The sequence below is a fragment of the bacterium genome (genome assembly GCA_021372615.1).
In the GTDB taxonomy this organism is placed as follows: domain Bacteria; phylum Armatimonadota; class Zipacnadia; order Zipacnadales; family UBA11051; genus JAJFUB01.
In genome coordinates, this window is sequence record JAJFUB010000004.1 from 1 (window position 1) to 57671 (window position 57671).

The following is a 57671-nucleotide window of genomic DNA, read 5'->3' on the forward strand; positions in this document are numbered from 1 at the left end:
GGCGCACACGACGCGCCACCCACGACCTGTCTCCGTAGGTGCGCGAACTTGTGCACGCGAGTGCCAGCCCATCGCCAGGTACGCCCGACACTCCTGTCGGGCGTCTTCAGGGCGCCGGCACCGCCGTCAGCAGCGCTCCGCTGGCACACACCGTCACCTGCTTGCCCGTCGGCGTCGTCGCCGGGATCGCGACCTCCACCGGGTCGGCGAAGCGCGCCAGGCCCAGGAGCTTCCCGGTGGGCCCGACCAGCCGCAGCACGCCGTCATCGCAAGCCGCGGCGATGCTGTCGCCGCATACCGCCAGTTGCCGGGGCGAGCCGGGCAGGTCCAGCCGCCACAGCGGCTCCCCCGTCGCGCCGTAGCACGACAGGTTCTGCGACAGGCCGTCCGAGGCCACCAGCAGGCGGCTGCCGCCTGTGGCGGGCACGGCCTGCAGGTCGGTCACGATGCTGCCCACGTTGGCGGTGAAGACGACCTTGCCCGCCCCATCGCAGACATGGGCCTGCATGTCCTCCCCGCCGATGACTGCCTCCGCCTTGGCGTCGCCGTTCAGGTCCGCCGCCAGCGCCGCCGTCATGTACGGCTGCGTGATGGCGACGTTGTACAGCACCTTGCCGTCCGAGCCCAACACGCGCCCGTTGTAGTACTCGTCCGTCGCGACGATCTCGAGCTTCCCGTCGCCGTTCACGTCTCCCAGCGCGCCCTCAACCGGCGAGTGCGGCACGTTGAACTTCCACAGGGTCTTGCCCTCGCCGTCGAGCGCGTAGTAGTGCCAGTTCTCGCCGGCCATCGCAATCTCGTTGGCCCCGTCGGCGTTCAGGTCCGCCACCGCGACCCACACGACATTGCCGTCGCGGTTCCAGAAGAACGGGAACTCCTGCTTCCATAGCAGCTTGCCGGCCGTGTCGTAGCACTGCAGTTGCTGGCCGTTGTTGCCGATCAGGACCTCCGGCCGCGCGTCGCCGGTCACGTTGCCGATGGCCAGGCAGTTGACGCGCGCCCCGCTCTCGACCGTCCACCGCTCCTTGCCCTCGGCCACCGCGGCCACGCGCCCGCCGGCTGTGCCGTACACGATCTCATCGCCGGCCTTGCCATCCAGATCGCCCGCGGCCAGGGCCGTGATGACGCTCGTGCCGTAGGGTCGCACGCGACCGTCGCGCCGGTCGCCGGCATCGGTCGGTCCCCAGAGCCTGATCCCCTGCAGGAACAGGCCCGCGCCCGGCTGCGGCGTCGCCTTGACGCGCACATAGCGCGCCCGCAGGCCGGGGGTGTCCTTCACATACTCGGGGTAGGACGGGATGGGGTGGTCGCCGGTCTCGGTGAAGCTGGCGACTTCCCGGCATGGGCCGCCCACCGACTCGGCTGCCGTCACGACCGCCGAGGCCAGCCGATAGCGTATCCCGCGCGCGCTGTTGTTGGTCCACATGACGCGCAGGCCCACGCGCGAGATGTCGCGCGGCTGGCCCAGGTCCAGCGTGATCGTCGGCGCCTGGTCTTCAGGCCACAGCACGATCGTGTTCCAGCTTCGCGCCAGGGACTGCAGATCAGTCTTGTAGCTGGGGTCCCAGGTGCTGGCGGGCAGTGGCGCCGGCTCGCTGGCCACGCGGATGTCCACAACGCTGCTCAGCGGCCGCGGCTCGGCCGGAAGCGCCACCTGCCACAGCGGCTTCACCTCCGGGGCCTGCTCCGGCATACGGGGCGCCGGAGCGATGGGACGGGCCCTCACCTGCGCCAGCGCGGCCTTCGCGCCGGCCACCTGCAGCTCCGCCGACGGCTGCGGCAGCTTCTGCGCCTTACCGCCGATCACCAACTCCGTCGCGTCTGCCACCGACACCAGGCCACTGTCGGCGACGAGCCACAAAGCGGCATCGGTGCGCAGGACGCCGGGCAGGTCAATCCGGCCCACCCCGGCCAGCCACTTGCCGCTCGCGCCGCTGATGAGCATGGCGTTGTCGGCCACGCGCTCGGCCTTGAGCGTCGACGCCGCACCCTCGTGCGTGTGCAGCAGGTTGCTGAACATCGCGCGCTGACCGGCCTGCAGCGGCAGGCGCCGGTGCTGGCGCAGGACCTTGACCAGCCCATCGTTGGAGTACGGGTAGCTGGCGTAGTAGTTGCTCCCCTGCCCCTCCCACTGCTCACGCACGACGCAGGCCGCGCCGTCGGTGCCCTCGATGCTGAAGTCCTGCCCGGCCTGATCCACCGTGAAGCGGGCAGACGACAGGCTCACGCGGCCGAGGCTGCGCCACAGGCACTCGAGGTCGTAGTCTCCGGCTTCGCGCGCCTGCAGTTCGTCGAAGACGACGAAGAAGCCCTCCTTGACCCACAGGATGTTCCGCCGCCAGTCGGCGCCGTTGTAGGCCGAGGTCAGCACCTGCGCCAGGCCCGTGTGCGGCAGGTCGGCCCGGTGCTCCAGGCTGGCCAGCGGCGGGGGCGACCACTGCTGCCCGTCGCGCGACACCAGCACCATGTTGTGCTGCCGGGGCGTCGTCTCGATGTAGTGCCCCTCGGTCAGGAACAACCGCCCATTGTCGGTGAAGCGCAGGATCGAGGCCCCGTCGCGGTGCCCGTGGCTCATCTCGCCGATGCCGTCCACGAGCATGTACTGGTTCTGCTCGCCGAAGTCCGTGCGGAAGCTGAGCTTGTCGAACGCCTTCTGCGGCGGGCAGTACTCGGGCTTCCACTGCGTGCTGCCGGCGTCGCGGGTGGTGGTGGAGGCCACCTTGTAGAGATTCTCGTGCAGCGGGAAGACGGCGACACCCATCAGGTCAGTGGGCTTCTGCGCCGGCCGATCGTTAGCGAAGCCGCCGATCAGCGGCGGGTTGTCCTTCAGGAACCACTTGAGCGTGTCGTCGCGGGTGTACCAGTTCGCCCGGGCGAACAGCTCGCGCGGGATGCCGGCCCGCCACGCCCCGTCATCGCCGAAGGGGCAACCGGCCCCCAGGTTGTCCACGCACATCATGCTCCACCGCGCCTGCTGGCGGCAGTTGCCGTTCTGGAAGAACTCCATGTCGCCGGTCTTCAGCGAGTACTCGCCGGTGATGAAGTCGGTGGCGATGATGGGGCCATAGCCGCACGAGTCGTGCACGCGCGGCGTCGCCTCCGCCAGCTTGATCAGCGGCAGCGCCATCGTCTTCCAGTGGCCGTTGATGTGGTAGTACTTGTCGAAGTAGAACCCGTGCATGTACAGGCACAACGCCTGGTCGAGCTGGTGGCCGTCGGCGATGGTGCGGTTCACGCTCTGCACGCTGCGGCCGTACGCCTGCTCGTTGCGCACGCCGATCTTCAGCAGATGGTTGGTGATGTCGAGCCGGTCCTGGTCGGTCAGCGAGGGCGACTCCTCGACGAGGTCCCAGCCCTCCATCGCCTGGAAGATCCACTCCATCGGGCCGTGGGCGTTGTTCTTGGGGTCCGGCTCTGCCATCGCAACCCGCCAGATGTCGCGGACCAGTAGCGCCCAGTTCTCACTGCCCGTCAGCACGTAGTTGCGGGCGTAGCTGCGCGTGGTGTTGAGCACCCCGCGGACCGTGACGAAGGCGTTGGTGGCGATCTGCCCGCGGGCAGTCTCGGCCATCTTCTGCCGCGCCGCCTCATCGGGGCCGAGCCCGGGCACGATGCCGGCCGCCAGCGCGCTGTCCCCGGCCTTGATGATCGCCAGCCGGGGCAGCGTCGGGCCCTGGAGCGCCTCGCCGAACAGGCGCAGCGCCAGCTTCAGCCCCGCCGCCTCACTGGCGCCCAGGACGATGACATTGCGCCCATACCCGAAGGGGTTGTGGACGGTGCGCACGACCGCACCCGGATGCCCGACGCCCAGGAGGTTCTCGGTGCTGCCCGCGGCGGTCAGGGCCGGGTCGTCATACCAGACCTTGCCGGGCCCGTGCAGGTACAGCAGGCACGTGGCCGAGGCGGCCTGCGCGGGGACCTCGAAGGGCAGCTTGCCCAGAGCCCAATCCGAGGCTGCCGGCAGCTCCACAGCCGACCCCGAACCCGGTAGCAGCTTGCCGGCCGCGTCGCAGTAGTAGGTGACCAGGGTCCCCCGGCCCTTCTCGCCGGGCTGTAGCCGGTACCATACCGACAGCTCGTACTTGCCCGGCGCCAGCGGGACGGAGCAATGCAACGCCGCCCGCGCCCCGCCCTCGGCCGTCCTCCCCTCCAGGCGCACGCTCTGCGGCGCGCTGCGGAACACCTCGGTGTCCAGGGCGCGGCTGTGAGTCGTCTCGTCATGCAGCGTGATGGACCAGCCGTCCGGCAGGCCATTGTGGTCGTCGTCGAGGTCAAAGCCGGTGTTGGGCTTGGCGACGCCGGGGTAGATGCTATCGGTGAAGTCCATCCGCATCGCGTACAGCCGCCCCAGCAGCGCGTTGTCATTGCAGTTGCCCAGGGCCAGGCAGTGCTGCTGCCGCAAGTCGTCCTCGGTCAGGGCGGTGTCGAGGCGCAGCGGCAGCGTCACCCCCAGGACGCGAGCGACGTCGGCCTGCAGCGCCTTCGCCTGCGGCTCCAGGGCTTGCGGGGTGACGATCAGGGCCGCGGGCTTGCCGTCGGCCACCAGCCGCGTCTCCAGGCACATGTCGCGCAGCTTCTCGATCCGCTCGACCGTCTGCCCCTGGGCCCCGGCGGCCCCGAGCACGACACACAACAGTGCAACACACAACGACACGGCATTCCGACGCATGGCGAGTCCTCCCTGTACGGCTTCACGACCGCGGCAGGTGCCCCGCGGTTGCCGACGACGGCCGCCCCATCACACTACCTGGCCTCGTACGCCCCGAGGTCCGGCGCGGCCCCCTGCGGCACCGCGGTTCCGGCGAAGTCCCCCGTCAGCCCCACGTCCATCCCGGCGTTGAGGCACGGCGACCCGGGGGCCAGGCGATAGTCGCCCTGCTCGGGCGCCACCAGGCGCGGGTCGCCGGTTAGCGAGTGCGGCTCCTTGGACAGTTCCGCCTGGTACTTGCCGAAGTCGGCCTGCGTGTACGAGCGGCCGCAGATCGAGATCATCACGCCGTCCCGCTGGCGCCACAGGTTGTGGTCCATCTGCAGCGCCGCCACCGCCTCGGCGCTCCAGGTGGGCGCGTAGAACGCGTTCTTGGTCGCCTCATCGAAGATATTGTTAGCGATCAGGATGTCATGCGCCTGCGCGGGGCTGGTGTAGAAGCACAGGTGTCGCCCACTCGGGTTGGGGCGCTGGGCGTGACCCCAGCCATGGCCCGCATTCAGACACGTGTTGTTGACGAAGCGGATGTTGTACGTCTCCGAGGCCTCCGGACGGTTCCAGTACTCGAAGCTGTACTCGCTGTTCCAGATGATGTTGTTGCGGTACGTGAGGTTGTACTCCTGGACGACAGCCCCGCCGTTCTGGTTGGTCAGCGCGGCGTCGTAGATCTCCCAGAGTCGGCAGCGTTCGACCAGGTTGTCATGCGCGCTGCCCCAGAACTCGATGCCGTTCCCGAACCGGACCGTGCGGGTGCCGTCGCCATACTGGTCCGCCCCGCCGATCCACGCGATGTCGCAGTCGCGGATGATGAGATGGTGTGTGCCCCCGCCCCCAAACCCGTGCGCCGCGCCGTACTTGAGCGCCAGGTTCTCGTAGATCACCCACGACGTCCCGCCCTGGTTCACAATGTGGCCGGTCAGGGCGCACTCGATCTGCTTGTAGAAGAGCGCGGGGTTGGTCGCGGACACCAGGTAGAGCTTGCGGAACTCCCGGTCGTACCAGTACTGCCCCTGGGTCTTGAGGTCCTCCCGCGTCCAGACCTTCACCCCGCACGACTGCTCATTCCCGAAGATGATGTTGCCGACATCCACGGGCAGCACCCCGTCGTTCGGCACCTCCCCGGCCGGGCACTCGGCGAAGCTGACGCGGTCAATCTCCAGCGTCGCCCCGGCCGGCAGAGCGCCGCCGAGGTAGAGCGTCAGGCGAGCCCTGTCGGTGGTCTTCGCCGCCGTATAGTACTGCGTGCAGGTGGTCGTCTCGGGGCCCATCCGGCGCACGCGCAGGGCGGGGCCGGTCGAGAACCCCGTCCACGGCGCCTCCGTGCTCATCAGCGACGGCAGCCGCAGCACGACCGGCTGGGTACAGCGCCCACTCATCCGCAGCCGGTACGTGCGGCCTTCCTCGATCCTGAGCCCGGTGGTGATGAGCTGGATCTGGTTGCCGCTCTTGCCGCTCGCCGCGCACTCGATGCGGCAGGCGGCCGGCGACTCGGCCCCCTCGACGGCCACCCGCGTCGCCTGCGCGCCGCCCTCGGTGTGCAGCCCCCACTTCATCGCCCGCTCGACCGCGTCCACCGGGGGTAGGGCTTCCTGGGGCTCCGGCATGGCGCCCCCGGTGGACCAGCAGCCCCCTGCCTCCTGCCGCCAGTCGGCCGGGTCATTGCGCGACACCGAGCCCAGGAAGAGCGGCTTGGGGCCCTGGCCATAGGCGCCGTACGTGACCGGCGCGCCCTCCGCGCCACTGCGGGGGCGCAGTGAGCCGCGCCAGAGCCCGCCGCGCCGGAACAGCACCGTGTCCCCGGGCTGCAGGGGCGCCTTGCTCACGTGCGCCAGCGACTGCCAGGCCCGCTCCGGCGCCAGGCCGTCAGCATCATCCGAGCCCCGGTCCGACACATAGTACGTGGCGGCCCGGGTCGGGGACGAGCAAGCCAGCAGACAGCCGGAGAGCACCACGCCGCCAAGCAGCACCGACAGAAACGCCTGCATCGCCGATCACCTCAGAGGGTCTGACATGGCTGCAACGCGCGTGCTACTCCTGCCCCGCGGCCGTGGTGACGATGTGAACGATGCGGATGTCGCCGGGGCCGACCTGCAGGCTGAAGGCGTTCGGGGCCTTGTCCACCGTCAGCGCCTTGTCCGCCCGCAGCTCCCGGACCGAACTGGCCCGCAACGACCGCAGCTTCACCGTCACCGTGGCCGTGGCCGCCGGGTCCAGCTCCTCGGGCGTCATTGTGTACTTCGTCACGCCCTTGTTGTTGATGAGGTAGACCCACCAGCCATCGGGCACTTTGCTCAGGCCGTACTCAATGTCGCCGCGGACCTCGAGTGGCAGCACCTCGCGGACGATCTGCCCCAGCAGCAACTCCACCAGGGGCATGGGCGTCGCCTTCGCGGCGTCCACGCGCTCCCGGGGCAGCATGTAGTCCACAGTGGTCAGCACCACGCGGCCGGCGCCGAAGCGGTTCAAACAGGCCAGGACGCCGCCCTGCTCGTCGCGCCACAGCGGCTCAGCCCCGCTCAGCTCCACCTGCTCGTAGTCGTATGGCACCGTCAGCCTCGTGCCGCCGCCTGACACGGCCACGACGCGCCCCTCCACCGACGACGTCTTCCCCGTGGGCTGCGCGCCGAGGAACGCGGCAGGCAGGTGGTTCCCGATCTGCCGGGCGTTGATGACCAGCGAGCCGCCCTGCCGGACGTACTCCATCAGCCGCGCGGCCAGCGCCTCGTCCACGGCCAGCCCGCCCACTGCGATGGCGACCTTGTAGTTCATCAGCTTCGCCAGGGCCATCGGGCCGCTGGGCGGGTTCGGGGTCACGAGGTCATAGATGTCGCCGAACTCGCTGTTGGTGAGCGCCCCCTCCAGCCCCTTGCGCACATCCTGCGAGTGGGGCGCGAGCGTGTTAAGGAACGCATCGAGCATCATGTCGGGCCGCTCGACCTGGAAGTGCGACCACGGCGCCCCGCCCCATTGCGGCAGGCCCTGGTCGAAGGGCATCAGCAGCGCCACGGGGGCATAGCTGATGCCCCGCTCCGGATAGCGCTGCGTGAAGTCATACCATTCCTTCATCGCCTCGCCGTGGGGCGAGAGCACCCACTCGTCGGTCTTCCCCTCGGCGGGCTGGCAGTACGCGCGGGGCCAGTCCTCGTGCTGCATGAGGCTCGCGCCCGACAGGTAGGCCAGGTACTTGTCGCGGCGGCTGAGCGAGGCCGACATGCCATAACCTGGCCCTGCGTTCTCGCCCTGCCCGGCCGCCGTGGTCCGCACCGCGTATGCGTAGTTCGGCTCATTGTTGACGGTCGCTTTCCCGTCCTTGTCACAGCCGTTGTAGTAGGTGGCGATGTACCACTGCCAGGGCCGCCCATATTGCCGCGCCGCCCCGCGCACGCTGAACAGCGACACCTGGTGCCGGTAGGGGCCGGTGTTGGTCGTCTCCGAGATCGCCATGCTGCCGCCGTACTCCAGCGCGTAGTGATCGAAGCACCAGCCGCCGCGCAGGTAGATCATCTTCTCGGGGTCGTCGAAGTAGTACCGGCGCAAGGCCTCCGCGCACTCCTGCAGGCCCTGCACCGCCCCCGCGCGGGACGCCGCGGCGCGCTCGAAGAGCGCCTGCGCTCGGCTGACTGCCGTCTCCGAGCAGCCATGCTTGCGCGCCGACTCCAGTCCTCGCTTGGGGTCCCCGAGCGGGCCGACATACTCGTTGTCCCACTCCACCCCGGTCCAGAAGCCCAGGAAGTTAGGGTGCGCCCGCTTCCACTCCAGGTAGGCCCGGTTGTCCACATGGAAGTCATCCAGGCAGCGGAACGGCGGGCGCCCGGCCGAGGTATAGACGACGAAGGGCAGACGGGGGTCTATGGTCAGCTTGAGCAGGCGATCGGCGCTGACCGCCAGGGGATCGGCCCCCTCGGTCTTCAGGTCGCCCTGGTAGTAGCACCGCGCTGCGTCGCGGACCATGGGCTCGGGCAGCACGTGCTTGGCCATCATTTGGTTCTGCTTCCCCTCCGGCGACCAGTAGGGCAGCATGTTCCAGAAGCGCCGCTGCATGATGGCTGGCGGTGTCAGCGAGGGGCTCACGGTGAAGTCGTTCCGAGCGACGACGCGGGCCTCGCTCGACTTCCCGCCGGCGCCCCTGTCGTCGGGCTTCGCGGCCGCGGCAGTGCTCAGCAGGGCCAGGACAAACAGCGTTGCGGCAACCGTCGGCGTCGTGGCGTTGCAGCCAACCATGGTGTCACCTCTGCGGAACCTGACGTCCGTCAGGCTGACGGTTCACTCTCGGCGCTGCCGCCTCCTCCTCGCGGGGGCCGACCACAGGGCTCCAACGTCATACCCGGGAGTACGCTTCCTGCTCCAGTAGCGCGGGCGGCCTCGCCCGCGCGTGACGGGGGCGGCCTCGCCCGCGCGTGACGGGGGCCGGGCAGGCGAGGCCGCCTGCCCTACGGGAAAGGACAGGTCGCCTGCGGGATGTCACCCCGGCGCGAGGACGGAAGGAGGGCGTGTGACTTTGGCAGGGGAAGTCAGGGGGAGCGTCGGCACAGACGGAGCGAGGAACGACATGGCACGCGTCAGGTTGGCAGTCATGGGGGCCGGGCTGATCGGCGCCAGGCACGCGGCCCTGGTGCGGGCGAACGCGGCGTGCGTGCTGGTGGGTCTGTGCGACACCGACCCGGCCCGCCAGTCGGCTGCCGATGACCTCGGGGTGCCGTTCTACTCCAGTGTGGAGGAACTCCTCGACCGGGAGCGACCTGACGGCGCGATCATCGCCACCCCCAACGCCCAGCATACGCCGGTGGCTGTGGCCTGCGCGGCGCGGGGCGTGCATATCCTGGTCGAGAAGCCCATCGCGGACACGCTCGCCCAGGCGCAGTGCCTCATCGCGGCGGCGCGGGACGGGGGCATCCGCGTGCTGGTCGGCCACCATCGCCGCCACAACCCGCTCGTGCAGCAGGCGCGCGACCTCGTGCGCGGCGGCGCCCTGGGGAGGCTGCTGGGCTTCTCAGCCCTGTGGACGCTGCTCAAGCCGGAGGAGTACTTCCGCGTCGCCTGGCGCCGCGAGCGTCCCGGCGGCGGCCCGCTGCTCATCAACCTGATTCACGACCTGGACAGTCTGCGCTTCATCTGCGGCGAGGTCGCCAGCGTCTACGCGCAGACCAGCTCGGCCGCCCGTGGCCTGGCGGTCGAGGACACCTTGAGCCTCTCCCTGACCATGGAGAGCGGCGCGCTGGGCACGATCCTTGCCTCCGACGCCACCCCGGCCCCCTGGTCGTACGAGGCGACCACGGCCGAGAACCCCTCGTACTTCCACGTCGCCGAGAACTGCACCCACTTCGTCGGCACGGCCGCCTCCCTGGCCTTCCCCCGGATGGAGCTATGGTCCTACCCGGAGGGTGACCTGCGGGGCTGGCAACACCACCTCGCGTTGCGCCGCATGGCTGTCCCCGCCCTCGATCCGCTGACGGCCCAACTCGAGCACTTCTGCCGGGTGGTGCGGGGGGAAGAAGAGCCCCTGGTCAGCGCGGAAGACGGCGCCCGGTCGCTGGCCGTCGCGCTGGCTGCGCACGAGTCGGCCGCGACGGGCGCCGCCGTCAGTCCGCTATCCGTATGAAGCCGCGCCGGCCTTAGGCCTCCTTCGGCTTGATGAACAGCGCCTCGCCGAAGTCCACCCACCCGGTCCGCAGGTCCACGCGGAACCAGCCCTCGCCGTTCTTCTCGTGGAAGCGCGTGGGCGACCGCTTGCCCAGCTCCTTCAGGTCGTGCTGGGCCCACGTCTCGCCGCCATCGAGGGAGACGATGAAGCCGCAGTCCATGGGCGAGGCCGGCGCGCAGTGTGACGCGAGGAACACGCCGTCCTGGACGATCATGGCCCCGGATTCCACCTCCGGGTTGAACAGCCGCGTGTGCTTGTCCGGCTTGCCGATGTCCTCGGGGGCGCAGCAGAACACGCCCCGGTCGTATGGCTCGGGGCCGTTGGAGTCGCTGATCCAGTACATCATCCCGTCCACGAAGCTGATCCCACCCGCCTTGTAGCGCGAGTTCAGATGATCCGAGATGATGACCTGCCAGTCCCAGCGGTCGGCCGCCAGGTCGTATGTGCCCCGCAGCCAGTGGCACTCGAAGTACCCGTCGCGGTCCCCGTCCCCCGTGCAGGCGTAGAAGGCGTCCTCCCACGGGTTGTACGCCACGGTGTGAAGGTGGCGGCAGCGGACCGGGTTGTCGGGGTTGCCCAGCAGCGTGCCCTCGGGGCCGCCGCCCGGCGAGCCGTTGTCCCGGGTGAAGGGGTTCTGGCCGAAGGCGTAGGCGAGCTTCACGGTCTGCCCGCCATCGGTGGAGTAGTAGATGTTCACCGGCGACGCGCCGCCCACGACGTTGCAGTAGTTCCCCCACGCCACGATCTCGGTGCCGTTCACGTCCCACGAGTTGGTGCCGGGGAGGGTGTGGAAGTACCAGCCGGGGCGGCTCGGGTCCTGCGGAGTGTGGGGCAGATAGTCCGACCCGTCGAGGCCCTTCACCGTGACCCGCTCGTACGTCCGCAGGTTGTCGGTGCTCAGGTACAGGTCCGCGCCCGTGGCGAACAGCACATTCCCGTTCCCCAGGAGGCAACTGAACGTGATGTTCCGCGCCTCGGGGAAGGCCAGGCGGTAAGGCCAGGTGTGGCTGTTGTCCTCCGACAGTAGAATCTCATCATCCGTGTGCGCAAACGCCCTGTTGTCACGCTGCGAGTCGACGTAGATGCCCTCCGGCGCTAGCCGGTACCAGAAGTGCTCGGTCTCTCCGATGTGTGTCTGTGGCATAGTCAGCCATTCCCATTCAGTTCTCTGCGGCGAGTTGCGCCGGTGGCCAGGCCACGGCGGCGGGTACTTCTCCGCAGGTCCCCGGCCCGCCTCCCTGCCGGGGACACCAGGGGGCGAAGCAGGAGCACGTCGGGCCGGGCGGGAAGTGGGGGCCGACGGGTCGTCTGGTTGAGAGGAACAGGCATGGAGTCTGATACGCACTCTGAGTTGACGCCGCACCACACGCCGGCACAGGCCGGCCCCCCCGGGCAGGGCGGCAACGGCGGGTCGGCCTCCCTGGCGCGCAAGGTGACGCTGGCCCTGCTGTGGCTGATCTACGCGACGCACTATCTGGGCCGGGTGAATCTCGCCGCCGCGCAAAAGGACCTCGCCGCCCAGCAGGGCCTCAGCAAGCACCAACTGGGCTCTCTGCTGTCGCTGCTGAAGATATTCTATGGCAGCGGTCAGTTCATCAACGGGCATCTGGCCGACCGGTTGAGCCCTCGCCGCCTGATCGTCCTGGGCCTGACCGCCTCGGGCCTCATCAATCTCCTGTTTGCGCATCAGAACCGCTTCGGCTGGTTTGCTGTCCTGTGGGCCGCCAATGGCTACTTCCAGGCCTTCGGCTGGACCTCCGTGGTGCGGCTGGCGGCCAACTGGTTCCCCCCGCGCCTGCGCGAGACGGCCTCGGGCATTCTCGGCACCTCGTACGTCCTGGGGAGCGGGCTGAGTTGGCTCCTGGCCGGCGGGCTCACCCAGACCTTCGGCTGGCGCTATGCCTTCTGGTGCCCGGCCTGGATCTGCTTTGCCGTCGCGGGTGTCGTGCTGCTGTGGGTGCGGGACAATCCGGCGGAGGCCAACGGTGCCAATGGCGTGCCTGGCGACTGTCCCGCCGACCCCGCCGAGCCTGCGGCAGACCCCCGCCGTCGTGGCCGGTGGCTCGCGCTGGGCGTCCTGGCCTTCGCCCAGGCCTGTCTGCTGTTCGGCTATCACGGCCTGCTGGACTGGACGCCGCACTATCTGGCGGAGGTGGGGCGGGTGGGCGCCGAGGCGGCCGCCAACCGCGCTTTCCTGCTGCCCCTGGGGGGCGGCCTGGGCTGCCTGGGGCTCGCGCTGATCTCCCGGCGCGTGCCGGGTAAGCTGGGCCTGGGCCGCACAGTCGTCGCGCCGCTGCTGGTGCTGACCGCGCTGGTGCTGGTCTTCCCGGGCTTGCCGCGCCGCGCCCCGGCGGCGATCCCCGGCGGGCTGCTCCTCATGGGCGCGGTCTCGTCGCCTCCCGCGAGCGTCACAGCGTGCGCGCTACCGGCCGACCTGTGCGGCGCCGAAGCCGCCGGCCGCGCCGCCGGCCTCATTGACGCCTCCGGCTACGTCGGCTCGGCCTGCTCGGGCTGGCTATCGGGCCAGGTGCTGGATCGCGTGGGGGCACATCGTGGGTCGGACGCGGCGTGGAATGCCGTCTGGCGCATGTGGGCCGGGGGCGTACTCGTGGCGGCGGCGCTGATCAGTCTGATCGCCCGGTGGCTGCGCCGCGACGGCAACCGGACGGGGTAGCCCGTCGGGGCCTGGGGAAGGGTCTAGCGCTTGCGGCGGGCGGCACACCCGTTCAGGAACAGGTCCACGTGTGTGCGCGGATCCACATGGAGAGGCTCCTGGCGGATCTCGGCGCGCAGGGCTGCCGTGAGTAGCGGGCCCATGAACGCCAGCCAGATGCTGTCCCCCATCTCCATGGTCAGTTCACCGGTATCCTGGTAGTGCCCGAAGAGATGTGCGTGGGCCTGCTGCAGCCCGGCGAAGGCCTGGTGCACCAGCTTCTGCTGCTTCTCGGGCATGCGCGCCACCTCGGGCAGCACGCCGATGAGCAGGTGATCCCCTCCGCGCAGGTACTCGACCGCCAACTTAGTCAGGCTCAGCAGGTCGGCCTCCAGGTCCCCGGTCGGGGCGGGCACGACCTCTCGGTCCGCCTCGGCCCGCTGCACCAGGGCTGCCGCCAGCAGGTCATCCCGCGTCGAGAACAGGCGGAACAGCGTGACTTCATTGACCTGCGCGACGCGCGCAATCTCCCGGCTGGTCGCACCGCGGTACCCGCGCTCGTGCAGTACCGTCAGGGCGGCCTCCAGCAGCCGCTCCCGCGCCGAGCCCAGTACCTGGGGATCCTGCCGATGGTTCGTCACAGCGCGTCTCACGGGGTGCCTCCTCGGTCACTCACTATAGCCCACTCGGTTCCCTGTGTCCAACCCCCTGGCCCTGCCAGCGGCACCACGACGGCCCCTCCGGAGCTGGTCCACAGAATAGTGCTTGACAGATCATACCCGATCTCGTAGGATCAATGCAAGTACTTGCTTGCATCGTCCCGGGTAGTCGCATCGCTTGCCTTCGTATGACCCGTATTTCCGCCGTAGAGCCTGGGTTGCCCCCCGGCCAGTGTCTTGCTCAGCCCGGCATGTCCGACGCGCCTGCGCCCCTCCCGAGACAGGCCGGCGCGCGTCCAGGACCCGAAGGCCCTGGGACGCGTCCGCTGTTCCCACGACGGAAGTCGTGCCGGGCTGAGCGATTCAGTACCCCTGGCCCGCCCCGCTGGCTCGCCCGAAGACCGGGCCGCGCGGGCGGGTACATGTGGGCAATGTACGAGTCCAGAGGAGCTTGCCTCCCATGGCCGAGCACAGCCTGACCGACTGCTTTGTGGGCGCCGCCACCGTAGGACGACGCGGACAGATTGTGATCCCGACCGAAGCGCGCAAGCGTCTCGGCATTGAGCCCGGCGATCGGCTACTGATAGTGACCGACCCGCAGGGCAGCGGCGTGGCCTTCGTGAAGTTCGACGAGGTCTCGGAAGTTCAGCGAGGGTTGCAGGCTGTGCTGGCCTCCATGTACGAAGCCTGAACCCCCGGTAATGTGACCGCTCCCCAGGCGCCCTGACCCTCATTCGGTTCGCCGGTGGTCACTGCGACGGTCCATCACGCGCTCGGTGGCGCGGGGTACGCTTGGCTTGTGCCACGCCTCCGACGTCCGGCACCAGACGTGGCGCCACAGATCGCCGGCCCGGAAGCACAAGGAGGAAGATCGCATGTTGCGACGAGTCGCGACGAATCACACTTGGCTCGCAGTGGCCGCGGCCGTGGTGGTGCTGGTGCTGTCGTCCTGGGCGCTGAGCGGCTGCGGCCGCGGTCACGCGCAGGCTCCTACCGCCGCCGCCACCACTACCGCTACCCCGGTCGAGGTGCAGGCGTCCACGCGCGGCGTCGTGACCCGCTGGGTGGCGGTGTCGGGCTCACTCGTGGCTCTCGACGACGTGCCCGTGTCCTCCCGCGTCAGCGGACGCCTCGCGCGGGTCATGGTGCGCGAGGGCGATTCGGTGGCCGCCGGGCAGGTCGTGGCGGAGCTGGACATGGCCGATCAGCGGTCGGGGTTGCGGGCTGCCGAAGGGGCCGTCCAGGCCGCCCAGGCACGCCTCGAGCAGGCCAAGGCCGTACACCGCCAGCAGGTCGTGACCTCCCAGAGCGGGGTCAAGGTGGCCAGTGCCGCCTACACCCAGCAGCGCGTCACCACCCGCACGGGCATCGAGGCCGCACAGGCTGCGTTGCAGAGCGCCCAGGCCCAGCTCTCACAGGTCCGCGAGGGCGCCCGGGCCCAGGATATCCGCCGCGCCCAGGAGCAGGTGACCATCGCCCAGGCGCAACTGGACAAGGCGCAGGCCGACAGCGCGCGTTACCGGAGACTCACCACACAGGGCGCGGCTGCCAAGGCCACCCTCGAGCAGTACGAGACCGCCGAGCGGGTCACGCAGGCGCAACTGCGCGCCGCCCAGGAGGCCCTGTCGCTGGTCAAGGAGGGCGCGCGGTCACAGGAGGTCATCCAGGCCGAGCAGGCCGTCCGCCAGGCCGAGGAACGCTTGCGGCAAGCCAAGGCTGCGGCGGCGATGGACGACGTGCGGGCGGCCGACCTCGAGTCGGCCAAGGCCGGCATGGCTCAGATTGACGTGCGTGCGGCCGACGTGCAGGCTGCCCGCGCCGCCCTGCACCAGGCGCAAAGCTCCGCCGCCATCTCCCGCAAAGCCCTCGCCGACGCCTTCATCCGCTCACCCCTGTCCGGCCAGATCGCCTCGCGCACCGCCGAGCCGGGCCAGGTCGTCTCCCCCGGCGCTCCGATCCTGCGCGTAGTGGCGCTCAACTCCGTCGGCTTCGAGCCGGCCGTGCCCGCCCGCGAGTTGGCCTCCATCCGCGTCGGCCAGCCCGTCGAAGTGACGATCAACAAGCTATCCGCTACGCCGTTCCAGGGCCGCGTCGCCGTCGTCTATCCGGCGGGGGCCGAGCAGAGCCGGACCTTCACCATCCGCATCAGCATTGACAACAAGCGCGGCTTGCTGCGCCCCGAGATGTTCGCCCGCGGGCGCATCCAGGTCGAGCAACACGCCGACGCGCTGCTGGTCCCCAAGGATGCGCTGCTGCGCGACACCGCCGAGGGGACGCGCGAGGACCAGGCCCGCGTCTTCACCGTCGAGAACGGCAAGGCCGTCGAGCACCAGGTTGTCACCGGACTGGAGTCAGAGGACGGCCAGTGGGTCGAGGTCCGCGGTCTGACTGAGGGCGCGCAGATCGTCGTGGAAGGGCAGCATGGTCTCACCGACGGCGAGCAGGTGACCATCGGGACCGGCGCGACCAAGTAAGCTGCCGGGGCGGAGTACCCTTCCCTTGGCTGCAACCGCGCACAGGCTGTCGAGGCCGCCATCGCCTCAGGGATGGGGCCGGAGGAAGCAATGCAACTACTTGCCAGGCTATCAGTCCACAGGCCCGTCGTGGCGACAGTGCTCATCCTGACCCTCGTCGTGGTGGGGACCCTGTCGCTCACGAAGCTGGGCATTGACCGCTTTCCGAACGTGGACATCCCGGTCGTGACGATCACCACGATCCTCCCGGGCGCGACGCCCGAGGAGATGGACTCCCAGGTCACCGAGGAGATCGAGAAACAGGTCAACAGCATCTCGGGCATTGACACGCTGACCTCCACCTCGTCCGAGGGCGTCTCGGTCGTGATGATCAAGTTCCTGCTGGAGAAGGACGTGGACGTGGCCGAGCAGGAGGCGCGGTCCAAGGTGGACTTGGCAGTGCCCAACCTGCCCGAGGATGCCGACAAGCCGACCGTGACGAAGATGGACGCCGGCGCCATCGCCGTCATGACCATCGCGCTGTCGGCCAAGACCGCCGACATTCGCGACCTGACGGAGTTCGCCGACAAGCGCCTGCGGCCGCAGCTGGAGAACATCAGCGGCGTGGGCGAAGTCGAGATCATCGGCGGCCGGGCGCGCCAGGTTAACGTGCTGCTCGATGCCTATGCGCTGCGCTCCTACGGCCTGACCGCCTCGGACATCGAGGCCGCGCTGCGGGTGCAGAACCTGCAGGTGCCGGGCGGCTCGACCGACCAGGGCAACCGCCGCATGTCGGTCCGCACCCAGGGCCGAACCACTGACATGGCCTCCCTGCGCGACCTCATCGTCACCGTGTGCAACGGCCAGCCGATTCATCTGAGCGACGTGGCGGACGTGGAGGACGCGGCCGAGGAGGCCGAGTCCATCGCCAACGTGAACGGTCAGCGCGCCGTCGTGCTGTCGGTCAAGAAGCAGAGCGGCGCCAATGTGGTCGCCGTCGTGGACGCCGTCACCAAGCGCCTGGAGCAGGCCCAGTCCATGCTGCCCCAGGGCTACGAGACGCGCGTCGTGTCGGACAACTCGATCTTCATCCGCCGGTCGCTGGACGCGGTCAAGGAGCACCTGATCCTCGGCGCGATCTTCGCCTCGCTGGTCGTGCTGCTGTTCCTGGCCAACGGCCGCTCGGCCATCATCGCCGCCCTGTCCATCCCGGCCTCGCTGCTGGCGACCTTCACGCTCATCTCGCTGATGCACTTCACGCTCAACATGCTGACCCTGTTGGCGCTGACGCTGGCGGTGGGCATCGTCATTGACGATGGCGTCATCGTGCTCGAGAACATCTACCGCTATCTGCATGAGAAGGACATGTCGCCCCGCCAGGCGGCGCTGGACGCGACCAAGGAGATCGGTCTGGCTGTCCTGGCAACCACAGCCTCCCTGGTCGCGGTGTTCATGCCCATCGCCTTCATGCAGGGGATCGTGGGCCGGATGTTCCAGTCGTTCGGCCTGACCATGTCGTTCGCCATCATGGTGTCCCTGCTGGTGGCGTTCACGCTCACCCCCATGCTGTGCTCCAAGTGGCTGCGCAAGCCGCGGCCGCAGGCCGAGCGGGGGGACGACGGCGAGTCCGGCGCCACGCCGACGCGGGAGCGGCACGCGGGGCACAGCGAGAAGTCGGGCCTCTTCGGGCGCATCGAGGGCTTCTACGGGATGGTCCTCGACTGGTCCCTGCGGCACCGCTGGGCGGTGGTGCTGCTCGCCCTCGCGATCTTCGCCATGGTTGTACCGCTGGGCAAGGGTGTGGGCTTCAGCTTCATCCCCGAGGACGATGAGAGCCGGTTTGTGGTCTCGGTACGGGCGCCGGAGGGGACGACCCTGGCGGCGACCGAGACCCTCATGAACCGCATCGCCAGGGACATCCGCGCACTTCCGGAGGTCGCCTACACGGTCGTCACAGTGGCCGACGACAGGCAGCGCACGCAGAACCTGGGCACTGTGGATGTCCACATGAACCAGGTTGAAGAGCGCAAGACTAAGACGACACAGCAACAGTTGATGACCCGGACACGCAAGGAGATCCTGACGCGCTATCCGGCCGAGCTGCGGTCCACCGTGTCGCCAGTCAGCCCGATCGGCGGCGGCGCCTCGGCTCTGGTGACGTACACCATCACCGGCCCGGACACCGACCGCGTGATCGCGGCGGGGAACCGCATGGTCGCCGCGCTCAAGAAGGATCCGCTCGCGGCCGACGCGGACACGAGTTCCGTGGTGGGAAAGCCGGAGCTGGGCGTGACGGTAGACCGCCCCGCGGCGGCGGACCTGGGCCTGTCGGTCGCCGCGATCGCCTCGACGCTCCGCACGCTCGTGGCGGGCAAGAAGGTCTCAGACTACGCCGACGGCGGGCACCTGTACGACGTGAACCTGCGGGCGCTGCCGGAGTACCGCCTGTCGAGGGACACGCTCTCGCTGTTCACGGTCAAGAGCGGCAGCCCCACCATCGGCACGGTGCCCCTGGACCAGGTCGTGAGCTACCGTGAGACCGGCGCGCCCTCGGTGGTGAGCCGCTACGGCCGCGCGCATTCGGCCACGATCTCGACCAACCCGGCGCCAGGAGTATCGGAGTCGACGCTCCAGAAGCGCGTGGTCGCTCTGCTCCAGGAGCAGAACCTCGGCCCGCTCTACCGGGGCGCCTTCACCGGCCGCGCGGCCGAGCTGGCGCGGACGATGAGCGGCTTCCTGATATCTCTGGTTCTGGCCGTCGTCTTCATGTACCTGATCCTGTCGGCCCAGTTCGAGTCGTGGGTCTACCCGCTGGTCATTCTCAACGTGCTCCCGCTGACACTGCCGTTCGCGATGTTCTCGCTGTGGGTGCTGCGGGGTTCGCTCAACATCTTCTCGATGCTCGGCATCCTGGTGCTGTTCGGGATGGTCATGAAGAACGCCATCCTCCAGGTGGACCACACCAACGGGCTGCGCGAGACCGGGATGGACCGCCGCCAGGCGATCCTCACCGCCTGTAAGGACAGGTTGCGCCCGATCCTGATGACGACGATTGCGTTTGTAGCCGGCATGGTGCCGCTGGCCCTGTCGAGCGGCACGGGCGCGGGCACGAACCGGGCCATGAGCCACATCATCATCGGCGGCCAGGTGCTATCCCTCGCCGTCACGCTCGTCGCCACGCCGGTCATCTACTCGCTGGCCGACGACGTGCTCCAGTTCCTGGCGCGGCTGCGCAAGCACGTGGCCGAGCGCCGCGCGCAGCGGCAGATGGCCTAGACGCTGACTTGGGTCAGCTCGCGCGATAGCGACAGACAGGTCGTGGGTGTGGCGGTGAGGTCGCGCAGCGACCTCCGTGCGACGGGCCCCACGACCGGCGGCGGGGCCCGCCGCACACGACGCGGCACCCACCGCCCTTACCTCGAAAGCAGGAAGACAATATGTGCAGTGAATGTTGTCAAGCAGCCAGAGCGTTCCGGCCAGGGGCTCTGCTGGCGACAGGCATGTTGACATGCTTCCTCTGGCTGGCCTCCCTCCCGGCGCGGGCGGAAGAGACCCCCGCGCCTGCTCCCACGGCCCTGACGCTGACCCCGGCAGACGCCGCCGACCTGGCACTCCGCAACAGCCTGCAGTTGCAGCGCGACGCGAAGGCCCTGGAGCAGGCGGAGGCTCGTCTGCGGCAGGCCCGGGCCCTGGGGAAGTTCACCTCGCAAGCCAGCGCCTCGGCCTCACTCACGATGCCGACGACGCCCTACGTGGACAGCTTCAACCATCAGTTCCGCGTCTCGCTGAGCAAGCCCGTGTACACCGGCCACCGCCTGGAGCTGCAGAGCGCCCTGGCGCGCCGCGGGATCGAGGCCGCCGGCGCACGCGCGGCGGTGACATCGAGTGAGACGGCGCAGGCCGCGCGGACGCTGTGCTACAACATCCTGCGCCTCGACATGCTGGCCAACGTGGCCAACCAACGCGCCACCGCCGTCGCTGAGCACCTGCGCATCACCCGCGCCATGGAAGCCGACGGCACCGTGCCGCTGTTCGAGGTCGTGCAGGCCGAGACCGAGCTGGCCAAGGCCAAGGGTGACATCATCGCCGCCCAGACGGCGACGCAACTGGCCCGCGCGACGCTCGCCAACCTGCTGGTGCTACCCCAGACCTGCGCCTTGAGCGTGCAGGAGGGAGTGCCGCTGCCGGAGCCGGAGGGGAAGCTGACCGACCTGATCGCCCGCGGCCTGGGACAGCGCCCCGAGCTGGCGCTGGCCGAGCGCCAGCTCAAGGTCGCCGAGGCCAACCTCGAACTCACGCGCCAGAGCACCAACCCCCGCCTGGACATGGTGGCCCAGCTCAACCAACAGACGCAGACAAGTGCCGCCGAGCCAGTGAACTGGGTCGTGGGCCTGTCCCTGACCAAGCCCCTGTCCGATGGCGGGTTGCGCCGCGCCCAAGTGGCGGAGCAGGCCGCCGTCGTCGCCGATGTGAAGCTGCAGATTGAGGACCTCAGGCAGCAGATCGCCCTGGAGATCAACGAGGCTTCCCTGGCGCTCCACCAGGCCCGCGAGCAACTGACGGTCGCCGAAGCCGGCGAGGTCAACGCCCGCGAGCGGCTGCGCATGGCTGAGGTGCGCTACGCGGCTGGCCTGTCCATCGGTGTCGAAGTACTGGACGCCCAGACCGCCTTCGCCGCGGCGCAGACGGCGACGGTCAACGCCCGCTACGACGTCCAGACCTCCGTCGTGCGCCTGCGCAAGGCCGTGGGCGACCTGGACAGCCAACTCGCCGCGCCCCCTGAGTAGACCCCCTGACAGGCGCGGGGAGGGGACCTGCGCCCCAAACGGCGAATACCTACCCTCGGTAGTCGGTTACTGGACCGCCGGGCTGGCGACGCCTGCTCGCCGTGCCCCGGTCGTGCGGGTGACGCGAGCCCGCAGTGACCGCGCAGGAGGGTCAGATGAGTGCGCCACGCACCCAACTCCTCGTCAGCCTGGCGATCGGCATAGCCGCGGCAGCCATGGTGGTGTACGTATGCTCCGACAGCATGCGCACCAGCCTCCTCGGTCGTCTGTGCTGGCGCCTGGAGTTGGTGACGTACGACTTCCGTGCTGCCAACAGCGCTCCCGACGCCCCCAACCCCGACATCGTTCTGGTCACCATAGATGAGCTGTCGCTGTCGCAGCTGGGCGTCTGGCCCTGGTCGCGGGAGTACCACGCCCGGACCATCCGCAACCTGACCCGGGCCGGAGCCGCCCTGATCGGTCTGGACGTGATCGTGAGCACGGTCAGTGGCGAAGCGTCTGCCGAAACGGCCGCGGCCAACCAACCCCTGGGCTGGGAGCCGCCGCTGAGTGCGGCGGACCTCGCCCTGGAGCGGGCCCTGGCCGCCAGCGGGCGGACGGTCCTGGCCGCCAACATCACCCAGGAGAGCCTCCCGGGCCAGCAGATGGACGCCAGCCTCACCCAGGCGCAGTTCCCCCACTGGCGCTTCGAGGATGCGGCCCTGGGCACCGGCCTGATCGGCATGCTGCAAGACGATGACGGGGTGATCCGCCGGTCCCGCATCAGCCGCACCTATCAGGACGAGCAGCTCTTCACCATGCCTGTGGTCCTGGCGGCGCTCAAGCGGGGCGTGGAGCCGTCCCAGGTCGCCGGGCAGGTCGCCCGGGGCGCCGGCCTTCGCTCGGGCGCCCTCGATCCCAGCTTCCTCGTCTCCTTCCGCACGCCGGACCGAGGGTTCACCCGCATCCCCTACTACCGCGTGCTGCGCGGCCAGTTCTCCAGGCAGGACGTCCGGGGGAAGATCGTGCTCATCGGGGCCACCGCACAGACGCTGCAAGACTCCCACAACACCCCCCTGGCCATGCGTATCCGCACCTCGCCGACCTCCGGGCCCACCAGCAGCAGGCTTTCCGGAGTGGAGATCATCGCCGACGCCCTGGATACCATCCTCCGGGGCTCATACACACGCCGCGCGTCCGGCGGACTGACGCTGATCCTGGCCTGCCTCATCGGGGCCCTGGTGACGCTGGTCGAGATGCGGGTGCGACCCGTATGGGCTGCCCTCGCGGCCTGGCTGCCCTCACAGGTCGGCTCCCTGGTGTTCGTCCTGGTGATGTGGCAGTTCTACCGGCTCTGGGTCCCGTTGATCCCCCTGGCGCTCACCGGCTCGCTCAGCTACGTGGGCGTGCTCGTCTACCTGGAGCTGACCAGTGAGCGGCAGCGCCGCAAGCTCCATCAGTCCTGGTCCCAACGCGTCTCGCCAGAGGTGCTGCAGGTCATTCTCAGTAACCCCGCGATGACCCAGGTAGCGGGCAAGAAACTGCAGGCCACGGTACTCTTCACCGACCTGCAGGGCTTCACCACCTTCTGTCACGCGTCACCGCCTGAAGTCGTCGTCGAGAACCTGAACCGCTGCCTGGCCCTCATCACGGGCTGCATCCGCCGGCACGGCGGCACGGTGCACAAGTTCATCGGTGATGGTGTCATGGCTGTCTTTGGCGACCCGGTACAGCAGCCTGACCACGCCATGCGGGCCATCCGCTCCGCTTGCGACATGCAGCAAGAGATGGAACGCCTGCGCGCCAACCTCGACGCGGACGCCTGGGTCCCCAACCTGCGCGTAGGCATCCACACGGGCGAGCTGGTTGCCGGGGACATCGGGTCAGGTGAGATGTTCGAGTACACGGTCATCGGGGATACCGTGAGCACCGCCTCACGCTTGGAAGGCCTCAACAAGGAGTACGGGACGGGCATCATGATCAGCGACGCCACCCTCCAGGCCGCCGGCGAGGGCGTCCCGTGCCGACGGCTGGGCCTGGCCGAGATCCGCGGCCGCCCCGAGCCCATGGAAGTGTTTGGAGTGGACCCCTGGAAGCCGATAATAGTACAAAACACTACCACTTCGTGAAAGCCACCGGGGAGACCGGCCGAGGCAGTGACGCACAGGCTGTCCTGTGCCCGCCATCACCTCAGCGTGGTTTCGTTGTCTCAGGAGGTCCGCCGGATGAGCATCCCCCGGAAGTCACTGGCTACACCCATCGCAGTTCTGGTCCTGGGGGTGTTGCTGTCCGCCGGGTCGGTCGGTGTCGGGTGGGCTGAAGCGACCGCGCGGTTCACCGCGGTCGTCGGTGGGGTCACCTACCAGGCCGGCGCTCAGGGGGGCTGGCAGGGCGCCAGGGCGGGCACGCCACTCGCCAGCGGCTCCCGTATCCGGACCGACCGCCGCGGCAAGTGCGAGATCAAGTTCCCGGGGGGCAGTCTCGTGCGGATGCCCTCGCGCGCCGACCTCGTGCTGACCTCGGTGACCCAGAACCGCGTTCGGCTCCTGAGCGGGCAGGTCCTGACCAACGCCGTCAAGGGCTCGGGCGTGCGGATCGAGGGCGCGACGGCTGCCGCGAGCGTTCAGGGCACCTGGGTGCTGTTCAACGGCGAGGACATGTCGGTCTGGGACGGCACTGCCACGCTGGAGACGCCCGCTGGCAAGCAGCAGGTGGGCGACCAGCAACATGCGGCTGTCACGGACACGCAGGTGGCGCTCGTGGGCGCGGACGATCAGGCCTACGGCGACGTCACCGTCGCCCTGACGGCCAGCCAGCTCACAGTCACCTTCCACACCACCGCGCCCTGGGCCCTGGAACGGACGGCCGTGGCGGTGAGCACCTCGCCACCCGAGCAGTTCGACCTCGCCGCCCCGAAGTACGATCACCCCCATGTCGCTGCCACGACCGACGAGCACGTGATACCTCTGGCCGACCTCCAGGTCGCGGAGTCTGAGGCCCTGTACCTGGTCGCGTACGCGCTGCTGGCGAACGAGGAGCCGAGCGTGGACAAGGTCGCGGCCTGGGGTGAGGGCGAGGCGATCGCGTCGGGCGGGATGTACTTCGTCTACGCGCCGGCCGCCACCGGCTCGGAGTACCCCTGGGAGTTCCCGACCGGGGCCGCCAAGCCATGGTGGTACGGCATGCAGCCGGGCGTGAGCACCGTCGCCACGCCGGGCACCAGCATCGGGATGGAGATGCGCGACGACCGCTTCTCCTCCTACGATGCCCTCCGCCGCACCATGTTCGGGGCCCCTCCCCATGGCCGGCTCGAGGTCGGCGTGGAGAGCCTCGGCGCGGCCCCGGCGGCCGCCTCCGCCGGTCCGGGCGCCATGCCCCTGATCTGGGCCCTCAGCGCCGCCGCGGCTGAAGAGCCCACGGGGGTCCGTCGCTTGGGCAAGCACTTCTTCGGCCCCCGCAGCCAACTCGACCTCTACGGGCTCCTCGTCTCCGGTGGAGGCTTGGCCGGAGGCCGGGCGCGCATGGCCGGAGTGTACGGCCCGGTCTACATGGAGCTGGGCGGGGAGTTGAGCACCGCCTTCGACGGTGAGTGGGACGCCGACGTGAGCGAAGCCTTCGCTGTCTGGCGCCACGACAGTCTGGACCTGATCGCGGGCCGGCAGCACTACCTCGAAGGCCCGGTCAACAACGGGCCTCTCGGCTCACAGTTCGCCTATCTGTCCCTGGATGGCATCCGCGCCCGCTACCAGGGCCGCGGGTTCGCCCTCGACGGCGTGTGGATAGACAAGTACGAGCGGGGGCTCGTGGAGCCGGGCGACGGCGCCGGCTGGCTGGGCCGGCTGAGCGCCCCCGTGCTCGGGGGGCAGGTCGCAGTCAACGTCCTCAAGGAGCACGGGGCGGACACCGGCCTGAGCCTGGACTTCAGCCTCCCCGCCGCCCCCGGCTACCTGGACGTCTACGGCGAGTTCGGCCAGGACCCGTGGGACCAGCACTTCGAGACCTGGGGGCTCTACTCCCCGTGGCTGTTTGACCGCAGCGGCGTGGACCTGTTCGTGGAATACGCTCGCCGGGATGGCTACCCGCATTCTATCTCCGCGATGGCCTACAAGGATCTGGCGGAGGACTGGTATGGTCTGGCCGGGTTCCGGCAGGTGGAGGGTGAGGACTGCGAGCTATCCATCGGCGTGGCCTGGCGGTTCGGCGCTCTGGCGAAGTGATCCCGTGCGCCAGCAATTCATCCATCTGTTCCTGAAGGAGGAACGACATGGGTAGGTCGGTACAGGTGTCTATCTTGCTGCTCCTGGGGGTGGTGGTTGTGCTCGCCGGTTGTGGGGGCGGCTCAAACGCCGGGGCAAGCGGCGGCATGATCGTCTCAGTGATCTTCCCCACGCGGCCTGCGGGTGTGGTGCCCGAAGCGCTCCCCGTGGCCACCAACAGCGTGCGCGTCCAGGTACTCGTGCCGGGCGTCCTGACGCCCATCGTGCCGGACCAGGTCCTCGCCCGCTCCGGTGAGGGCCCCCAGACAGCCACCTTCGAGGTCGTCCCGGTGGGGCCGTGCCTGGTGCGAGCGCTGGCATACGAGTCCTACGACGGCACCGGGCGGGTCATCGCGCAGGCCGAGGTGCTCACCGCCATTGCTGCCGGAGAGCTGACCCAGGTCTCCCTCATCACCGAAGCCCTGGTCGTGCGCCTCGAGGTCACCCCGGCCACGCTGGGCCTGGACTACCTCGCCAGCGCCGCGCTCACCGCCACGTGCTATGACGCAGACAACAACGTCGTCCTGGCCACGGTCACCTGGGATTCCAGCAGCGCCAGCGTGACAGTGGCGGCCGACGGCACGGTCACCGGAGCGAGCGAAGGCTCTGCGGTGGTGAGGGCCACCCACGCCGCTTCCAGTCTGTCGGACACTTGTGATGTGACGGTCACTCGCCGGCACGTCGCCCGGGTGGTCGTCACGCCCAGCAGTTGCGTGTTGCGGCCCCCCGATCAGTTCCAGACCCAGCTCACGGCCGTCGCCTATGATGCCGCAGGCGTCGTCGTCCCGTACGCGGTCATCACCTGGTCCTCAGACGGCGAGCCGGTCGTCACCGTGGACCAGAACGGACTGGTGAGCACGACCTCGGCCGACAACACCCACGCCATCATCACCGCCAGCGCGGGTGAAGGGACGGATGGCACCTGCGACGTCCGCGTGGCGCCTGTAGGCAAGCTCATCGTGGACGTCCGGTAGGAGCGGCTGAACCGGCCTCGCGCACCTGGGGGGCGTTGACCACAACTGCGGCCCGATCGGCTGACTAGCCGGTCGGGCCGCATACTTGTGGGTGGCCCCCGGCGACGCAGCACATCTGAGCGGAGGGGTGCGAGGTGACGCGCGCCTCGCGCGGACAGCCGAGCGCCACTGACGCCTGCACGCCGACCTTCCCCGATGATGGCAGCACCAGCAGGGAAGCCGCAGCAGGACGCGGAAGAAGCTCCGTGCGACCCCGGACGCACCATGAGGAGCCCTGCCATGGCCCGCTGCAGCCTTTGCCTCGCGCCCCTTCTGCTCGCCTGCACCCTCGCGCACGCCGACCCGGTCCTCGCCCCCCTCAAGGCCGACGCCGCCCGCGGCCCCAACCTGATCCAGAACCCCGGCTTCGAGCAGCTCCAGGACGGCAAGCCGGCGGGCTGGACCAGCCAGCTTGGCAAAGAGTGGACCGCCGACGCCGCCGTGCGCCACGGCGGTCAGACCTCGGCTGCCTTCTCCCGCACCGCCGAGGGCCCCACGTACTGGATCAGCCAGAGCGTCACACTCAACCAGACGCGGCCCACACCGCTGGTGGTGAGCGGCTGGAGCCGCGCCGAGGGCGTGCAGGGCACGCGCGGCGGCGAATACTCCGTCTGGGTGGACCTGGCCTACATGGACGGCACGCCGCTGTGGGGGCAGAAGGCGCCCTTCGACGTCGGCACCCACGACTGGCAGTATGCCGAGAAGGTCTTCGTGGTTGCCAAACCGGTGCGCAATGTGACGGTCAACATCCTGTTCCGGAACGGCGTCAGCGGCCAGGCCTGGTTCGACGACATCGGCCTGCAGGAGCTGCAGGTGAGCGGCGGCCTGTTCTTCGACCGCACCTCGGCGTCGCTGAGCGCCAGGCCCGCCCCGGACACTGCCTATCGCGCGGCGGTCGTGGGCTCGAAGGATGGCATGGAGTTGACCGTCGCGGGCGAGGGCGGCTCGGCAGTGCTCAAGGTGGATGGTCAGAAGATCAGCGGCGACGGTCCCGGCGGCTTCTGGGTCCGCGATGTCGGCGCCAACGGCGCGTGGCTGCAGCCGCGCTACGCCGTCACCACTGACAAGGACGGCGCCACGCTCAAGGGGGAGGAAGGCGGCCTGAAGCTGGAAGCGCGGCTGGAGCCCGCCGCCATCGGCGTGGACTGCCACGTCACCGTCACTGACACCACCGGCCAGGACCGCGCCGTGACAGCCTACTTCGTCCTGCCGCTGGCCGACCTGCCCTGGACGTGGCACGACGACATCCTGCACAGCACGCCCACCACCGGTGGCGAGTACATGAACGCCTCCGGCTGGCCGATCAGCGGCCTCTCCTCGGCCTACCCCTGGTGCTCGCTGACCTCCCCGCAGGTCGGCTTGTCGCTCGGGGTGCCGATGGATGGCCCGCGCGTCGCCCGCATGGTCTACAACGCCGACCTGAAGGCGCTCTACATCGCGTGCGATCTCGGCCTCGTCAAGGACACGGTCAACTTCCCCTCGCAGGGCGACTTCCGCTTCTCGCTCTTCCGCACCGACCCGGCCTGGGGCTTTCGCGCCGCCACGCAGAAGTACTACGAGCGGTGCCCGCAGTACTTCGAGCGCCGCCTGAAGACCGGCGGCATCTGGATGGCCTTCGCCGACATCAGCAAGGTCAAGGACTGGCAGGACTTCGGCTTCGCCTATGACGAGCACAGCGCCACCCCGCTGCAGTTCGACAACGACAACGGCATCGCCAGCTTCAGCTACATCGAGCCGATGACCTACTGGCTGCCGATGGCCAAGTCCTATCCACGCACCTACGAGGGCGCGCTGCAGGCGCTGGCGGACAGCGAGGCCTCGGGCAAACCGGCGCAGGCCGGCTGGGCGAAGCTCACCCGCCGCTGTGGCGACTTCACGCGCGAGGCGAAGTACGACCTCTCGCTGCAGAACCAGGCGTGGTGCGATGGCGCGGTCTTCACCCTCAACCCCGACCCCAACATCCCCGAGGATGCGGACTGCCCGCTCAACAAGGCGCACTGGAGCTACAGCAAAGCCTGGGCCGACAAGCATCTGCTACCGCCGACCGGCCCCCGCCTCGACGGCATCTACATCGACTCCATGCCCAACTGGGGTGAGGTGCGCAACTGGCGCCGTGAGCACTGGCGCACCGTCGCCACCCCGCTGACCTTCGACCCGGACACCAGGCAGCCGGTCCTGCTGCAGATGTTCTCGACCTGGCAGTTCAGCAAGTGGGTGGCCGACGACGTCCACGCGCGCGGCGGGGTCATGCACGGCAACGGGGGCGCGCTGTGGCCGTACTTCCCGGCCCTGCTGGACGTGACCGGCCAGGAGACCGGCGGCATCCTGACCCCCGAGACGATGGCCATGGCCCGCACGCTGCTGCGCGACAAGCCCTATAGCCCGCTCCTGAACACCCGCTTCTCGCAGTTGCCGCCCGACTACCATGTGAGCTACTTCCACCGCAGCGCGCTGTGGTGCATCTTCCCCAGCTACTTCAACGGCGACTACTTCGAGAACGGCAAGTGGGTGATCGGCCGCTTCTTCGACAAGCCGGAGATCTACGAGCCGGTCCGCCCGCTGTACAAGCAGTTCATCCCGATCCTGCGCCGGATGTACGCCGCCGGCTGGCAGCCGGTCACGGTGGCCCGGGCCGAGCCGGCGAGCATCCGCGTGGAGCGCTACGGCGGCGGCCAGGGAAGCGAGACACTCCTGGCCGTCTACAACCCCGGCAAGGAACCCATGACGGCGACGCTGACCGTGCCGCTCAAGCAGCTCGGCCTGAAGGCCACCGGGGCAACGGGCCTGGTGTCGGCCACCGAACTGGCGGCCACGGTGCAGGGCGACACGCTGACGGTCAAGGTGCCCCTCGCGGCCGACCGCTGCGAGGTCGTACACGTGCATCCCTAGACCTGACTTGCCCACGACCCAGGACGCACAAAGCACACCCAACCACGGGGGCAGCAGACATGCGCACCTCAGTCGCGTCGGTCGTCTTCATCCTCATGGCGACAGTCACCGCCTCCGCCGAGGAGGTGTACTACCAGAACGACTTCGAGACGCAGTGCGATGTCGTCTACTGGGCCAGCGCCGCCAAAGTGCAGGTAGACGAGATCGGCCTGAGCACCGAGAGCCCTGCCGGCGGGCAGCGCTGCGCCAGGATCGCCTTCCACGTCGTCTCCGGCGGGGGCTGGTGCTACTTCAAGATCCCGCTCGAGGTCAAGCTCGACCCCGCGAAGACCTACGTCGTCGAGGCCATGGTCAAGTACGAGACCACCGGCGGCGGGCGGGTCGGCTTCGGCCACAGTTGGCAGCACATGCCGCCGGGGCAGGCCGAAGTCCAGGGCAATGGCGCCAGCGCCGGGACCTGCAGCGAACCCCGCAAGTGGCACCACCTGGTGGGCAAGGAACTCGGCGCGGCGTTCCGCGAGAGTTCGGAGATGGCCGGCTGGACCGCCGCCTGCCCGGGGCGCTTTGACGCGCTGTATGTGCACACCGAGGGGAATAGGGAAGGGGACCGGGTGACGGTCTGGCTGGATGACGTGAAGTTCCGCGAGACCAACGCCGAGGACCAGGCGCGCCTGGCGAAGCAGAGGCGCCCGGTGGACTACACCCCGCCCCCCTACCCGGCCGTTGAGGACGCCTGCCCGTGGGGCTGCTGCGGTTCGCTGGAAGGCCATGCGGGGCGGCTGGGCCTGCCGCGTGAGGCGGAGGCGGCCGTCGTGGCGCGCCAGTGGGCCGACTTCGGCTACGACACCTCCCTGCGTCCCGGCGGCATGGTCATGGCGCCCGGCAACCCCAAGCCCGAGGACGCCCTCGGGCAGTTCCTCGATCTGAACCAGAGCTATGGCCTGCGGGTCCTGCCCTCGACCTACCTGACCGGCTTCTACGACCGCAAAGTTCCCCGTGACCAGTGCGAGGCCGCCATCACCCGCGTCGTGACCCGCTACCGCAACCACCCGGCGCTGCTGGCCTGGTGGATGATTGATGAGCCCATGGCCAACGTGGACGACTGCGAGAACCAGTGGGTGTGGGGCAAGCAGCGCTTCGAGGCTCTCGACCGGCAGCACCCGGCCCTGGGCGCCTTCTGCGTCGCCGATGCCGTCGCCATGTACTCCCAGTACACCCAGGTGTCGCTGATTGACTGCTACCCGCTGCTGGGCCGGCCCGACAAGCCCGCCGGCGACGCGGCGACCGTGGCGCGCTGGTGCGAGCTGTCATGGCGTCGCGGCGGCCGTCGGATCTGGGCCGTCCCGCAGGCCTTCGGCGAACTGGGCAACTGGCGCATACCCACTCGCGCCGAGCTGCGCCTGATGTGCTTCCAGTATCTCTCCCGGGGCGCCAGCGGCTTCATTCCGTACTACTACTCGGCCGCGCCCGCATGGCTCACCGGCTACGGCCACAATGGCCTGGTGGACCTGTACGGCGCCCCGACCCACATGGGCGCCGAGATGCAGGCCCTGGCCGACACGCTCATGCCTCTGTGCCCGCTCTTGGCGCCCGTGCGCTGGCAGGGCGAGCAGGCCCTGGCGCGGGTGGCGTGCGAGCCGGGCGCGGGTGGCAAGCCCGTGCTCGACCTCAGCGTCCTCTCCGGCCCGCAGCACGACCTGATCGTGGTGTGCAACCTCGATGCCACCACGGCGCGGCAGGGCGCGCTCTCGCTCAGTCCCGCGCCGGGGCGCAAGCTCTACGACCTGCGCGCCCTCAAGCCGGTCCAGATCCCCGCAGGCAGTTCCGTGCCGGTGAGCCTGCGGGCGGGCGATGCCGCCGTCTTGCTGTGGGGCAACGACAAGAGCTTCGCGGCCGCCCAGGCCACCATCCGCAGCCGGCGCGTGCAGCTCACCCGGCGGCAGCTTGACGGCCTGACGCGCGAAGCCGCGGCCAACGGCATCCCCCCGCGCCTGTGGGACGACGCCGTCACGCAGAGCGCCGCCCTGGCCCGGCGCGGCGACTACGCGGCCTCCCTGGCCCTGCTGGCCCAGACGCAGACCCGCGTGGCCGCGGCCCTGCGCGATGTCCCCGGCCGCCAGCCGTGCCAGGACCGCCTCGACCGGGCGCGCGAGGCCCTCAGCCGCGCCAGCCGCGCCCTGGAAGTCTGGGTGCTGCAGCGCTGGCCCGAGCGCGAGCGGTCCGGCAAGGTGAGCCAGATGCGCGCCGACGAGCCCCACCTCGGCCCCTACGTGGACACGCTCACGGAACTGGCGCGCTGCGAGCACCTGCTGCAGTACGCGCTGCTCGCCGGCCAGGCCCCCGCGCACGAGGCCGCCTATGCCGACCTGGAAGCCCTCGCCACGCAGGCCGAGACTGGCGTCGCCGGGTTCGTGACTACGCAGCCTCCCCTGACCATCGCGCAGGATCAGCTCAAGCGGCTGACAGCAGCGGTGGCCGATCTGAAGTAGCGGCGCTACGGGATGCTGCCCTACCCGCTCCTGCGCTCCTTGAACCGACCATGAGGGCTGCTCCAGGCGTCCTTGAGGGTCCTGCGGTACACTCCTCACGGCGGATTGGCGGCGTCTGCCCATGTTCCCGCATGGTCAGCGCCCGTCGCTGCGGCGCACCCACTGCGCCAGTACGATCCGTATGGGGAAGGACGATGAGCCGGAAGCTCCTCAGCAGCCTTTTGGGCAAGCCCGACAGTGCGCCGGACGTCAGCGACGACGCCTCGCCGGCTGACGCCCCGGAGGAACGCCTGCCAGACGAAGCCCCGATACAGGAGATACCCACTATGGCCGATTCCGCTCTGTTCGTGGACGTGCTGCAAGAAGAGGGCCACAACTCGTTCTGCGTGGCCTTCAACGCCGGCGGGATCACGCGCGAACGTCTGCACGACCTGCTGGAGAGGATCGAGTCGGAGGTGGAGGCCATTGACCCGCAGGGCCAACTGGACATTGGCATCGTGGAGACGCTGCGCACGCGCGAGTTGCGCGTGACCATCACGGGCCAGGACGCGGGCAACGCCCTCGTGGGGTTGGGCCTGGTCCTGCGCCGCATGAAGGAAGCAGGCTTCGAGACCCGCTGGCCCGCCGCCCTCGACCCCACCAGGCTGGCCTGAGCATCCGCGCCGTCGGGGCGCCGTTGGAGCGCGGCTCTTCGGAGCCGCAGCCGTTGCTCGGGCCCCGCGGCCCTCAGGAGCCGCCGGGAGAGACGTCGCCGTCCGTGTGTCGCTCGGATATGAGGCGGGCCAGGCGTTCGCGGATCACGGGCACCTGGTCCGAGGGCTGCGGCGGGGGTTCGGTGGCCGAGGCCCGGATCGTGACAGCCGCTGAAGACACGCGCCCTTCGCCGTAGGTGGCGGTGACCTTCCCGATGTCCGTGCAGTCCCCCGCCGTGAGCTGCCCTGGCGCGCTGATCTCGCCCGACCGCGGATCCCCCTTCCACCGCCATTCCGCCTGACCGGTCACATCCTCGAGGAGCTGTTTGCCCTTGGTGTCCCGACCGCGCCGCAACAGCCCGCCCAGCCCCCCACCCTTGGCCGGCTTACCCACCTCGTACTCCAGCAGCAGGCGGAACACCTGGGTCATGCCCGCCTCCAGGATGATCTCATCCCCCGGCTCCAGGTGGAGCGCCACCAGTCGCCTGACCTCGATGACACCGCTGGCGGCCGTCTGGTTCTTGTAGCTGGCCGTCACTGTCGCCTGGCCAGACCACTCAGCGGCCGTGGTCAACAGGGCCCCGCGCGACATCCACCCGCTGCCGTCCGGCCCCGTCCACTCCCACGTCGCCAGCGCCGTCACATCCTCCGTGTAGCCGTCGCCGTACTCGGCGGTGACGGAGAACTGGCAGGTCTCGCCCGCAGTCAGCGTGCACCCCTCTGCTGGAGAGACGTGCAGCGCCACCAGGCTCCGCACCAGGATGTGCCCGGACTCGTCGCTGTTGCCGGCGTAGGTGACGACCACCTTGCCCTCGCCGGAGTTCGGCCCGGCCGTGAGAATGCCCGGCGCCGTGATCGCGCCCGTGCCCTCCGGCCCGGTCCAGCTCCACTCCGCCTCGTTGGTCGCATTGCCCAGCGTACCGTCGGTGTACTTGAGCGCCGCCGAGAAGCGCTGCATCTCGCCCGGCTCCAGGTACAGCACCTCGGAGGGCATCAGCACCAGCAGCGCGATGTTGGAGATCTCCACCGGCTCGGAGTAGGCCTCCTGGGTCTCGAACATCGCCACGATCTTGCCGGTCCCGCAGCCCTCGCCCGCCGTGAACAGACCATCCGGGTCGAGCGTGCCGGCCGCCTTGTCCCCCTGCCAGCGCCACGTCACGCCCTCGGTGATCTCCTCTTCCTCGCCCGACGGGTGCTGCAACGCCGCCCGCAGCCGCACCGACTGCCCGGCGCACAGCACCACCGGCTCCGTGGGGCGCACCACCAGCCACGCCGGCTCGCGGACCGTGATCTCATCCGAAGTAACGCGCCATTGCTCGTAGGTTGCGACGACCTGCCCGACACCGGCGGCCTCGCCGGCGGCGAGGAGCCCTTCCGCACTGACCGTCACGGCTTCCGCCGCGCCCGTCCACTCCCAGGTGGCCTGTGCCGTCACGTCCTCGGTCTCCCCATCGGTGTAGCGCAGCAGCGCGGTCAGTTGCGCTGTGGCCCCAATGGTTATCGGCGTCGCCGGCACCTGGTTGAGCTCGAGTCCCGCAGTGTTGCGGACGGCGATGTCGTCTGACGCAACGCTCCACTCGCCGTATGTCGCGCGGACCTGCCCGACGCCACACCCCTCGCCCGCAGTGAACAGCCCTTCGGCACTGACCGCCCCGGCCTCTGCCGCACCCGCCCATTCCCAGACGGCCTGCTCGGTCACATCCTCCGTCGTGCCATCGCCGTACCTCAGCAGCGCCATCAGCTGCACGGTAGCCCCGGCCGACAGTGCCGTCGCCGGGACGTCACTCAGTTCCAGCCCCACAACATTACTGACGGTGACCTCACCGGAGACGGCTCGCCACTCGCCGTACGTCGCCAGCACCTGCCCGACGCCACAGCCCTCGCCCGCAGTGAACAGCCCCTCGGCACTGACCGCCCCGACTGCCACCTCGCCCCTCCACTCCCACGTCGCCTCTGTCGTCACATCCTCCGTCGTGCCATCGCCGTAGCGCAGCAGCGCCGCCAACTGCACGGTGGCCCCTGCCGACAGCGCTGTCGCCGGCACAGCGCTCAGCTCCAACCCCACGACATTGCTAACAGTGATCTCGCCGGAAAAGACCCGCCACTCGCCGTACGTGGCGAGGACCTGCCCGACGGCACAGCCCTCGCCCGCAGTGAACAGCCCCTCGGCACTGACCGCCCCGCCCTCGGCCGCGCCAGTCCACTCCCACGTCGCCTCTGCCGTCACATCCTCCGTCGTGTCGTCGCCGTACCGCAGCAGCGCCGCCAACTGCACCGTCGCCCCGGCCGACAGGGCCGCTGCCGGCACCGGGCTCAACTCCAGCCCCACCACGTTGCTAACAGTGATCTCGCCGGAGAAGACTCGCCATTCGCCGTACGTCGCGAGGACCTGCCCGACGCCGCACCCCTCGCCTGCGGTGAAGACACCCTCCGCGCTCACAGCCCCGACCGCCGCCTCGCCCCGCCACTCCCACGTCGCTTCTGTTGTCACATCTTCGGTCGCGCCGTCGCCGTACCGCAGCAGCGCCGCCAACTGCACCGTCGCCCCGGCCGACAGCGCCGCTGCCGGCACCGGGCTCAACTCCAGCCCCACCACGTTGCTGACAGTGATCTCACCGGAGAAGACGCGCCAGTCGCCGTACGCCGCCAGGACCTGCCCGCTGCCGCACCCCTCGCCTGCAGTGAACAGCCCCTCGGCACTGACCGCCCCCGCCTCTGCCGCACCCGTCCATGCCCAGACGGCTTGCTCGGTCACGTCCTCCGTCGTGTCATCGCCGTACCGCAGCAGGGCCGCCAACTGGACCGTCGCCCCTGCCGACAGCGCCGTCGCCGGCACCGGACTCAGTTCCAGCCCCGCCACGTTGCTGACAGTGATCTCACCGGAGACGGCCCGCCACTCGCCGTACGTCGCCAGGACCTGCCCGACACCGCAGCCCTCGCCGGCGGTGAAGACACCCTCCGCGCTGATCGCCCCGACGACCGCCTCGCCTCGCCACTCCCACGTCGCCTGCGCCGTCACGTCTTGCGTCGTGTCGTCGCCGTACCGCAGCGAGGCCATCAGCTGCACGGTAGCCCCGGCCGACAGCGCCGTCGCCGGGACGGGGCTCAGCTCCAACCCCACGACATTGCTAACGGTGATCTCACCAGAGAGGACCCGCCACTCGCCGTACGTCGCCAGCACCTGCCCGACGCCACACCCCTCGCCTGCGGTGAAGACACCCTCCGCGCTGATCGCCCCGGCCTCGGCCGCGCCAGTCCATTGCCAGACGGCCTGCTCGGTCACGTCCTCGGTCGTGCCGTCGCCATAGCGCAGCCGGGCCGCCAACTGGACCGTCGCCCCCGCCGACAGCGCCGCCGTCGGCACGCCACTCAGCTCCAGCCCGACAACGTTGCTGACAGTGATGTCACCGGAGAAGACGCACCACTCGCCGTACGTGGCGAGAACCTGCCCCACACCGCAGCCCTCGCCGGCGGTGAAGACACCCTCCGCGCTGATCGCCCCGACGGCCGCCTCGCCTCGCCACTCCCACGTCGCCTGCGCCGTCACGTCTTGCGTCGCGTCGTCGCCGTACCGCAACAGCGCCGCCAACTGCACGGTCGCCCCTGCCGACAGCCCCGTCGCCGGCACCGGACTCAGTTCCAGCCCCACCGCATTGCGGACGGTGATGTCACCCGACGTGACTCGCCACTGCTCGTAGCTGGCGACGATCAGTCCGACGCCGCATCCCTCGCCTGCGGTGAAGAGACCGTCCGCGGTGACAGTGCCCGCCGCTTCGTCACCCGTCCACTCCCAGGTGGCCTGCCCGGTCACATCCTCCGTCGTGCCATCGTCGTACTGCGCCACTGCCGCGAACTGCACCCGCTCGCCCGCCTGCAGCACTGCGGTCGCCGGGGGCGACAGGGCGATCCCGACGAGTTGCGCCTCCGGCTCCTCCTCCGACAAGGGCCGGCTGAGGACCGCGTCCGCGCCCTGCTGCTGTAGCTCATCGAGCTGGGAGATGAATGAGGAGGCCGGAAGCGCGCGTCCGGCGATCACGCTGTCAATCTTGGCCGACGTCGCGGCACACAGCCGGGCTTCGCGGCGGGCCCGTCCGTCCGCCTCACTCACCGCGCCGCTGTCGTGCAGCGAGACCGCGATGACCAGGAGCGCCTCCCACAGGCGAGCTCTGTCGCGCGGGGGCAGATCGTCGCTCAGGCCGCGGTGGAGCGCGGTCGCGGCTTCCATGAAGCCGACGAGGTCGTCCTGGCCCAGTGCCGCGCGGCTACGGGCCAACCAGAGCAAGCCCCAGCCGCTGCCATCGCCGAGGGCCAGGGCCGCTTCCGCGGCGCGGCGCTGGGCACGCGGCCGGCCGAGCACTCCGGCGATCTCAGCCGCCAGCAGATGCGTCGCCACGCTGCCCCCGTGTGCCGCCTCGAGAGCGCCCAACGTCTCCCAGGCGTCTTCCGCGCGGTCCTGATCGCGCAGGCAGCGGGCCATCTGCAGTTGCGCGGCTGCGTCGTCGGCGGCGACCGCGATGACCCGCCGCAGCTCCTCTTCCTCGCGCGCGAAGTCGCCCATCTCACAGAGGGCTTCGGCCAGCTCGCGCCGGGCCTCCCATGCGGTCGGCGTGTCCTTCAGGCATCGCTCCAGCTCGTGGGCGGCGTGGCTGTACGCCCGCACTTCCGAAAAGCCGCGGGCAATCGCCCGCCGCGCCTGCTCCGCCGACACGCCGGCCCGGACCGCCCGGTCCGCTTGACTACGGGCCGCGTCCACGGCCCCCAGTTGCAGGTGAGCCACGGCCACTCCGGCGTAGAGCGAGGCGTCGGTTGGGTTCTGTGAGAGCGCCGCCTCGAACAGGCGCAGCGCCGCGCGCGGGGCGCCGATCTTCAGATGAACGCGGCCCAGATGCCGGACCGCCGCGGCGGTCAGCTCCTGGTCCTCAATCGCCGCCTTGTAGCTGGCAATGGCGGCCTCGTAGTCCTGGCACTCCTCGTGCAGCAGGCCCAGCAAGAACGACGTCTGGGGCAGCAGCGGACGGGCCTGCGGAGCGGCGGCGCGCGCCGCCTCCCAGTCGCCCTGCCGCGCGTGCAGCAGCGACACGCTGTACTGCCCGCACGTGCGGTAGAAGTGATCCTCAGCGAGACAGGTCGCCAGATCCAGGGCGAGGTCCGTCTGTCCGGCTGCGAACGTCGCCTGCAGCCGCAGGGCCAGCTCCGGCGCATAGCTGCCAGGTTCGGCCGGCTCGTCGGCATCCAGACCCGCCACTTGCCGGGCCATCTGCCAGGCCAGCCCGACGGGGTCCGCGACCGACCGCGACGCCCCTGCCGCCCCGCGCTGCGCGATCTCCCCCCGCGCGACCTCGGTAGTCTGCGGCGTCAGCGCCAGGCGAGCGAGCAGTTGTGGCGCGAAGACCGCCTGGTCCCCGCGGGCGGCGTCCAGCAGGCGGACCAGCGCCCCCTGCACCTGCGACGCGTCCGGCTCCAGCGCCGCGAGTAGTTCGCAACAGATCTCGCTGTGTGGCGGGTAGAGCAGGGGTCCATCCAACCCGACGAGCCCGTCCGCCAGCCAGGCCTTGACGCGTCCCTCGTCTCCGTCGCCGGTGAGCAGGTCCTTGGGCACAGCCAACTCCGCCAGGCCCGCGAGCACTACGCCCAGCAGCCCCTCCTCCTGGCTCAGTCGGGGCAGTGCCTGGCGCTCCCAGCTGAACTCCGGGCGCACGGCCTGCTGCAGGCCCCGCACCGAGGCAAGCACGCCTGCCTCGACAGGGGAGGCCTGGACGGGGAGAGGGGAGGGGAGCTTGACGCGCAGGGCCGCAGCCAGCCCCTTCGGGTCACCGGCGCGCGTGTCCACGGCATGGCGTACGCCCATGTCGCGCAGTGTCGCCGGTTGCAGCAGAGCCAGCCCGTCGAGGCCGCTGTCGCCGTCCTCCTCGGCCACTGTGGTCGTGCCGATGACCAGTATGTCGGCCCCGGCTCGATCAATCTCATACAGGATCGTCTCGGCTTCCGGACACAGGTGGATGTCGTCAATGAGGAGATACGCGCGGGAGCGCCGGCTGGCCTTGCCCAGGAGGTGATCCAGCGGCTCGGTTCCCAGGCCGGGCTGGTACAGGAAGACGGGGGACTTGCCGGCGGCCAGTTGGCGGCCCAGGCGCAGCAGGAGCGTGCTGCGGCCCGAGCCGGGACGTCCCGTCAGCAGGTGCAGGCCTCCGGCGGAGCCCTCCAGGGTCAGTTCGAGGAACAGGCCCTGGATGTCGCCGACGAACGCCTCCGCGTGGGCATCTATGTCGCCAGGCCGGGGGCGGGCGCCCTGCAGCAGCCAGTCGCCATCCGGCCTGCGACGCGGCGCGCGTCGCGGCAACTGCAGGAAGCCCCCGAGCAAGCTCGCACCGTAACTCATGCTGCCAGATCACCGCAATGGTTGTTGTAGGGGGCGCAGGGCGTCAGCGGGCCAGGAAGGCGGGTGACGTGGGACCCTGTCCTTGGAGGGGGACCGTCCATCCTGGAGCCCCGTCCGGGGCCCGGGCGAGCCGGAGGCTTCCGGTCCTCCCCGGCGGCGATCGGCGTACCGATGCGGCCGCAGCACAGCTCGCAGCCAGACAGAATCGTCCTTCACCCCCGAGCATAGTATACCCGTAGGCCGCGACTGACGGTCAATGCGAACTCAAGGGGGGCGCAAGACCGGGGAAGGAACGTGCCTCAGCGACCGCTCGGGAGGAGGTCTTCACCGGCCCCGGGGACGAACCTGCTGCCGACACGCAGCCCCGCCTGTCGCGGGCAGCAGGAGTGACAGCCTGTGCACATGCTGGCCTTCTCCACCCGGCTCACCGCTGCCGCCCTTCTCGTTGCTCTGGCCACGGGCCCGCCGGCCGCCTCCGCCCCGGCTGCGCCCGCGGGCGGCGCCGACGTTGTCCTCAGCGAGGGCTTCGAGGGCCAGATCCCGGATCTGCACACCTACCGCGCGACGTATGCCGGCGACACCCTCCGGGCCCACACCGGCGAGCACTCGCTGCGCGTGACACCGGTCGAAGGTTCCGGCGGCGCCTACTTCCGGCTCGGCGGCCTCGTGGACGGCCACTCCGACTACGAGTTCTCCGTCTGGGTCTGGGCGGCCAAGACCGGCGGGGTGCAGCTCTACGTCTCCGCCAGCGACGGCAAGCAGCGGCACACCAAGGCCCAGTCCTCGGGCGGGGTCGCGGGCCAGTGGTCGCTCATCACCGGCGAGTTGCGCGGCGACGCCTGGCGCGCGACCGACCGTGACGTCATGCTGGCCATGGTGACTGCGGGCGAGAGCTGGTTCGATGACGCGGTGTTGCGCCAGACCCGCCTGCCGCAGCCACCCATCAAGACCTACCCGCCCCTGGCAGCCCGCCTGCGTGCCCGGGCCGCGGAGCACACCGTCACGCTGCCGCCGGGCGGAGAGGTATCTCTCGACGGCCGCGCCGGTGTCCTCGCCGCCGGCTTCGAGGCCGACGGCGACCTCACGACCGGCGCCCCCACGCCGACGATCCCGGCCGACGGCCTGCTGGCCTTCGCGGTGGACGCCCCCCGGGCCATGTACGTGACCGGCGCCCTGGAGTTGGAGCCCGACGGCGACCTGCGGCCCGGCCTGCGGGCCACGGTCCTGTGTGACGACACCGTCATCGGCGCGCCGATGGTCAGCTTCCCCGCCGGCTGGCAGAGCGACGGCAACGCGCTCACCGGCCCGGCCCCGCAGGTCGTCGGCGAGCCGCCGCCGGTCCGCACTGAGCTTGCCTCGTGGCTCATGCCGGCGGGGCGGCACACGATCATGGTCGCCGGCCCGCACTTTCGGACCGCAGGCAGGTTCGTGCGGCTGCAACTGCGCTCCCTCGACCGGGCGACCGCCGCGCCGCTCTACCAGTTCGCGCTCCTCTCCGACACGCACCTGGGCGAGGGGCAGGCGACCTGGATGAACAACAAGCTCGACGGCCCGGCGCAGGCCCAGCTTGCCGCGACGCTGGCCGACCTGCGGGCCGAGAACACCCGCTTCGCCCTGCTCGCCGGTGACATGACCAACCAGGCGACCCGATCCCAGTTCGAGGCCCTGGGGCGCGTCTGCGCCGAGAGCGGGATGCGCGTGTATGGCTGCATCGGCAACCACGATGCGTACTTGTCCACCTCCCGCCCCGACGCCCTGAGTCTGTGCGCCCCCCTGTTCTCCTCCGGCGCCACCGACTATGCCTTCACCGAGGGCCCGCTGCGGTTCATCGTGCTCGACGGCTCCTACTGGCGCCACGCCGACGGGACGCTCAAGGACTACTACGACCCGAAGACAGCCCGGGGCGTGGCCCCCCGGCCTGAGCAGGTCCAGTGGCTTCGCGACACGCTCGCCGCCGACCCGAGGACCCCGGCGCTCTTCGTGTGGCACTACCCGCTCCACAGTCGCGGCGGCCTCTCCTCATGCGGCTACCGGCTGCCGGGCTCAGCCACGGGGGCCGAGGTGCTGGCGACCCTCGCCGCCGCCCCCAACGTGCGCGGCGCCCTGTGCGGCCATACACACTGGAATGAGTTCAGCGTGGTCGACGGGCAGGCCCACCTGGTGAACCCTTCCTTCTGCGAGTGGCCCAACGCCTACCGCGTGTTCCGGGTCTACCCGGACCACGTCGAATGGGAGCTGCGGCAGGTGCGGAACCGGGGCTTCGTGCGGGAGTCTTTCGTGCCACGCAAGGCGCTCTCGTGGATGATCTCGACCGCCCCGGGCGACCTGACCGGGGAGTTCAGTCTGCAGTGACGAGTTCCACCACCAGTAGAGCAGGCGGCCTCGCCTGTGATGTCGCGTCCCACCACCAGTAGGGCAGGCGGCCTCGCCTGCCCGACCAAGGAGAGCCCGATGCGCACCTCGCCCCTCGTGTTCCTCGCCTGTGCCGCTCTGTGCTGTGGCCTCGCCTACCCGGCCGCCGACATGCCCCTGGCGCCGTCCTGGGAGCAGGCCCCGGCCGCGAAGTTCACCTCCGCCGGCGGCGCCGTACTCGCTGACGGCGCGCCCATGCCCCTCCTGATGGACTTCACCTGGAGCGCTCCCGAAGGCGAGGCGATGGTGCACTACCAGAGCCAGTTCCTGGGCACCGCCCACTGGCGCTCGGTGTCGGTCGTCTACGATGGCAACTGGAACTGGGAGCGGCTCGACGCCCTGTACGACTGGGCCGCCAGGCACCGCGTCTACCTCGTGCTGGGCCTCAACGTGCAGCAGGGCGTGGGCTATGTCCGCAAGGACCCCACGGCCTCGGCCCGCACCGCCGACGGCAAGGCCGTCGAGAGCAATGTCTCCTTCATGCACGAGGGCTACCGCCAGGTGCTCGTGCGGGCTCTGACCGAGCTGGCCGACCATGTCCGCAACAAGCCCTACCATCTGGGCTACTATCCCCAGGACGAGTTCGCCTATCGCGCCCTGTCGGGCTATGAGCCCTGTTCGCTGGCGGCCTTCCGCGACTGGGTGGTGAAGCAACGGGGCGGGCTGGCGCAGGTCAACCAGGCATGGGGCAAGCAGTTCGCCAGCGCTGCCGGTATCCAGCCACCGTCGGAAAAGGAGCCCACCCTCGCCTGGGCCGACTGGCAGGAGTTCCGCCGCTGGGCCCAGATGGACTTCACCCGGCTCGTCTACGACACTCTCAAGCAGGCCGACCCCGACCACGTGGTCATCTGGAGCCTCCCCTTCATGGGCTGGTATGCCGACTGTGCAAGCTGGTGGCGCTTCCCGCCCGTCAGCGATGTACTCATGCGCCACGGCATCGGCTACAGCACCGGCATCTTCCGCCTCAAGATGCTCAGCGCCCTGGCCCAGTGGTCGGGCAAGCCCGCCAACGCGCTGTGCATGCCGCCGGAATACAACCCCTCCTTCGTGCAGATGTCGTTCCTGATGGACGGGCCCCAGAGCGGCCTGTCGCATGTCTGCACGGCCGGCACGATCGAGAACGGCCCCTACATGGGCTCGGCCGACCCGCGCGACAACTGGCGGCGGCGCGAACCGCTCTACACCCGCTCCCGCTCGCTGAACGACCTCTGGCGGCAGATGGGTCCAACGCTGCTCTCCAGCCGGCCGCGCACCCCGCAAGTCGGCGTCTCCATCAGCGATCGCCAGGTGCTGCTGGAGGGTCTCAACCTCAACTCCCTCAACGGCGTGCTGCAGTTGCTGGCGGATCTGAACCTGGACACCGAGGTCTTCTCCGAGCTGTCGTGGGACCGGCTCAAGCAGTACCGGGCCGTCGTCCTGGGTTCGTTCAGCCGCTGCGCGGACGCGAAGATGGCGGCCGACCTGCAGCAGTTCGTCCAGGCCGGTGGCGTGCTGGTGGTAACCGACGGGGCGCTGGCGACCGACGAGAACAACCTGCCGGCCGACCGGGGCCTGGATGAATTCGTCGGTAGCACCGAGGCCGCCCGGGCCGAACTGAAGGAGCCCATCGCCGTCGCGGCGCACGATCTGACCCGCGGCCTGACCAGCCTGCCCTCCCTGGGGCAAGTCTCCTTCCGCAAGCCCGCCAGTGGCACGACCGTCCTCGCCGATGTCCCCAGCCAGGGCGCGGTCGTGACCCTGAGGCCGTCTGGCAAGGGTCGCATCCTGTTCTGCGGCGCCGACTTCGGCCTGCCCTACCAGGCGGGCTACACCGAGGACTTCGCCGGCGTGACACGGCCCACCGACAAGCAGACCATGGACGAGCAGGCGGGCTTCCACTTCGACCCGACCCGGGGCGCCGAGCAGGCCCTCGGCCTGCAGGCCCACAAGGCCTGGGGCATGCTCGTACGCTCCCTCCTGGCGAGTGCGGGCCTCACGCCCCGGGTGCAGGTCAAGCAGTACGGCGACGCCATCGGCGCCGTCAAGGCCCTGAGCTTCCGCAGCGGCAAGGACTACTGGATCGGCCTGGCCAACCGCCTCGTGCGCCCGGGCAAGGACTGCCATCGCGATGCGCCCGAGGAGTACCACCAGGTACTGACGGGCGTGCAGGTGGCGCTGGCGCCGGACGCCGATGCCGCCCCGCGGTTCGCCGTGGTCCTGCCCGATGGCGCGCAGACCGCCGCGGGCTTCAGCGCGGTGCCGCAGATGCTGAAGCTGTCCGGCAACGCCTTCACGCTGCCGCGGCTCACCGACTACAAGATGGTGCTGCTCACCGCCGGGCATGACCCGGTGCTGGGGTTGGAGGTAGCGCCGCGCCGGGCCGTGCGGGGGCAGAGCTTCAAGCTCGCCGCCCACGCGGTCAACCCCTCGGCGCAGGCGGTGCGGCTCGACCTCGTGGTGGACGCCAGCCCGGGGCTGCAGGCGGGCCAGAAGCTGACTCTGAGCTGTCCGCCCGGGGGCGCCGCCTCGGCCTCCTGCACGGTCGCCGTCGGCCCGCAGACTCAGCCGGGCTACGAGACGCTACAACTGGTGGCTACGTACAAGGAGCGACGGCTCTTCTCGCCCAGCGCGGAGATCGAGATCGCGCCGGATGTCACGCTGCAGGTCACCGGCGCGGACCGCACGCTCTTCCCCGCCGAGGAGGGCGGCTCGCGGATCAGCGTGGTGGCGACCAACAACCGCCCCGAGGCCGGCACGCTCACTGCCGACGTGCAGGTGGCGGACGGCTACGCCGCGACTCCGGCCAACCTGCGCCTGGCCCTCCCCCCGGGCCAGACAATGCGCAGTGAGCTGGTCGTGAAGGCGGGGCCGACCACGCCACCACTGGCCGAGGGCCGTCTCAGCGTCGTCACCCAAAGCGGCAGCGCACGCGACGGGTTCCAGCGGTCCCTGCGGCTGGCGCGCGGGGTCGTGGCCTATGTGGACACGCGGCCGGTGCGCCTGGCGGCCGCCGAGGACTCCCGCCGCCCGGTCGGCCTGGCTTGCCTCGAGAACCGCCACCTCCGGGCCGAGTTCATCCCTCAGTCCGGCACGCTGCACTCACTCATCCCGCGCTTCGCCGGGCGCGACTTCCTGCTCGAAGGCGACTACCCCATCGGCCTGGTCTGGTATGGTGCCGGCAACTACGCGCAGACCGAACTGATCGCCGACGATCAGCAGGCCCGGCTGGTGCTCACCGGCGGGCCCGGGGGCAAGACGACCCTCACGGCGACCCTCGGCCGCGACGACCGGCAGCTCCAGTGCGTCTGGGACGCCACCGCCGTCGGGCTGCAGACGAACACGTTCTACCTGATGAGCCACCTGTCGCTGCTGGCCCGGTCCGATACGCTGGTCGCCCCGGAGAAGGGGGCGCTGGCGCGGTTGCCGCGGGGCAGTCGGACGATAGCAGCCGAGCAGCTCGCCGCGCCCTGGGTAGCCGCGGAGAGCGGCGATGGCCAGGAAGTGCTGGGCGTGGCCTTCGACTTCCCGGCGCTGCAGCAGGTGACTCTCCGTCCCGGCGGCGGCGGGTACAACTACATGCTCTTTGGCCCGAAGGCCGAGCCGCCGGGCAAGATGACCTTCTGGCTGACGGGTCTGCAGGGCAATGCCCAGGCGGTCGCCGACTGGGCCGCCCAACTGCCCCGGCCCTGACCGCCGCCGGTCGGTCCCTTGACCTGCCCACTGCTGGAGGACAGAACGCACATGTGACAATCGTCTCGACGGACCACCGCCCCCCGAACCACTCGCCACGCTGCCGCATGGGCGGCGTGGGCCGCCCTACTGCTGGTATGCGCGGCGGCGAGTGCCCAGCCTGTGAACCTGCTGCCGAACGCGGGCTTCGAGGCCGGGCCCGCGGGCGCGGCCGACGCGTGGGACCTGAACTTCTGGGAGCCCGCCGGTCAGCCGCGCTCGACCGGCGGCGTGAGCGACACGGCGGCGCACACCGGCCGGCGCAGTCTCCACGTCGCTGGCACGGGCGCCGGTAGCCACGCCTACTGGAGCTGCCGCAACCTCCCCGCCGAGCCCGGCAAGCGCTACGTCCTCTCCGTGTGGGTCAAGCCCCACGGCGTGATGCCGCCCGCCAGCCTGTGCCGCGTCCACCTCGGCTTCCAGGACAGCCGCGGCGAGATCATCCAGGACAGGGACCATCCCTTCTACGCGGGGTGGGCCTACGCCAGCCTGGATGGCACCGCCGACTGGGTGCCACTGGGCGTGGAGACCCGCGCTCCGGCGGGGACCGCGCGGATGGGTGTGACCCTCCGCTTCGTCGGCATGGGCGAGGCCTGGCTCGACGACGTCGCTCTCATCGCCGACGAGACGGCCCCCGTACCCGCGCCCCCGGCGGGGCTGTGGCAGGGCGCCTCCTGTCAGGCGCCGCAGACCGTCGCCGGCGAGACCACATGCACGCTGGTCCTCCGCAATCAGTACGCGGCACCGGCTGAGAACCTGCAGATCACCGCCAGTGGCCCTGACGGGCTCACGGGGACGAGCGCCCAGCCCCTGACCATCGCCCCGGGCCAGCGAGGCACCGTGCCCGTCCAGGTGCGCTTCCCCGCACAGATGGCCTCGCGCGACGCGCGGGTGCTCTTCACCGGCGCCTACACCGTGGGTGGCGTCGCGCAGTCGGCGCAGTGGCTCGGCAGCTTCACTGTCGTGCCGGCGGCTCTGATGGCCGCCGTGAAGGAGGACTGCTGGGGGCTGATAGACGGGCCGGCGCCCGCCGGCGCGCCCCCCGTGGAGATCATGGGCCTGCTGCTGACCCGGGACGGAACGACCCGCTATCTGTCCTCCTCGGAAGCCGTGGCCCTGCGCCCCGAGGGCGATGCGCTGGCCGCCGTCGTGCGGCTGAATGGCGCCGCGCGCGCCTCCGGCCCACAGCGCCTGCAGTGGGAGTGCCTGGACGCCTTCTTCCGTCCGGTAACGGGCGATCTGTCGGTGGACGTCCCGCTGGGCCGTTCGTTTCTGGCCAAGCTCGCGCTGCCTGACCGCCAGGTGCGCCGCCTCTACCAGACGGGCCGCGAAGCGGGAGCCGACCGCTTCCGCCTGCTGTGCCGGCTGGAGCGCGACGGCGGCACCGCCGAGACCACCCAGAGCGATCTGCGCCTGCAGCCCGACGCCCCCGCGACACCCGATCTGGGGCCGCTGCCCGGCAGCGTCACCGCGGACCTGCCTGTGTATGGCCGCTTGCGCCTGGTGGATGAGGTGCTCTGCGGCGACCCGCGCGATCCGCACCTGCTGCGCCAGGGCGGACGCGGGCTGGCCAACAAGTATACCAGCGACCCGCTGGGCTACTACGGTGGCCGGGACCGGCTCAGCTTTGACTGGGCCCTCGACTACCGCGACGACCGCGACCAGTTCACACAGGTGGCGACGATCCTGGGACGCCCCTGCCGCACCACCGACCAGTGGGGCTGGTTCGCGTATCGCATGGGCCGGGGGGTGCTGCAACCCGGGCGGCACTATGTGCTGGCGGTGGACTACCCCGAGGACACCTCGCGCAGCTGCCTGCTCTGGAACGGCCTCGACGGCTCCTCCGCCATCGGCTTCCACACCGGCAGCGCCCTGGGCGACCCGCACACCCGCCAGCGCTTCATGCAGAAGGTGGACCTGCCGCTGTCCGGCCAGTACCGACGCACTCTCTCCCTCTTCACACCTACGGCGACGGAGGGTTGGGTCGCTCTGCACACGCTGGGGCCGAAGGCCGACCCCTTCTCCTCGGGCCTGGCGGTCAACGCCCTGCGCCTCTACGAGCTGGGAGATGATGCCGCCCTCGACCGGCTCGCGCTCCAGGTCACCGAACCGGTCGGCCTGCCCCACCGGCAACTGGGCTTCATCCAGGAGGACATGACGCCTGCGCCGAAGCGCCTGGCCCAGTGCCAGCTCTACGGCCTGAACATGTTCGCCCCGCTGATCCTGTCCTATGGCGGTGGCACATACTCCACCAACAGCGGCTACATCGGCTGGCCGAGCAAGCTGTTCGGGCCGGAGGGCCTGCGCAACCCCCTGGCCCTGGCCAAGCCGCCCTACTACCGCTTCCAGCCGCTCCTGGCCGAGAGCATCCTGGCCGAGGCGGACCAGCGGGGCATGACCGTGTGGCCGCTGCTGGAGTACTGCGGCACCGGCCAACTGCCGCCCGAGGCCCTGGCCGTATGGCCCGACGGCAAGCCCCACTACTACCACTGGGGCACGGAAGTGGGGCCCGATGGCCTGCGCCGGATGCGCTACCTGGCCGATGGCCAGTGCCTCGACATGGCGCACCCGGCCGTGGGTGAGGACCTCGCGAAGCTGGCCACGGAAATCGCCACCCAACTGGGCGGACACCGGAGCCTCGGTGGGCTGGTGCTCGCCCCGCGGTTCTCCGCCTGGCAGATCAGCTACAGCGACTTCGAGTTGCAGCGGTTCAGCCGTGACCGCAAGATCTCCCTGCCCGCGCGCGACGCCGCGCAGTGGGTCCACGACCACCACCTGCAGGAGTTCTACGACTGGCACTACGAGCGCAAGCGCGAGAACCTGCTGCGGGCCGTCGCGGCCCTGCGCCAGGCCAATCCCGCCCTGCGGCTAATGGTCCTGAACTACAACGGGGGCGATGACAACCTGCACTTCGGCACCCCGCTGTACTGGTGGGACAAGCCGCGCGCCGACGAGCTGCTCGTGCCGGGGCAGGTGTCGCTGCCCGATCTGAGCCGCCTCAACCTGACGCGGATGATGGAGGACCCGACGCGGCCCGATGTGGCCGTGCTCAGTGTGGGGATGAACCCGCCGCTGTACGCACAGGACAAGGGCCTGCTGAACCTGCCGCCCGCCCACTATCCCTTCCTGTGCGGCAACGCGGACTTCCTCAACCACTTCCGCACCGGCGAGGGCAGCGCCGTCTGTCTGTGGTGGATCTACAACGAGGATGCGTTCATGAACCATCCCGCCGCAGGCTGGAACTGCCCGGGCCTCAACGGCAACGAGCCGGCGGGGCGCTACAGCATGCTCGACGAGGTGCTCGCGATGGCGGCCAGCGACCCGGTGGTGCTGGCCGTGCGCATGGGGCAACTGAACCGGGGCTTCCCCGACGTGGCGCGCGATTTCGCCGCCGCCTACCGTGCCCTGCCCGCCGTCCCCTCCACGGTCGTTCGGGCCTGTGATGACCCGCAGGTCGTCGTGCGGCGCTACGACACGTCGCAGGGGGTCTACCTGGCGGTCATCAACACCGGCCTGGGCCCGCAGGGCAAGACGATCCAGCTCGACCCGCGCGCCCTGGGTGGCCGTGCTCTGCGCAACCTCGTGACCGGCGAGCAGCGCCAGGGCACGGACCGCCTCACACTGACCGTCCCCCCGGTCAGCCTGACGTCCTGGCTCATGGCAGGCCCCTAGCGCCGGCCTGTAGCGCGGGCGGCCTCGCCCGCGCGCCCCCCGCAAGCAACAGCACCGTAGTTGCCAGACGTTTCTGGGAAGGTCGTGCGCTCGGCTACGGCCAACAGTCCGCGCGGGCCGGCGCTTGCCGCCAGGCCCACCGGTTTGCCCATAGACCATGCCTGCCACACGGGAGACGCTTGACATGACCCGCACTGCCCGCTCACCCATGGTCGTTGCCCTCGTTCTCCTGCTCACGATCGGCGCCGGCGTCGGCCTCGCCGCGCCGTACCGGATCGCCGCCGTCACCGTCCCGCACGGCCCGGCCCTGACCGGCGACCTCTCCGACCCGCTCTGGCAGCGGGCCGCGCACCTCCCGGCCTTCGTGGCCGCCGATGGACTGAGCAAGCCGCACGCGCCCACCGAGGCCTACCTGCTGGCCGACGCCGAGGCCCTCTATGTCGGCTTCGTCTGCCACGAGCCGCAGGCGGGCCAACTGGTCGCCAATGCCGCCGAGCGCGACAGCTCCGTCTGGACCGATGACTGCGTCGAGTTCCTGCTGGACCCGAGCAATGGCGATACCTCGATGTTCCACTGGATCGTCAACTCCCGGGGCACGCTATGGGATGGCTTCCACGGCCTGGCCGGCGCGGACGCGGAATACACCTCCCACGCCACCGCGAAGGCTGCCGTCGGCGCCGACCGCTGGACGTGCGAGCTGCGCCTCCCGTGGGCGGATGTGGCGGGGACTCCGCAGCCGGGCGAGGTGTGGGGAATGAACTGCTGCCGCGAGCGTAAGCTCGAGCCCGAGGAGATCACCTCCTGGGCCCCCTCCTACGGCAACTTCACTGACCCGAGCTACCTGGGAGAAGTCGCCTTCCCGCCCGCGCCGGGCCCGGTGGCGGTGCAGGTTCTTTCTCGGGGCGCTGTCAGCAGCGACGCCAACGAGCGCGGTCTGAATGTCTTCAGCGTCACCGCGAGCAATCGCGGCGCGAAGGCCGCCAGTGTGCGGACCACCGTCTGTGCAGGCCGCGCCCTGCTGGCGACGAAGCAGGTGTCGGTCTCTCCGGGTCAGAGCCAGTCACTGCAGGTGCCCTACACCGTCCCCCCTGCGGGTCAGCCCGTCCTGGACTTCGCCGTGCTCGTGGACGGCAAGCCTGTCTACGGCAGCAGCCTGACCGCGCTCAAGCCCGTGGGCAAGATGGCCCGCACCTGGGTCACGCCCGACCCGCTCTACCAGGAGTTGCTGACCAGGGAGCCCCCCGGCCTGCGCAGCCAGGGCCACCTGATGTGGTCCCACCTGGTCCTTGTCCCCCAAAGCCGCGAGGCCGCCGTCCGCTTCGGCGTCCGCTACGTCCTCGACGAGGCCTATGGCGAGTACGGGAGGCACAAGAGCCAGATCATCAGCAGTAGCGCCCCGACGGGCGAGCGCGCCCAGTACATGGAGCGCCACGGCGTGACGGTGGTCGTCGAAGGCCCCACTCGCGCCCCCGGCTCCCCCTGGGTCCTCGACCCGGCCAGCATCCAGAACCTGCTGCAGTCCTTCGAGAAGCTCCTCAGCCAGCCCCACCCGCTCGTCTGGGCCATCTCCGCCGGCGACGAGATGGACGAGATCGCCCTACGCGAGGGCGCCGACCTGATGGCCAAGCCACCGGCCGACTTCCCCTACCTCCAGCAGGCCGACGCGGAGGTCAAGCGGGACTACGGCGGCGGGCAGTGGGGCATCCCCGTGGGCCAGCGCGATCCCAGCCCGTACCGCTGGATCGCCTACCGCCGCTGGTGTGCCGCCAAGATGCGCGAGCGCCACACCCGGCTGCGCGAGCTGGTCCAGCGCCTCGACCCGAAGCTGCTCATGCTCGGCGCCGACGCCCAGGGCGGCCGCCTGATGCCCTACGAGTGGAGCAGCCAGGCCGACCTCTTCGACATCTTCACCCAGCAGTGGACCCCCGCCCGCACCCGCTGGCGCGCGCAACTGGGTTGCATCAGCAAGCTGCTGTCCGACCTCACCGGCAAGGACGCCTGGCCCTGCGCCCACGTCGAGCGCTACAGCATGGACCCCACGCCCGACGAGGTGGTCGAGGAGCTGAGCCAGATCTTCCGCAACGGCGGCAGCGGCGTCCACCTGTACATGCCCGACACGGCCGGCGGCGACAAGCTGGTGGGGGACACGCGCGTGTGCTACTTCGGCTCGCCGCGCCGCTACCACACCATCATGAACATCCTGGACCTCTCGCGCACCATGCCGCGCTTGAAGTACCCCGCCGAAGGCCGCACGGCCATCCTGTTCAATGATGACACCCTCCAGGCCGACCCCGAGCAGGGCGGGCGCGGCTACTGCGCCGTCGTCGAGGCCTGTTACACCCTCCTGGGCCCGGTAGCGCGCTCGTGGTTCAAGTTCATTGACTGCGCCCAGGTCCTCAAGCTGCCCTCGCTCCACGAGCGCTTCGACACCATCGTCCTCCCGGTCGCCACCTACCAGCGCCCGGAGATCGTGGCGAAGCTGCGCGACTTCGTGATGCAGGGCGGCACGTTGATCTGCGGCGACCGCACAGCCTTCCAGACCGATGTCCTGGGGAACGACACCGCCGCCGTCCGCGCCGAGATCTTCGGCGTCACCGATGGGCCGGTCCACACCGTGAACACCCTCACCCTCACGGTCAAGGAGCTGGGGCCGCCCCTGGCCTTCTCACACGATGTGCGGCAGTTGCAGCCCAACCCGGGTAGCCGTGTGACCGCCCTGGCCACCTTCCACAATGGCGACCCGGCGATCGCCTGCAACGCGCTGGGCAAGGGCCGGGCCATTCTGTTTGCCTACAACCCCTTCACCTTCAGCGCCGTCGCCGACGCGGACTGGCGCGAGTTCTTCACCCGCTTTGCCCGCTGGACCGGCGCCCCGGTCAACCTGGACATCTGGCGCTTCCAGTTCCCGCGGTCGGTCATCTGGCAGGAGCCGCAGCAACCCGGCTTCTGCCTGACCAACAACCACGTCCTGTGGCAGGAGGAGACCCCCAAGTACCCCCAGAACCGCGACCTCGGCGCGACGTACCGCTACTCGCTGCCGCCGGACGCCATGCCTGACGAGCAAGTCCAGGGCGATGCCATCCCGTGCCAGATCGGCCACCTCACCGACCGCCGCGACTCGATCATGGCGAAGAAGACGAAGGCCGCCTGGTACACCCCCTACGAACTGCCTGCCAGCCGCTGGGTCGTCTCGTGGGCCAAGCCCGACCCGGTCGCTGTCACCTTCGACCTGCGCCAACCGTGGAGGCTGCTGCAGTTCAAGCTCTGGTTCCGCGACACCCTCCCCGCGGTCACGGTCGAGGGCAGTGCCGACGGGCAGCAGTGGCGGTTGCTCGGGCGAGGCAGGGGAGAGGAGGCCGGCGCGGACGTGCGCGACTTGACGATCGCACTGGACCCGAAGACAGCCAGCCGCTTCGTCCGCGTCACCTTCGCCGCTCGCCAGCCGGACCAGAAGCTCACCCTCGTCGAGACCGAGGTCTGGGCGGCCGACAAGTAGCGGCACGGACCGCGGGCTTTCCAGCCCGCAGCAGCATGGACCGCGGGCTTTCCAGCCCGCGGCCGCATGGAGCGCGGCTCTCCAGAGCCGCAGCCGTCGTCACGCCTGCTAGCCCTTGAGCTGTTCGAGCAGCCCCACGGCGGCCTCGACGATCTGCTCCCCGAAGCCGGGCATGTACGGGGTGGAGTTCGGCTCGTACGCGCCCTCCTCGAAGGCCCGGCCGGTCGGGATGTACCCGACGCTGTCATTGCCCAGTTCCAGCACCATCGTCTGCGCGAAGGGCGAGCGGCGCTTGATCTCCAGCCCCAACTCAACGAACAGCTCTCCGGGCGCGCTGACGAGGGCCAGGTCGCCGATGCGCAGGGCCTGGACCACCGTGGTGTGCGCCGTCGGCGGCGTCGCCTCGAACCGCCGCACCCGGCGCTGGAACGACCGCTCGCCCATCAGCACGGGCTTCCCGGCCGCGAGGCGGTCCTCGATCTCCTGGGCCTGCGCCAGGTCCTCCGGGGTGGCTGGCGGACGCGCTGCGAGGGTCACTTCCGCCAGCGCCCCGGCCAGCGGCGCCTCCCCGATGAACTCCGCCTCATTCCAGGCCCACAGGGCGTTCGCCGCCACCAGCGCCGCGGCCCGCTCGCAGTGCTGGTAGTGGTCGTTCCGGTTCGTGACGCGTCCCATGACATTCACGTTGTTGATATCCCCCGAGGCCCCATTGGACAGCGCCGCCACGAAGCTCGCCCCGCGCAGCCGCTGGATCAGCGTCGAGAAGAACCCGAAGTAGTCGGCCGAGAACGACGTGAAGTCGTCGGGGATGCCGACATAGTGCAGGGCATAGTTGCCCAGCAGGCCAAGCGGGCCACTCCCGGGGCGGCGCAGGACCATCACGCCCACTTCAGGGTCGGTCGGACCGGCCGGCTCGACCACGTCGGGGTTGCGCACACCGGGGTTCGTCTGCACCGTGCCATCGGCCATGCGGTAGCGGCGGTTGAAGACCAGGCGGCCCTCCGTCGTCCGCGCCCATCCCACCTCCGCTTCCTCACGGGCCTGCCAGGCGACGCGCACCCCATCGGCGATGCGCCCCCCCAGCCACTCGGTGTAGGCGTCATCGCCGGTCTCGGGCCCGGTGTGCGTGTGGGTGCAGGCGATGAGCACCTGCTCGGGCTTCAGCCCCGTGGTCTCGGCAATGCGGGCCTTGGCCTGGTCCAGGTACTTGCGGCCCACCCCGATGACATCGCACACAGCCACCGCCACAGCGGCCCCGGAGTCCTCGAGCGCGAAGCTGCGCACGTGCAGCGGATCGTGCACCGTGCTGGCCGTGCGCTCCTCGAAGTAACCCCGCATCCGGGTTCCGAGGGGAGGAGTGATATCGAGACACGACACGCCCGCCGTCAGCATGTGAACACCTCGTCCTGTCAGAATTGCGGCGGGGCCACCGGGCGCGCGTGCTTCACTGGCCTGGCCTCGCCCCACCGATGGCACCTGTTCCGCCTCCGTACCGCCGGCACCTTGCTTCCGTCCCCTCGGGCGTTGCCCTGAGGCAGGTCCGGCGGAGCAGGATCGGGAACCCCTACCCCCGAATGCTCGCCCTGTGTCCGTCACCAGGAGGGAAATGCCATGTTGTCCGGGATCGGTCTGGCTCTCAGCCTCGGCTTGCTGCTCGGCGCCTGCTGCCCCACGTCGGCGGCCCCACCCCGCGAGACGACCTTCTACGTCTCACCGGCCGGCAACGACGCCTGGTCGGGGACGTTGTCGGCACCGGCCGCCGGCCGCAAGGACGGCCCCTTCGCCACCCTCACCCGCGCCCGCGACGCCATCCGCGCTCTGAAGGCCAAGGGCCCCCTGAGCAAGCCGGTCATAGTGCGGCTGCGCGGCGGCAGATACGCCGTCACTGACACCATCGCCTTTGAGCCCCAGGACTCCGGGACCGAGCAGTGCCCGATCACCTACGCCGCCTTCCCCGGCGAGAAGCCGGAGTTGATCGGCGGCCGGCGACTGACGGGCTTCAAGCCCGCTGCGCAGGGGCAGCTTGTCGTGTTCCTCCCGGAAGTCAAGGCGGGCCAGTGGAGCTTCCGCTCCCTGTTTGTGGATGGCCGCCGTCAGGTCCGCGCGCGCTACCCCAACTTCGACCCCACCAACCCCTACCGCGGCGGCTTCCTCTACGCCGGCAAGAGCCCCGGCGGCCTCGGCGGCACGGTCGGCAACATCCACAACGCCGGCGACTGGATGGAGTACAAGGTGAGCATCCCGGCCGACGGCGAGTACGCCGTCTGGGTCTTCTACGGGGCCCAGAACGCCCCGTATGGCCGCACGGACATGGCGGGCCGCACCGGCCTGACCGTGGACGGCGGCGAGCCGGTCATGCTGACCAACCTGCAGGACACCGGCGCCTTCTCGGCCACCCGCTGGAGCCGCACCGCCACCCTCCGCCTCACCGCCGGGCAGCACACCATCCGCTGGACCAACTACCAGGGCGGAGGGCTGATCCTGGGCGGGATGCTGCTGAGTGATGACCCCGCGCTCAAGCCGGAGCAGCCGGTCGTCCCGCCGACCGCCCCCGGCCGCCACACCGTCGTCATCCAGGTGGACCAGTTCGCGGCCTACAACGGCAAGCAGCTCCAGGCCAGCCCCGGCGCCAACACCGGCACCAAGGACGCCCTGGGCCTCAAGCCCGAGGTCTTCAAGCAGTCCTGGCTCAGCCCCGGCGCCGAGGTGCACGTCTTCCCCTCCGGCCAGGGCAGTTGCCGGGCCTTCATGGAGATCCTCACCCCGACCGGCTACGACGCCAACACGGAGCGGCTGCAACTGGGCGGCAAGGAGGCCTCCTGCCCGCTCATTCCGGGCGACCGCTACTATGTGGGCAATGTCTATGAGGAACTCGACAGCCCCGGCGAGTGGTATCTCAACCAGGAGACCGGGATGCTGTACCTGCAGCCCCCTCCCGGCTTCTCCGCCAGGTCCGAGGTCATCGCGCCGACCCTCGGCCGCATGATTGACCTGCAGGGCGACCCGGCCGGCAAGCAGCCGGTCTCGTACCTGCGCTTCTCCGGCCTGACCCTCCGCTGCACCGATTGGGCGCTGGGCGAGGGCTGCGCGGGCTATGGCATGGGCTCGGACGGCACGATCTACGGCCGCCACGCTGTTGCCTGCGCCGTGGAGAACTGCACCTTCTCGGCCCTCGGCAAGCACGCCGTCGCCTGGAACGGGGGCGAGGGCAACCGCGTGGCGGGCTGCGACATCTCCCACGGCGCGGGCGGGGGAATACTCATCTCGGGCAGCGCCCGCAACACCGTCACCGACAACCACATCCACCATATCGGCGAGGGCTACAAGCACAACGGCGGCGTCTGCCTCACCGGCGCCAACGCCTCCGAGAACCTCGTCTCCCACAACGCCATCCATGATGTCTCCCGGTACGCCATCACCATGAAGGGCGCGGGCACCAAGAACGTCATCGAGTACAACTTCATCCAGAACACCAGTCTGGAGACCTACGACACCGGCGCCATCGAGGTGACCCAGGGCGACCGCAACGCCCAGAGCGGCACGAAGATCCACGGCAACCTCGTGCTCGACGGCGTCGGCTACTCCTCGAGCTATGAGAAGCCCGTCTTCTGCTCCTGGGCCATCTACCTGGACTCCTTCGCGGGCGGCTATGAGGTCACCGACAACGTCTGCGCCCGCAGCTCCTACGGCTGCCTGCACCTGCAGGGCGGCAAGGGCAACACGGTCCTAAACAACATCTTCGTGGACGGCGCGCAGTATCGGGGCTCGCTGAGCAACTTCGACAACAACTGGGCCAACAACGTCGTGGAGCGCAACATCTTCGCCTGGCAGTACCCCCAGGCCCGCGGCTTCACCTGCGGCAAATTCGGCCCGGATGTCCTGCGCATGGACTACAACCTGTACGGACCCCCGCCGGGTGTCGAGCCGAAGTTCGGCCGCGGCAACTCCACCTTCGCCGAGTGGCAGGCCCTCGGCTTCGACCAGCACGGGGCCATCGCCGACCCCAAGTTCGTGGACCGCGACCGCGACGACTATCGCCTGAAGCCCGACTCGCCCGCCCTCGCCCTGGGCTTCAAGCCGCTGGCGCTGACCCGCGCGGGCCTGGTCGGCAAGCGCTGCACCTGCAGGATCACCCCGCTGTGGCCGGAGTTCTGGGCCGCGGCCCAGGCCATGGTCAAGACGCAGCCCGCGCAGTTGGCGCCGCCCGTGCCGCTGCACGCCGTCGCGGTCACGCAGGCCCCGACCGTTGACGGGACGGTCAGCGCCGGCGAGTGGCCCGGCTATGCGGTGACCATGGGGCAGACCCCCGAGCGCCGACCTGTCTCCGGCCCGCCCTGCAGCGCCTACATCTGCCACGACGCCACGACGCTCTACGTGGCCGTGACGGTGCCCTTGCGCTTGCCCACCAGTGTGCACCGCCAGGGCCCGCAGGGCGTGGTGGATCAGACCGAGGTGGTCTTCCGCGACGCTTCCGGCGCCAAGCCGGGGCCGACCTTCTCGGTCCTGGGGAACGTCAGCGGCGTGCACGAGGTGTCCGGCCACACCAACGCCCCGGAGGCGCTGAACCAGGCCGTGCTGAAGGCCTCGCGCTTCGCCGCCCGGGTGGGCGCGGACCAGTGGACCGGCGAGTGGGCCATCCCCCTGGCCGCCGCGGGCATCACGATGCGTCCGGGCCTGAAGCTCGGCTACAACATGGGGACTTTCCGCAGTGAGACCAACGAGTGGCTGATCTGGGTCGGCGCCCTGGCCACCACCCTGGACCTCGACGGCGGCGGCCTGCTCATCCTGGACTGATACCCGCCGCCCACGGCCCCGTAGGGCAGGCGGCCCCGCCTGCCCCTGCCCGTCGCGCGCGGGCGGGGCCGCCCGCGCTACTGCGGCGTGGATACAACCGCCAGCCTGAACCAAACCACCGGGGCCTCGCCCCGAGCACTGGAGTAGACGATGTCTTGTGACCCGACGCTTCCCAGCAGCTACGATGTGCGCCGCTTCGGCGCCCTGGGCGATGGCCAGACCCTCACCACGGCCGCCCTGCAGCAAGCCCTGGACACCTGTGCGGCCGACGGTGGCGGCACGGTGGTCGTGCCCGCCGGCACGTACCTCACCGGCACGCTCTACCTGAGGAGCCATGTGACGCTGCACCTGTGCGCCGGCGCCACCCTCCTGGGCAGCCCCCGGCCGGAAGACTACAACCCCGACGACGTCTTCCCCGAGAACCGCGTCTTCGCGATCGAGAAGGTCTCGGGCGCCCACCTCATCATTGCCTATCGCCAGGAGCATGTGGCGATCACCGGCGAGGGCACCATTGACGGCAACAGCGCCGCGTTCTTCGAGGCGCTGCCGGAAGAGGAGATCACGCGCTCGTATCGCCGCAAGAGCCGCAACTTCCCCTTCCGCGGCTGGCGCCCGGGCCAGATGGTCTTCTTCTGCCGCTGCACTGATGTCGCCGTGCGCGACGTCACGCTGCGCAACGCGCCGTACTGGACGCTGTTCCTGCACGGCTGCCGCTGGGTGCAAGTGCGCGGACTGCACATCACCAACCCGCCTCAGACCGCCAACGGCGACGGGATAGACCTGGACTGCTGCCAGGAGGTTACGGTCAGCGACTGCCTGATCGAGTCAGGCGATGACTGCATCACCTTGCGCGCCAACGCCGCCCCGCTGGGCGAGGCAGCCCAGGACTGCGCGAACGTAGTCGTGACCAACTGCGTGCTCAGCACGCCGTGCAACGCCATGCGCATCGGCGTGGGCGACGGGGTCGTGCGCGACTGCACCTGCAGCAACA

25 protein-coding genes (1 of these 25 running past the window's edge) are annotated in these 57671 nt (G+C 70.0%); 18 read left to right on the forward strand and 7 right to left on the reverse strand.

The genetic code is table 11. From position 1 onward, the window contains the following. Positions 1-106: 106 nt before the first annotated feature. From LLH23_00125 to LLH23_00135, 3 genes are all read right to left on the reverse strand, one after another. A complete protein-coding gene (locus LLH23_00125; protein MCE5236880.1) occupies positions 107-4669 on the reverse strand; it encodes a VCBS repeat-containing protein in 4563 nt (1520 codons plus the stop codon). Positions 4670-4743: 74 nt separating this feature from the next. Beyond that, a complete protein-coding gene (locus LLH23_00130) occupies positions 4744-6693 on the reverse strand; it encodes a hypothetical protein (GenBank protein MCE5236881.1) in 1950 nt (649 codons plus the stop codon). Between the two features lie 43 nt (positions 6694-6736). Beyond that, the gene (locus LLH23_00135) at positions 6737-8929 is read right to left on the reverse strand and encodes a hypothetical protein (GenBank protein ID MCE5236882.1); all 2193 of its coding nucleotides are present in this window, start codon (positions 8927-8929) and stop codon (positions 6737-6739) included. A gap of 328 nt (positions 8930-9257) precedes the next feature. Here LLH23_00135 and LLH23_00140 point away from each other — a divergent pair, with 328 nt between their 5' ends. After that, positions 9258-10307, forward strand: a complete 1050-nt coding sequence (locus tag LLH23_00140; protein ID MCE5236883.1) for a Gfo/Idh/MocA family oxidoreductase — start codon at positions 9258-9260, stop codon at positions 10305-10307. A gap of 13 nt (positions 10308-10320) precedes the next feature. On the opposite strand, the gene LLH23_00145 is transcribed toward LLH23_00140, so the two are convergent. Beyond that, complete coding sequence (locus LLH23_00145) at positions 10321-11493, reverse strand: hypothetical protein (GenBank protein ID MCE5236884.1); 1173 nt, start codon at positions 11491-11493, stop codon at positions 10321-10323. Between the two features lie 183 nt (positions 11494-11676). On the opposite strand from LLH23_00145, the gene LLH23_00150 reads away from it, so the two are divergent. Then, the gene (locus tag LLH23_00150; GenBank protein MCE5236885.1) at positions 11677-13023 is read left to right on the forward strand and encodes an MFS transporter; all 1347 of its coding nucleotides are present in this window, start codon (positions 11677-11679) and stop codon (positions 13021-13023) included. Between the two features lie 23 nt (positions 13024-13046). On the opposite strand, the gene LLH23_00155 is transcribed toward LLH23_00150, so the two are convergent. Further along, a complete protein-coding gene (locus tag LLH23_00155; GenBank protein ID MCE5236886.1) occupies positions 13047-13655 on the reverse strand; it encodes a TetR/AcrR family transcriptional regulator in 609 nt (202 codons plus the stop codon). Positions 13656-14121: 466 nt separating this feature from the next. On the opposite strand from LLH23_00155, the gene LLH23_00160 reads away from it, so the two are divergent. The 10 genes from LLH23_00160 (at position 14122) to LLH23_00205 (ending at position 32180) form a co-directional block, all read left to right on the forward strand. After that, entirely contained in the window at positions 14122-14352 is a 231-nt protein-coding gene (locus tag LLH23_00160; GenBank protein MCE5236887.1) for an AbrB/MazE/SpoVT family DNA-binding domain-containing protein, read from the forward strand. 184 nt (positions 14353-14536) lie between these two features. Then, positions 14537-16135, forward strand: a complete 1599-nt coding sequence (locus LLH23_00165) for an efflux RND transporter periplasmic adaptor subunit (GenBank protein MCE5236888.1) — start codon at positions 14537-14539, stop codon at positions 16133-16135. Between the two features lie 90 nt (positions 16136-16225). Further along, entirely contained in the window at positions 16226-19390 is a 3165-nt protein-coding gene (locus LLH23_00170; protein MCE5236889.1) for an efflux RND transporter permease subunit, read from the forward strand. Positions 19391-19614: 224 nt separating this feature from the next. Beyond that, a complete protein-coding gene (locus LLH23_00175) occupies positions 19615-20901 on the forward strand; it encodes a TolC family protein (GenBank protein ID MCE5236890.1) in 1287 nt (428 codons plus the stop codon). Between the two features lie 155 nt (positions 20902-21056). After that, positions 21057-23009, forward strand: a complete 1953-nt coding sequence (locus tag LLH23_00180) for an adenylate/guanylate cyclase domain-containing protein (GenBank protein ID MCE5236891.1) — start codon at positions 21057-21059, stop codon at positions 23007-23009. Between the two features lie 96 nt (positions 23010-23105). Continuing rightward, a complete protein-coding gene (locus LLH23_00185) occupies positions 23106-25097 on the forward strand; it encodes a FecR family protein (GenBank protein MCE5236892.1) in 1992 nt (663 codons plus the stop codon). Positions 25098-25144: 47 nt separating this feature from the next. Beyond that, positions 25145-26110 (forward strand): Ig-like domain-containing protein, encoded by a 966-nt coding sequence (locus tag LLH23_00190; protein ID MCE5236893.1) that lies wholly within the window; start codon positions 25145-25147, stop codon positions 26108-26110. A 279-nt stretch (positions 26111-26389) separates the two neighbouring features. After that, entirely contained in the window at positions 26390-29038 is a 2649-nt protein-coding gene (locus tag LLH23_00195; protein ID MCE5236894.1) for a hypothetical protein, read from the forward strand. 59 nt (positions 29039-29097) lie between these two features. After that, positions 29098-31527: a hypothetical protein gene (locus LLH23_00200; protein ID MCE5236895.1), complete on the forward strand. Its 2430-nt coding sequence runs from the start codon at positions 29098-29100 to the stop codon at positions 31525-31527. A gap of 326 nt (positions 31528-31853) precedes the next feature. Next, positions 31854-32180 carry a hypothetical protein gene (locus tag LLH23_00205; GenBank protein MCE5236896.1) on the forward strand — a complete coding sequence of 109 codons (327 nt, stop codon included), beginning with the start codon at positions 31854-31856 and terminating at the stop codon, positions 32178-32180. Positions 32181-32253: 73 nt separating this feature from the next. Here the strand turns inward: LLH23_00205 and LLH23_00210 are convergent, their stop codons facing one another. Then, on the reverse strand, positions 32254-38598 hold the full coding sequence (locus LLH23_00210; protein MCE5236897.1) for a hypothetical protein: 6345 nt from the start codon (positions 38596-38598) through the stop codon (positions 32254-32256). A 402-nt stretch (positions 38599-39000) separates the two neighbouring features. Here LLH23_00210 and LLH23_00215 point away from each other — a divergent pair, with 402 nt between their 5' ends. The 4 genes from LLH23_00215 (at position 39001) to LLH23_00230 (ending at position 51886) form a co-directional block, all read left to right on the forward strand. After that, positions 39001-40950, forward strand: a complete 1950-nt coding sequence (locus LLH23_00215; protein MCE5236898.1) for a metallophosphoesterase — start codon at positions 39001-39003, stop codon at positions 40948-40950. Between the two features lie 99 nt (positions 40951-41049). Further along, on the forward strand, positions 41050-44679 hold the full coding sequence (locus LLH23_00220; protein ID MCE5236899.1) for a beta-galactosidase: 3630 nt from the start codon (positions 41050-41052) through the stop codon (positions 44677-44679). Positions 44680-44841: 162 nt separating this feature from the next. Next, a complete protein-coding gene (locus LLH23_00225) occupies positions 44842-48390 on the forward strand; it encodes a hypothetical protein (protein MCE5236900.1) in 3549 nt (1182 codons plus the stop codon). Positions 48391-48574: 184 nt separating this feature from the next. After that, entirely contained in the window at positions 48575-51886 is a 3312-nt protein-coding gene (locus tag LLH23_00230; GenBank protein ID MCE5236901.1) for a beta-galactosidase trimerization domain-containing protein, read from the forward strand. 108 nt (positions 51887-51994) lie between these two features. Here LLH23_00230 and LLH23_00235 read toward each other — a convergent pair whose 3' ends face one another. Then, entirely contained in the window at positions 51995-53278 is a 1284-nt protein-coding gene (locus LLH23_00235; GenBank protein ID MCE5236902.1) for a hypothetical protein, read from the reverse strand. Positions 53279-53497: 219 nt separating this feature from the next. On the opposite strand from LLH23_00235, the gene LLH23_00240 reads away from it, so the two are divergent. Together LLH23_00240 and LLH23_00245 are read left to right on the forward strand one after the other, a co-directional pair. After that, positions 53498-56680 (forward strand): right-handed parallel beta-helix repeat-containing protein, encoded by a 3183-nt coding sequence (locus LLH23_00240; protein MCE5236903.1) that lies wholly within the window; start codon positions 53498-53500, stop codon positions 56678-56680. Positions 56681-56830: 150 nt separating this feature from the next. Beyond that, positions 56831-57671: the 5' portion of a right-handed parallel beta-helix repeat-containing protein gene (locus LLH23_00245; GenBank protein ID MCE5236904.1), read on the forward strand. Its footprint extends 545 nt past the window's final position; 841 of the gene's 1386 nt are visible here — the first part of the coding sequence; its start codon is at positions 56831-56833; the stop codon falls past the right edge of the window.

Coding starts and splice junctions, on each gene's coding strand:
- LLH23_00125 (MCE5236880.1), bottom strand. CDS start 4,669: ATGCGTCGGAATGCCGTGTCGTTGTGTGTTGCACTGTTGTGTGTCGTG.
- LLH23_00130 (MCE5236881.1), bottom strand. CDS start 6,693: ATGCAGGCGTTTCTGTCGGTGCTGCTTGGCGGCGTGGTGCTCTCCGGC.
- LLH23_00135 (MCE5236882.1), bottom strand. CDS start 8,929: ATGGTTGGCTGCAACGCCACGACGCCGACGGTTGCCGCAACGCTGTTT.
- LLH23_00140 (MCE5236883.1), top strand. CDS start 9,258: ATGGCACGCGTCAGGTTGGCAGTCATGGGGGCCGGGCTGATCGGCGCC.
- LLH23_00145 (MCE5236884.1), bottom strand. CDS start 11,493: ATGCCACAGACACACATCGGAGAGACCGAGCACTTCTGGTACCGGCTA.
- LLH23_00150 (MCE5236885.1), top strand. CDS start 11,677: ATGGAGTCTGATACGCACTCTGAGTTGACGCCGCACCACACGCCGGCA.
- LLH23_00160 (MCE5236887.1), top strand. CDS start 14,122: ATGGCCGAGCACAGCCTGACCGACTGCTTTGTGGGCGCCGCCACCGTA.
- LLH23_00165 (MCE5236888.1), top strand. CDS start 14,537: ATGTTGCGACGAGTCGCGACGAATCACACTTGGCTCGCAGTGGCCGCG.
- LLH23_00170 (MCE5236889.1), top strand. CDS start 16,226: ATGCAACTACTTGCCAGGCTATCAGTCCACAGGCCCGTCGTGGCGACA.
- LLH23_00175 (MCE5236890.1), top strand. CDS start 19,615: ATGTTGACATGCTTCCTCTGGCTGGCCTCCCTCCCGGCGCGGGCGGAA.
- LLH23_00180 (MCE5236891.1), top strand. CDS start 21,057: ATGAGTGCGCCACGCACCCAACTCCTCGTCAGCCTGGCGATCGGCATA.
- LLH23_00185 (MCE5236892.1), top strand. CDS start 23,106: ATGAGCATCCCCCGGAAGTCACTGGCTACACCCATCGCAGTTCTGGTC.
- LLH23_00190 (MCE5236893.1), top strand. CDS start 25,145: ATGGGTAGGTCGGTACAGGTGTCTATCTTGCTGCTCCTGGGGGTGGTG.
- LLH23_00195 (MCE5236894.1), top strand. CDS start 26,390: ATGGCCCGCTGCAGCCTTTGCCTCGCGCCCCTTCTGCTCGCCTGCACC.
- LLH23_00200 (MCE5236895.1), top strand. CDS start 29,098: ATGCGCACCTCAGTCGCGTCGGTCGTCTTCATCCTCATGGCGACAGTC.
- LLH23_00205 (MCE5236896.1), top strand. CDS start 31,854: ATGGCCGATTCCGCTCTGTTCGTGGACGTGCTGCAAGAAGAGGGCCAC.
- LLH23_00210 (MCE5236897.1), bottom strand. CDS start 38,598: ATGAGTTACGGTGCGAGCTTGCTCGGGGGCTTCCTGCAGTTGCCGCGA.
- LLH23_00215 (MCE5236898.1), top strand. CDS start 39,001: ATGCTGGCCTTCTCCACCCGGCTCACCGCTGCCGCCCTTCTCGTTGCT.
- LLH23_00220 (MCE5236899.1), top strand. CDS start 41,050: ATGCGCACCTCGCCCCTCGTGTTCCTCGCCTGTGCCGCTCTGTGCTGT.
- LLH23_00230 (MCE5236901.1), top strand. CDS start 48,575: ATGACCCGCACTGCCCGCTCACCCATGGTCGTTGCCCTCGTTCTCCTG.
- LLH23_00235 (MCE5236902.1), bottom strand. CDS start 53,278: ATGCTGACGGCGGGCGTGTCGTGTCTCGATATCACTCCTCCCCTCGGA.
- LLH23_00240 (MCE5236903.1), top strand. CDS start 53,498: ATGTTGTCCGGGATCGGTCTGGCTCTCAGCCTCGGCTTGCTGCTCGGC.